43 protein-coding genes (2 of these 43 running past the window's edge) are annotated in these 57,671 nt (G+C 64.1%); 21 read left to right on the forward strand and 22 right to left on the reverse strand.

Annotation, left to right across the window (positions count from 1 at the left end; genetic code table 11):
- On the reverse strand, positions 1-722 hold the start of the coding sequence (gene pepN, locus NRS07_RS16400; RefSeq protein ID WP_259208830.1) for an aminopeptidase N. The gene continues 1,924 nt to the left of window position 1, outside the view; only the first 722 of its 2,646 coding nucleotides appear in the window; its start codon is at positions 720-722; its stop codon lies off the left edge, out of view.
- A 208-nt stretch (positions 723-930) separates the two neighbouring features.
- Here pepN and NRS07_RS16405 point away from each other — a divergent pair, with 208 nt between their 5' ends.
- Complete coding sequence (locus NRS07_RS16405) at positions 931-1,581, forward strand: DUF4136 domain-containing protein (protein WP_259208832.1); 651 nt, start codon at positions 931-933, stop codon at positions 1,579-1,581.
- A gap of 131 nt (positions 1,582-1,712) precedes the next feature.
- Here the strand turns inward: NRS07_RS16405 and NRS07_RS16410 are convergent, their stop codons facing one another.
- Positions 1,713-2,717 (reverse strand): quinone oxidoreductase, encoded by a 1,005-nt coding sequence (locus tag NRS07_RS16410; protein ID WP_259213308.1) that lies wholly within the window; start codon positions 2,715-2,717, stop codon positions 1,713-1,715.
- Positions 2,717-3,118, reverse strand: a complete 402-nt coding sequence (locus tag NRS07_RS16415; protein WP_259208834.1) for a methylglyoxal synthase — start codon at positions 3,116-3,118, stop codon at positions 2,717-2,719. Before NRS07_RS16415 ends, NRS07_RS16410 begins: the two co-directional genes overlap by 1 nt.
- Before the next feature lie 532 nt (positions 3,119-3,650).
- On the opposite strand from NRS07_RS16415, the gene NRS07_RS16420 reads away from it, so the two are divergent.
- From NRS07_RS16420 to rng, 9 genes are all read left to right on the forward strand, one after another.
- Positions 3,651-4,427 carry a DUF2182 domain-containing protein gene (locus NRS07_RS16420; RefSeq protein WP_259208836.1) on the forward strand — a complete coding sequence of 259 codons (777 nt, stop codon included), beginning with the start codon at positions 3,651-3,653 and terminating at the stop codon, positions 4,425-4,427.
- Positions 4,428-4,545: 118 nt separating this feature from the next.
- Positions 4,546-5,271: a YebC/PmpR family DNA-binding transcriptional regulator gene (locus NRS07_RS16425; protein WP_259213309.1), complete on the forward strand. Its 726-nt coding sequence runs from the start codon at positions 4,546-4,548 to the stop codon at positions 5,269-5,271.
- Between the two features lie 30 nt (positions 5,272-5,301).
- Entirely contained in the window at positions 5,302-6,567 is a 1,266-nt protein-coding gene (gene purD, locus NRS07_RS16430; RefSeq protein WP_259208838.1) for a phosphoribosylamine--glycine ligase, read from the forward strand.
- A 160-nt stretch (positions 6,568-6,727) separates the two neighbouring features.
- Positions 6,728-7,639, forward strand: a complete 912-nt coding sequence (gene hemF / locus NRS07_RS16435) for an oxygen-dependent coproporphyrinogen oxidase (RefSeq protein WP_259208839.1) — start codon at positions 6,728-6,730, stop codon at positions 7,637-7,639.
- On the forward strand, positions 7,636-8,310 hold the full coding sequence (locus NRS07_RS16440) for a nicotinate-nucleotide adenylyltransferase (RefSeq protein WP_259208841.1): 675 nt from the start codon (positions 7,636-7,638) through the stop codon (positions 8,308-8,310). The genes hemF and NRS07_RS16440 overlap by 4 nt, the downstream gene beginning before the upstream one ends.
- Positions 8,310-9,023, forward strand: coding sequence for a ribosome silencing factor (rsfS, locus tag NRS07_RS16445; RefSeq protein ID WP_259208843.1), 714 nt, complete (start codon positions 8,310-8,312; stop codon positions 9,021-9,023). Before NRS07_RS16440 ends, rsfS begins: the two co-directional genes overlap by 1 nt.
- A 17-nt stretch (positions 9,024-9,040) precedes the next feature.
- On the forward strand, positions 9,041-9,511 hold the full coding sequence (gene rlmH, locus NRS07_RS16450) for a 23S rRNA (pseudouridine(1915)-N(3))-methyltransferase RlmH (RefSeq protein WP_259208844.1): 471 nt from the start codon (positions 9,041-9,043) through the stop codon (positions 9,509-9,511).
- A 3-nt stretch (positions 9,512-9,514) separates the two neighbouring features.
- The gene (locus tag NRS07_RS16455) at positions 9,515-10,132 is read left to right on the forward strand and encodes a nucleoside triphosphate pyrophosphatase (RefSeq protein WP_259208846.1); all 618 of its coding nucleotides are present in this window, start codon (positions 9,515-9,517) and stop codon (positions 10,130-10,132) included.
- Positions 10,133-10,190: 58 nt separating this feature from the next.
- Positions 10,191-11,654: a ribonuclease G gene (gene rng / locus NRS07_RS16460; protein ID WP_259208849.1), complete on the forward strand. Its 1,464-nt coding sequence runs from the start codon at positions 10,191-10,193 to the stop codon at positions 11,652-11,654.
- Between the two features lie 14 nt (positions 11,655-11,668).
- Here the strand turns inward: rng and NRS07_RS16465 are convergent, their stop codons facing one another.
- The gene (locus tag NRS07_RS16465; RefSeq protein ID WP_259208851.1) at positions 11,669-14,098 is read right to left on the reverse strand and encodes an ATP-binding protein; all 2,430 of its coding nucleotides are present in this window, start codon (positions 14,096-14,098) and stop codon (positions 11,669-11,671) included.
- Positions 14,099-14,563: 465 nt separating this feature from the next.
- On the opposite strand from NRS07_RS16465, the gene NRS07_RS16470 reads away from it, so the two are divergent.
- The 3 genes from NRS07_RS16470 (at position 14,564) to NRS07_RS16480 (ending at position 17,462) form a co-directional block, all read left to right on the forward strand.
- Positions 14,564-15,499 (forward strand): sensor histidine kinase, encoded by a 936-nt coding sequence (locus NRS07_RS16470; protein WP_259208852.1) that lies wholly within the window; start codon positions 14,564-14,566, stop codon positions 15,497-15,499.
- A 114-nt stretch (positions 15,500-15,613) separates the two neighbouring features.
- Entirely contained in the window at positions 15,614-15,979 is a 366-nt protein-coding gene (locus tag NRS07_RS16475) for a hypothetical protein (RefSeq protein ID WP_259208858.1), read from the forward strand.
- A gap of 22 nt (positions 15,980-16,001) precedes the next feature.
- A complete protein-coding gene (locus NRS07_RS16480) occupies positions 16,002-17,462 on the forward strand; it encodes an ATPase domain-containing protein (protein ID WP_259208860.1) in 1,461 nt (486 codons plus the stop codon).
- Positions 17,463-17,469: 7 nt separating this feature from the next.
- Here NRS07_RS16480 and NRS07_RS16485 read toward each other — a convergent pair whose 3' ends face one another.
- The 7 genes from NRS07_RS16485 to NRS07_RS16515 form a co-directional block, all read right to left on the reverse strand.
- Positions 17,470-18,288, reverse strand: coding sequence for a substrate-binding domain-containing protein (locus tag NRS07_RS16485; protein ID WP_259208861.1), 819 nt, complete (start codon positions 18,286-18,288; stop codon positions 17,470-17,472).
- A 28-nt stretch (positions 18,289-18,316) separates the two neighbouring features.
- Entirely contained in the window at positions 18,317-18,973 is a 657-nt protein-coding gene (locus NRS07_RS16490; RefSeq protein ID WP_259208863.1) for an energy-coupling factor ABC transporter ATP-binding protein, read from the reverse strand.
- Entirely contained in the window at positions 18,970-19,677 is a 708-nt protein-coding gene (locus NRS07_RS16495; protein ID WP_259208866.1) for an ABC transporter permease, read from the reverse strand. The genes NRS07_RS16490 and NRS07_RS16495 overlap by 4 nt, the downstream gene beginning before the upstream one ends.
- Positions 19,674-20,567: a formate dehydrogenase accessory sulfurtransferase FdhD gene (locus tag NRS07_RS16500; protein ID WP_259208867.1), complete on the reverse strand. Its 894-nt coding sequence runs from the start codon at positions 20,565-20,567 to the stop codon at positions 19,674-19,676. The genes NRS07_RS16495 and NRS07_RS16500 overlap by 4 nt, the downstream gene beginning before the upstream one ends.
- Positions 20,564-23,365: a formate dehydrogenase subunit alpha gene (gene fdhF / locus NRS07_RS16505; protein ID WP_259208869.1), complete on the reverse strand. Its 2,802-nt coding sequence runs from the start codon at positions 23,363-23,365 to the stop codon at positions 20,564-20,566. Before fdhF ends, NRS07_RS16500 begins: the two co-directional genes overlap by 4 nt.
- A 5-nt stretch (positions 23,366-23,370) precedes the next feature.
- Positions 23,371-25,089 carry an NAD(P)H-dependent oxidoreductase subunit E gene (locus tag NRS07_RS16510; RefSeq protein WP_259208873.1) on the reverse strand — a complete coding sequence of 573 codons (1,719 nt, stop codon included), beginning with the start codon at positions 25,087-25,089 and terminating at the stop codon, positions 23,371-23,373.
- A 123-nt stretch (positions 25,090-25,212) separates the two neighbouring features.
- Entirely contained in the window at positions 25,213-26,853 is a 1,641-nt protein-coding gene (locus NRS07_RS16515; protein WP_259208874.1) for an OFA family MFS transporter, read from the reverse strand.
- Between the two features lie 123 nt (positions 26,854-26,976).
- Here NRS07_RS16515 and NRS07_RS16520 point away from each other — a divergent pair, with 123 nt between their 5' ends.
- The gene (locus NRS07_RS16520) at positions 26,977-28,077 is read left to right on the forward strand and encodes a helix-turn-helix transcriptional regulator (RefSeq protein WP_259208876.1); all 1,101 of its coding nucleotides are present in this window, start codon (positions 26,977-26,979) and stop codon (positions 28,075-28,077) included.
- On the opposite strand, the gene NRS07_RS16525 is transcribed toward NRS07_RS16520, so the two are convergent.
- A complete protein-coding gene (locus NRS07_RS16525) occupies positions 28,074-28,310 on the reverse strand; it encodes a hypothetical protein (RefSeq protein WP_259208878.1) in 237 nt (78 codons plus the stop codon). The two genes, NRS07_RS16520 and NRS07_RS16525, sit on opposite strands and share 4 nt — an antisense overlap.
- 179 nt (positions 28,311-28,489) lie before the next feature.
- Between NRS07_RS16525 and NRS07_RS16530 the strand changes: the two genes are divergently transcribed.
- A complete protein-coding gene (locus NRS07_RS16530) occupies positions 28,490-30,754 on the forward strand; it encodes a family 1 glycosylhydrolase (protein ID WP_259208880.1) in 2,265 nt (754 codons plus the stop codon).
- Between the two features lie 6 nt (positions 30,755-30,760).
- On the opposite strand, the gene msbA is transcribed toward NRS07_RS16530, so the two are convergent.
- Positions 30,761-32,482: a lipid A export permease/ATP-binding protein MsbA gene (gene msbA / locus NRS07_RS16535; protein ID WP_259208881.1), complete on the reverse strand. Its 1,722-nt coding sequence runs from the start codon at positions 32,480-32,482 to the stop codon at positions 30,761-30,763.
- A gap of 2 nt (positions 32,483-32,484) precedes the next feature.
- A complete protein-coding gene (locus NRS07_RS16540; protein ID WP_259208883.1) occupies positions 32,485-33,762 on the reverse strand; it encodes an O-antigen ligase in 1,278 nt (425 codons plus the stop codon).
- A 53-nt stretch (positions 33,763-33,815) separates the two neighbouring features.
- On the opposite strand from NRS07_RS16540, the gene NRS07_RS16545 reads away from it, so the two are divergent.
- On the forward strand, positions 33,816-34,670 hold the full coding sequence (locus NRS07_RS16545; RefSeq protein ID WP_259208884.1) for a glycosyltransferase family 2 protein: 855 nt from the start codon (positions 33,816-33,818) through the stop codon (positions 34,668-34,670).
- A 94-nt stretch (positions 34,671-34,764) separates the two neighbouring features.
- On the forward strand, positions 34,765-35,838 hold the full coding sequence (locus tag NRS07_RS16550; protein ID WP_259208886.1) for a DUF5694 domain-containing protein: 1,074 nt from the start codon (positions 34,765-34,767) through the stop codon (positions 35,836-35,838).
- Between the two features lie 16 nt (positions 35,839-35,854).
- Here NRS07_RS16550 and dnaE read toward each other — a convergent pair whose 3' ends face one another.
- Together dnaE and NRS07_RS16560 are read right to left on the reverse strand one after the other, a co-directional pair.
- Positions 35,855-39,352 carry a DNA polymerase III subunit alpha gene (gene dnaE / locus NRS07_RS16555; RefSeq protein WP_259208888.1) on the reverse strand — a complete coding sequence of 1,166 codons (3,498 nt, stop codon included), beginning with the start codon at positions 39,350-39,352 and terminating at the stop codon, positions 35,855-35,857.
- Between the two features lie 29 nt (positions 39,353-39,381).
- Positions 39,382-40,518 carry an acyltransferase gene (locus NRS07_RS16560; RefSeq protein WP_259208890.1) on the reverse strand — a complete coding sequence of 379 codons (1,137 nt, stop codon included), beginning with the start codon at positions 40,516-40,518 and terminating at the stop codon, positions 39,382-39,384.
- 140 nt (positions 40,519-40,658) lie between these two features.
- Here NRS07_RS16560 and NRS07_RS16565 point away from each other — a divergent pair, with 140 nt between their 5' ends.
- Positions 40,659-41,549 carry a sulfurtransferase gene (locus NRS07_RS16565; RefSeq protein ID WP_259208892.1) on the forward strand — a complete coding sequence of 297 codons (891 nt, stop codon included), beginning with the start codon at positions 40,659-40,661 and terminating at the stop codon, positions 41,547-41,549.
- Between the two features lie 149 nt (positions 41,550-41,698).
- A complete protein-coding gene (locus tag NRS07_RS16570; protein ID WP_259208893.1) occupies positions 41,699-45,190 on the forward strand; it encodes an Ig-like domain-containing protein in 3,492 nt (1,163 codons plus the stop codon).
- Positions 45,191-45,315: 125 nt separating this feature from the next.
- On the opposite strand, the gene NRS07_RS16575 is transcribed toward NRS07_RS16570, so the two are convergent.
- The 6 genes from NRS07_RS16575 to NRS07_RS16600 form a co-directional block, all read right to left on the reverse strand.
- On the reverse strand, positions 45,316-45,897 hold the full coding sequence (locus tag NRS07_RS16575; protein ID WP_259208894.1) for a DUF4214 domain-containing protein: 582 nt from the start codon (positions 45,895-45,897) through the stop codon (positions 45,316-45,318).
- 168 nt (positions 45,898-46,065) lie between these two features.
- Positions 46,066-47,409, reverse strand: a complete 1,344-nt coding sequence (locus NRS07_RS16580) for a TolC family outer membrane protein (protein ID WP_259208895.1) — start codon at positions 47,407-47,409, stop codon at positions 46,066-46,068.
- 13 nt (positions 47,410-47,422) lie between these two features.
- Complete coding sequence (locus NRS07_RS16585; protein WP_259208898.1) at positions 47,423-48,775, reverse strand: HlyD family type I secretion periplasmic adaptor subunit; 1,353 nt, start codon at positions 48,773-48,775, stop codon at positions 47,423-47,425.
- Positions 48,775-50,577, reverse strand: coding sequence for a type I secretion system permease/ATPase (locus tag NRS07_RS16590; protein WP_259208901.1), 1,803 nt, complete (start codon positions 50,575-50,577; stop codon positions 48,775-48,777). The genes NRS07_RS16585 and NRS07_RS16590 overlap by 1 nt, the downstream gene beginning before the upstream one ends.
- 238 nt (positions 50,578-50,815) lie before the next feature.
- Complete coding sequence (locus NRS07_RS16595; protein WP_259208903.1) at positions 50,816-52,750, reverse strand: DUF4214 domain-containing protein; 1,935 nt, start codon at positions 52,748-52,750, stop codon at positions 50,816-50,818.
- Positions 52,751-53,114: 364 nt separating this feature from the next.
- Entirely contained in the window at positions 53,115-54,500 is a 1,386-nt protein-coding gene (locus NRS07_RS16600) for a FecR family protein (protein ID WP_259208906.1), read from the reverse strand.
- Positions 54,501-54,804: 304 nt separating this feature from the next.
- Here NRS07_RS16600 and NRS07_RS16605 point away from each other — a divergent pair, with 304 nt between their 5' ends.
- Together NRS07_RS16605 and NRS07_RS16610 are read left to right on the forward strand one after the other, a co-directional pair.
- Positions 54,805-56,640, forward strand: coding sequence for a CHASE2 domain-containing protein (locus tag NRS07_RS16605; RefSeq protein WP_259208909.1), 1,836 nt, complete (start codon positions 54,805-54,807; stop codon positions 56,638-56,640).
- Positions 56,637-57,671, forward strand: the 5' portion of a protein-coding gene (locus NRS07_RS16610) for a M48 family metallopeptidase (protein ID WP_259208910.1). The gene runs 231 nt beyond the window's last position; the window shows 1,035 of its 1,266 coding nt (coding positions 1-1,035); it begins with the start codon at positions 56,637-56,639; its stop codon lies off the right edge, out of view. Before NRS07_RS16605 ends, NRS07_RS16610 begins: the two co-directional genes overlap by 4 nt.

Below are 57,671 nucleotides of genomic sequence, written 5' to 3' on the forward strand. Positions count from 1 at the left end.
TCCCAGCGGATGCTGTGCTTGAGCGACTGCATGGCGTAATCGGTCTTGTCGAGGTTGCCATCTTCGACCCAGACCTGCAGCAGAGCATCGCGGCCATCGGCGAGTCGGAAGGTTTCTTCTTGGCATACCAACTGGGCGGCGACCAGGGCGAACAGGTAGGACGGTTTCTTGAACGGGTCTTGCCATTTGGCGTAGTGGCGGCCGTCGCCAAGCTCGCCCTCTTCCAGCAAGTTGCCGTTGGACAGCAGCACTGGATAACGTTCTTTGTCTGCACGCAACATCACCGTGTACGTTGCCATCACGTCCGGGCGATCTGGAAAATACGTGATGCGGCGAAAGCCCTCGGCCTCGCACTGGGTAAAGAAATTTCCGTTCGACGTGTACAGGCCGCTCAAGGTGGTGTTTTGCTCGGGCACGCACACGGTTTCGACTTCCAGCGTCACCCGTTCCGGGGTGTTCGGAATGGTGAGCAAGGTGCCGTTGATGGCGTAGTCGCCCTCGCCTAGCAACCGGCCGTTCAGGCGCAGCGCCACCAGTTCGATGTCTTCGCCGTAGAGCTCGATCTCGCGCTGGGCGCTGTCGGGATTGCGCCGCAGGCTCATTCGATTGGCGACGATGGTGCGCGCGGGATCGAGGTCGAAGCCGAGTTCCACGGTGTCCACCAGGTAGCTTGGCGGCGTGTAGTCACTCCGGTAAATCGTCTGGGGCGTATCGGTGCGCATAGGGAGGGTCCGCTAAAAGGCAGGTTGAAATGCGTGGCTGAGGTGCTTATTTTACCAACAAGACTTTGCGGCGTTCGCACCGTTTTCCGGCCCGGGCCGCATGTATCGAAATGTACGCGGGGTAACGGCTGGTAAATTATTCTGCAAGAATATGGACGGCGTCCTAGGATAGACGCTCGCAAAAGTCCGTATTGACCAGGGAGACCCCATGAAACGCCTGATGAGCGCCGCCGTGGCGGCCAGCGCGCTGCTGCTGACCGGCTGCGCCACCACGATCCGTAGCGATGTCACCACGTTCCACCAGTGGCCGGCGCAGATCGACGACAAGAGTTATGTATTCGAAGCGCCGAGCATGCACGACGATACGCTCGAATGGCGTGCCTACCAGGATCTGGTACGCGGCCAGCTGGCACGCCTGGGTTTCCGCGACGCTGACCAGGGCCGGCCGGCGCTGACGGTGTCGATGCGGTTTTCCACGACCGAGGTCCCGGTGCGCGTGATCGAACCCCTGCTGTTGCCGCTGCATCAGCCCATGGTGCATCCGCTGCGCTATTCTTACCGCGGCCGCTACCGGGGCGTGCATCATCCCTACTGGGGCAGCTGGTACAGCCCCTTCAACGATCCGTTCTGGACTCCGGCCTATCAGGTCTCGATCGAGCACCAGTACCGCCGCGAGCTGCAGGTCGGGATCAAGTCCGCGCGCGACGGCAAGCGCCTGTTCGATGTCACCGTGCACAACATGAGCCGCCAGATGTCGACCCCGGCGCTGATGCCGGCGCTGGTGCAAAGCGCCTTTGCTGGCTTCCCGGGACCGTCGGGGGTGGCAAGGCGGGTGGAACTCACGCAGCAGGACGGTTGACCCGTAATGGGGCGGCAAGGCCCCTTTGCCTTGCGCGCGGCGCTGTACCCGTTAGCTATGGATGAGCATTGAACCGCTGAGCTGAACTGCTTAGCCGAACTGCTGAGCTGAACTGCTGAACTATTTCGCGGTCATGGCCGGGCGTTCGTGCCCGGCATCCCCCATGGCAGCAGCACCGACGAACCCGTAGTACGGCGCCCCTCCAGGGCGCGGTGCGCCTCGGCGGCATCGGACAGCGCAAAGCGCTGGTTGATCTCGATCTTGACCTTGCCGCTCTCGACCATCCCGAACAGGTCGGCCGCCATCGCTTCGAGCTCGGCGCGCCCGGACGCATAGGCAAACAGGGTCGGGCGCGTGATGTACAGCGAACCGCGCGTGGCCAGTTCGCTCAGCGCGAATGGCGGCACCGCGCCAGAAGCATTGCCAAAGCTGACCATCAGCCCGCGCGGCTGCAGGCAGTCGAGCGAACGGGTGAAGGTGTCGTTGCCCACCGAGTCGTACACCACCGGCAGCCTGGCGCCCTGGGTAATTTCCAGCACGCGCTGCACCACGTCTTGCGTGTTGTAGTTGATGACGTGGGCGGCGCCATGCGCCTTTGCCAGCGCCGCCTTGTCGTCCGAGCCGACGGTGCCGATCAGCTCGACGCCGAGCGCGCGCGCCCACTGGCAGGCAATCAGTCCGACGCCGCCGGCCGCTGCATGGAACAAGATGGTCTGGCCCGGCTGCACCTTGTACGTGCTGTTAAACAGATACTGGACCGTGAGCCCCTGCAGCATCATGGCGGCGCCCGACTCGAACGAGATCGTGTCGGGCAGGCGCACCAGCACCTGCGCCGGCATCACGCGCGCCTGGCTGTAGGCGCCGAGCGGGCCGCCCGCGTACACCACGCGGTCGCCCGGCGACACATGAAGCACGCCCTCGCCCACCGCCTCGACCACGCCCGCGGCCTCTTGGCCCAAGCCGTTGGGCAGGGCCAGCGGATACAGCCCACTGCGGTGATAGGTGTCGATGTAATTCAGGCCGATCGCATGATGGCGCACGCGTGCCTCGCCCGGACCCGGCTCGCCGGCCTCGACGTCGACATACTCCAGCACCTCGGGCCCGCCGGTGGCGGCGAAGCGGATCGCTTTGACCATCATGGCGTCCTGCCTTGGGTGCGCGCCGTGGCGGCCATCAGCTGCGACAGCACCAGGCGCGCGGTCGAGACGTTGGTCGCGCACGGAATATTGTGCACGTCGCAGGCGCGCACCAGCGCGTTGATGTCGGGCTCGTGCGGCTGCGGCGTCATGGGGTCGCGCAAAAAAATCACGCAGTCGATGTCGCCCTCGACCAGCATGGCGCCGATCTGCAGGTCGCCGCCGACCGGCCCCGAATGCTTGCGCTCGACCGCCAGTCCCAGTTCGTTGATCAGGCGCCCGCCGGTGGTGCCGGTGGCCGCCAGCGTGCAGTCCTTGAGAAAGTCAAGGTAGTCGGCAGCGAGCGTGATCATGTCGTCCTTCTTCTTGTCGTGCGCGATGAGCGCAAGGCGTGGCTTCACCAATGGTTTCTCCAGGAGTAGGTTGCAGAAGTTAATTATCGTCCGAACGGGCGCACGAACACGGCAAGTTCGCACAGAATACTCCATCGGCCGGCGACCACCAGCATCTTCGACAGCGCCACGGCGGCGCACGCTTCATTCGAGAACAGCACCCTGCATGCGATCAAAGTAACGGTATCGATGAGACAAGGCCAACGGGGTTCAGCGTCTCCTGCCTCTCCCACCGGCCTGGCCACTTGTGGTGCAGAAGCAGCAGCTTGGGCAGCGCAGCTTTGCCCGGCCCGACATTACACCCGCGATCTGCCTGCGTTGCTCGAAGCGGGCTGGTGTTGATGCGAGAACGGCCGCGGCGGCGTGCGGTCGAACACGACACGTCAACCACAACGGGGAGATATCGCATGACAACCTGGACCGCGCACCAACGAGCAATCCGGCCGCTTGCACCCACCAGGGCCCCGGACAACCAGGCACAGCGCACCAGCCGGGGCGCCACGCGGGCAGCGCGCCGCCCCAGGCCCGGTGGAGGGGCGCGATGAGCCTGTTCGTTGTCGACGCGCACCCTGGTGCGCGCACCGCGCTGATGCTTGCATGGCTGGCGCTGCTGGCCGGCGCCTGCTGGGCATGGTTCGCGTTCCAGGGCATGCATCCGCCCCTGGGCGGCGCCCTGCGCGATTTCGCCGGACCGGCACCGGCGCCGCTGCATGCCGGCCAGCTGGTGCTGGTCTTCGTCATCTGGACCGGCCTGAGCGTCGGGCTCATGTTGCCGGCCGCCGCCGGCGCCGTGTTCGTGTATGCCCGCATCGCCAGGGACTGCGAGGCAACCCGCTGGCCGCGCCTTGCCACTGCCCAGTATGTGCTCGGCTGCCTGCTGGCCTGGTGCGGCTACGCCGCCTTGGTCACGCTCATCCACTGGACCTTGCACGATGCCGGCATGCTCGACGCTACCCTGGGGCTGCGCCATCCGGCCTTGGCCGGGCTGGCCATGGTCGCCGCCGGTCTCTACCAGTGGACGCCGGCCAAGCACGACTGCCTGGAAGCCTGCCGCGCGCCGCCCCCGGATGTGGTCGCGCAACAGCGTACCGGCAGGCTGGGGCCGCTGTGGCAGGGCGCGGAGCACGGACGCATCTGCCTGGGCTGCTGCTGGCTGTTGCTGCTGCTGCCGCTCGCAGACGGTCCGGGCGACCCGGGCGTGGTCGCTGCGGTGGGCCTGCTGCTGCTGTTCGAGTTGCGCCTGCGCGCAGGCACGCTGGCCGGCTGGCTGGCCGGACTGGTGCTGGTGGCCTGGGGCACCTGGCGCATGTTCCCTTGATTAGCTCATGTTTCGCTGGTATTTCCCGGGTGTTGTAAGCCGTCCCACCGGCGGTTTTGCACGAGGCGCCATGCTAGAATGTCGGCCACTCTCGCACACCATCTGGGGAATTCTCGACATGGCTGGACACAGCAAATGGGCCAACATCAAGCACAAGAAGGCCGCCACCGACGCCAAGCGCGGCAAGATCTGGACGCGCCTGATCAAAGAGATCACCGTGGCCGCACGCATGGGCGGCAGCGATATCGCGGCCAATCCGCGCCTGCGCCTGGCGGTCGAGAAGGCCGCCGACGCGAACATGCCGAAAGATAACGTCAGCCGCGCGATCCAGCGCGGCTCGGGCGAACTCGACGGCGTGAACTACGAAGAAGTCCGCTACGAAGGCTATGGCATCGGCGGCGCGGCGATCATCGTCGACTGCATGACCGACAACCGCGTGCGCACCGTGGCCGAAGTCCGCCATGCCTTCAGCAAATTTGGCGGCAACATGGGCACCGAAGGCTCGGTGGCCTTCATGTTCCAGCACACCGGACAGTTCCTGTTCGCGCCGGGCGTGGACGAAGACAAACTGATGGAGTCCGCTCTCGAAGCCGGCGCCGACGACGTACTGCAAGACGACGAAGGCGGCTTCGAAGTGCTGTGCGATCCGTTCGCGTTCTCCGGCGTGAAGCAGGCGCTGGAAGCGGCCGGATTCAAGGCCGAAGTAGCGGAAGTCATCATGAAGCCGGCGACCGAGACCGTCTTTACCGGCGACGACGCCCTCAAGATGCAAAAACTCCTCGACGCGCTGGAGAACCTGGACGACGTCCAGGAAGTCTTCACCAATGCCGTCATTGAAGAATAAGCAGCACTCTACGTTAGAAGAATCGCTCGTATGAAAATCCTCGTAGTCGGCTCTGGCGGCCGTGAACATGCCCTGTCCTGGAAACTGGCCCAATCCGAACGCGTCCAGGCCGTCTTCATTGCGCCGGGCAACGGCGGCACCGCGCTCGACCCGCGCCTGGTGCATGTCGACATCGTCGAACCGGCGGCGCTGGCCGACTTCGTGGTGGCCGAAGGCATCGCCCTGACCCTGGTGGGTCCGGAAGCGCCGCTGGCGGCCGGTATCGTCAACCTGTTCCGCGCGCGCGGCCTGAAGATCTTCGGGCCGACGCGCGAAGCCGCGCAACTGGAAAGCTCGAAGGATTTCGCCAAGGCCTTCATGCAGCGCCACGGCATCCCGACCGCCCGGTACCAGAGCTTTTCAAGCGCCGCCGACGCGCATGCCTATATCGATGCCAACGGCGCCCCGATCGTGGTCAAGGCCGACGGCCTGGCCGCCGGCAAGGGCGTGGTGGTGGCAATGTCACTTGCTGAAGCCCATGGTGCGGTCGACCACATGCTGTCCGATAACGCCTTCGGCGACGCCGGCGCGCGCATCGTGATCGAGGAATTTTTAGCCGGTGAAGAAGCCAGCTTCATCGTCATGTGCGACGGCAAGAATGTGCTGGCGCTGGCCACCAGCCAGGACCACAAGCGCCTGCTCGACGGCGACGCCGGCCCCAACACCGGCGGCATGGGCGCCTATTCCCCGGCCCCGATCGTTACACCGTCGATGCACGCGCGCGTGATGCGCGAGATTATCAACCCGACCATCCAGGGCATGGCAAAGGACGGCATCGTCTTCACCGGCTTCCTGTACGCCGGCTTGATGATCGACGCCGAGGGCAACCCGCGCACGCTGGAATTCAACTGCCGCATGGGCGACCCGGAGACGCAGCCGATCATGGCGCGCCTCAAGAGCGACTTCCTGACGGTGCTCGACCATGCCTGCAACGGCACGCTCGATGCCGTCGAACTCGAATGGGACCGCCGTACCGCGGTCGGCGTCGTGATGGCCGCCGCCGGCTACCCGGACAATCCGCGCAAGGGCGACGTGATTGTCGGCATCCCGCCGGAGACACCAGAATGCGTGACCTTCCACGCCGGCACCTCGCTGGCTGGCGGCACGCTGCAAACCAGCGGCGGGCGCGTGCTGTGCGTCGTGGGCCTGGGCGACAGCGTCAAGATGGCGCAGAAGCAGGCCTACGAGACGGTGGAGAAGATCCATTTCAATGGCGCGCAGTACCGCCGCGACATCGGCTGGCGCGGAGTAAAGTAAGCGCGGCCGATGGCCGCGTGATGCGTCGACGGGGGCGCGCCAGCTGCAATCGCGCCCCGGGCGTGCCCGCTGCTACTGGCCCCCGACCCCACAATCATAGGGACATCCCGCGCAGGTGTACAATCTGCCCCTTCCCGTTCTTCGACACCACCCCGAACGCATGTCCACCCCCGATCCTATCGCCGTCAAGACCTGGCTGCTCGATCTCCAGTCGCGCATCGTGCAAGCCCTCGAACAGATCGATGGCAAGGCCTTCCTGCGCGACACCTGGGAGCGCCCGGAAGGCGGCGGGGGCATATCGCGCCTGGTCGAAGAAGGCAATGTGTTCGAGCGTGGCGGCGTGAATTTCTCGCACGTCACCGGCGCCAGCCTGCCGCCATCGGCGGCGGCGGCGCGCCCGGAACTGGCGGGACGCGCATGGGAAGCGATGGGCGTGTCGCTGGTGCTGCATCCGCGCAATCCCTATGCACCGACGGTGCACATGAACGTGCGCTTTTTCGAAGCGACCGCGCAAGGGCAAGAACCGGTCTGGTGGTTCGGCGGCGGCATGGACCTGACGCCGTATTATGGCAACGCGGACGACGCGCGCCACTTTCACCAGGTCTGCCACGATGCGGTGGCGCCGTATGGCGAAGGCCTGCACGCGCACTTCAAGACCTGGTGCGACCAGTACTTCTACCTGAAGCACCGCAAGGAGCCGCGCGGCGTGGGCGGCATCTTCTTCGACGACTTCAACGAGGCCGGTTTCGACGCCTCGTTCGCGCTGATGCAAAGCGTCGGCAACGGCTTTATGGACGCCTACCTGCCGATCCTGCAGGCCCGCAAGGCCACGCCATATGGCGAGCGCGAACGCGACTTCCAGGCCTATCGGCGCGGGCGCTATGTCGAGTTCAACCTGGTGTGGGACCGCGGCACCCTGTTTGGCCTGCAGTCGGGCGGGCGCACCGAAGCGATCCTGATGTCGATGCCGCCGATCGTGAAATGGCGCTACGACTGGCACCCGGAACCGGGCAGTGCCGAGGCTGCGCTGTACAGCGACTTTCTCGTGCACCGGGACTGGCTGGCGCCGTGACCGCATGCCTTGCCCTGCTGGGTGGCAGTTTCGATCCGGTACACCATGGCCATGTCGCCCTGGCGGCCCTGTTCGCCGAGCTGCTGCAGCCCGATGAACTGCGCATCTTGCCCGCCAGGCCGTGGCAGAAAACCGGCCTGCAGGCGAGCGACGCCCAGCGCATCGCCATGCTCGAACTGGCCTTTGGCGGCGCGCCATTGGCCGGCATGAAAAACCAGGTCACCGTCGATCTACGCGAGATCGAACGTGGCGGCGCAAGCTATACCGTCGACACCCTGCGCGAACTGCGCAAGGAAGTTGGCGACGCAGCCTCGATCGTGTTCCTGATGGGCGCCGACCAGCTGCAACAACTCGACACCTGGCGCGACTGGCATGAGTTGTTCGCGCTGTGCAACCTCGGCGTGGCGGCACGCCCGGGATATGAACTTGACCAGGACAAATTGCCGCCTGCAGTGGCACAAGAACTCTCGCAGCGACTGGCGACGCCCGCGCAAGTGCGCGCCGCCCGAAATGGCAAGGTATGCCTGGCCCGCTCCCTGGCGGTAGACATCTCCGCCACACAAGTGAGAAATGCCTTGCGTGCAAGCAGCGAGGCAGGCACCGATGCAAGCGCTTGCCTGATGCCGCAAGTGCTAGACTATATTCAACAACATAACTTATATAAAAGCTAATGGATATCAAGAAACTACAAACCCTCGTCGTCGACGCCCTTGAAGACGTCAAAGGACAGGACATCGTCGTGTTCGACACGATGCACCTCACCAGCCTGTTCGACCGCATTGCGGTCGTGTCGGGTACCTCGAACCGCCAGACCAAGGCGCTGGCCGCTTCGGTGCGCGACAAGGTCAAGGCCGGCGGCGGCGACGTCGTCGGCATGGAAGGTGAAGACACCGGCGAATGGGTGCTGGTCGACCTGGGCGACATGATCGTCCACATCATGCAACCGGCCATTCGCCAGTACTACCGCCTCGAAGAAATCTGGGGCGAGAAGCCGGTCAAGCTGGGCGCGGCCAAGCGCAAGTCGACCGCCGAAGCCGAAGCGGCCGAGCCGAAAGCCAAATCCAAGCACCTGGCCGCCACCCAGGAGCAGCCAGAAGTCAAGCCGATCCGCGAGCGCAAACCGGCCGCTGCCAAGCGTGCACCGGCCGCGACCAAGACGGGCGCCACGACCACCGCCGCGAAAAAGCCAGCCGCCAGAAAGCCAGCCGCCACGAAGGCCCCGGTCGGCAAGACCATCAAGGTCGCGCCAAGCAAGACCGAGATCGCCGCCGTCGAAGCGACCAAGGCCAAGCCACCGAAGCGCGTGACCAAGGCCGCCGCGGCACCGGCAGACGCCGCGCCAGAGAAAAAGGTGATCCGTCGCGTCAAGAAGGCTGAAGAGTAAGCCGCAATTCAGACCCCATGCAACTGATCATTGCTGCCGTCGGGCACAAGATGCCGGCCTGGATCGAATCCGGGTTCGGCGAGTACACCAAGCGCATGCCGCCAGAACTACGCATCGTGCTGAAAGAAATCAAGCCGGTCGAGCGCTCCGGCAGCAAGACTGCCGCCACCGCGATGGCGCTCGAGCGCGAGCGGATCGAGGCCGTGTTGCCCAAGAACGTGCGCATCATTGCACTCGATGAGCGCGGCAAGGACCTGACCAGCGTCGGCCTTTCGCGGATGCTGGAAAGTTGGCAGCAAGAAGGGCGCGATACGGCCTTCCTGATTGGCGGCGCCGACGGACTCGATCCAGAACTGAAAGCGCGCGCCGAAGGCCTGATTCGCATCTCGAGCATGACCCTGCCGCACGGAATCGTGCGGGTCATGCTGGCGGAACAGTTGTACCGTGCCTGGTCCATTACCCAGAACCATCCGTACCACCGCGTCTGACCGATGAAACTCACCGACAAGAAGATCTATCTCGCCTCCAAGAGCCCGCGCAGGCGCGAACTGCTGCGCCAGGTCGGCGTGGAATTCGAACTGCTGATGCTGCGCGCCGACCCGGCGCGCGGCGTCGACGTCAGCGAAGACGCCCTGCCGGCCGAAGACCCGTACGCCTACGTGGCGCGCGTCGCCAGGGAAAAAGGCGCGTTCGCATGGAATATGCTGCAGATGCGGCGCCAGCCGCTGCGCCCCGTCCTGACGGCCGACACCACCGTCACGCTCGACGGCGAGATCCTGGGCAAGCCGGCCGACAATGCCGAGGCAGTCGCCATGCTCGAACGGCTGTCCGGGCGGTCGCACGAGGTCATGACCTCGGTCGCCATCCACGCCGAGCGCGTGATCGACCAGATCACCCAGGTCTCGACGGTGCGCTTCGCGAAGCTCACCCCGGCCCAGATCAAGGCCTATTGCGCCACCACCGAACCCTATGACAAGGCCGGCGGCTACGGCATCCAGGGTCTGGCTGCGCTGTTCGTCGAGCATATCGAGGGCAGCCATTCCGGCATCATGGGGCTGCCCCTGTTCGAGACCGCGATCCTGCTGCGCAAGGCGGGCTATTCAGTGTAGGGGAGCGCCAGTCCACCGTGTATCATGGCACCCTGAACAATACGGCGTGACTGGTCCCATGAACGAAGACATCCTCATTAACATCACTCCGCAGGAGACGCGCGTCGCGTTGGTCCTGCAGGGCGCGGTGCAGGAACTGCACATCGAACGCACCCTGACGCGCGGGCTGGCGGGGAATGTCTACCTGGGCAAGGTCGTGCGCGTGCTGCCGGGCATGCAGTCGGCCTTCATCGACATCGGCCTGGAACGCGCGGCCTTTTTGCACGTGGCCGACATCTGGGAAGCGCGCAGCCACGACGGCGCCGCGACCACCCCGATACCGATTGAAAAAATGCTGTTCGACGGCCAGGTGCTGACCGTGCAGGTCATCAAGGACCCGATCGGCACCAAGGGCGCGCGCCTGTCGACCCAGATCTCGATTGCCGGCCGCATGCTGGTCTACCTGCCGCAAGACCAGCATATCGGCATCTCGCAAAAAATCGAGAAGGAAGCCGACCGCGACCAGCTGCGCACCCGCCTGCAGAACCTGCTGCCAAAAGAAGAAAAAGGCGGCTATATCGTGCGCACCCAGGCCGAGGACGCCTCGGACGTGGATATCGCGGCCGACGTCGACTACCTGCGCAAGACCTGGGGCTCGATCGTGCATGGCGCGCGTACCCGCCCGGCCACCTCCCTGCTCTACCAGGACCTGAACCTGGCGCAGCGCGTGCTGCGCGACTTCGTGCATGACGAAACCGCAGCCATCCAGATCGATTCGCGCGAGAACTTCAACATGCTGCACGAGTTCGCGCGAATCTACACGCCAAGCGTGCTGGCGCGCCTGACCCATTACACCGGCGAGCGTCCGCTGTTCGACCTGTACGGCGTCGAAGAAGAAATCCTGCGCGCGCTGGGTCGCCGCGTCGACCTGAAAAGCGGCGGCTACCTGATCGTCGACCAGACCGAAGCGATGACGACCATCGACGTCAACACCGGCGGCTTTGTCGGCGGGCGCAATTTCGCCGACACGATCTTCAAGACCAACCTGGAAGCGGCGCATGCGATCGCGCGCCAGCTGCGCCTGCGCAACCTGGGCGGCATCATCATTCTCGACTTCATCGACATGGACAACAACGAGCACCGCAACCAGGTGCTGGCCGAGTTGAAGAAGACCCTGGGACGCGACCGTACCAAGGTCTCGGTCAGCGGCTTCTCGGCGCTGGGACTGGTGGAGATGACGCGCAAGCGCACCCGCGAGTCGCTGGCCCATATCCTGTGCGAACCCTGCCCCGCCTGCAGCGGCAAGGGCCAGGTCAAGACGTCGCGCACCATCTGCTACGAGATCCTGCGCGAGCTGCTGCGCGAAGCCAAGCAGTTCAACCCGCGCGAATTCCGCATCGTCGCCTCGCAAGAGGTGATCGACCTGTTCCTGGAAGAAGAATCGCAGCACCTGGCGATGCTGGGCGACTTTATCGGCAAGCGCATTTCGCTACAGGTCGAAAAAGGCTACCACCAGGAGCAGTACGACGTGATTCTGATGTAAGACGCTGGCGGCGCCTACTGCAGCGAATCGAGAAACTGGTTCAGGCGCGTCGGAGCCACCGGCTTGGTGAAATGCTGGTCGAACCCGGCCTGGCGCGAACGCGCCAGGTCGTCTTCCGCGCCCCATCCCGACACGGCCACGATGGTGGCGCGGCCGGGATGATCCATTTTCCTGAGCCGATGGGCCACTTCGTAGCCCGACATTCCGGGCATGCCGATGTCGAGGAAGACCACGTCGGGATCGAAGTGCTCGGCCAGCTGCAAGGCTTGCTGCCCGTCGTAGGCAGTGCGAACCTGGTGGCCCTGCATCTCTAACAGCGCGGCCAGGGTGGTCGCGGCATCGACATTGTCGTCGGTGACCAGGATGCGCAAGGGCTTGGCTGCGCCGGCGCGAGTTGCAGGCAGCGCGCCGACCGGGCCGGCGCCCGCACCGGCCGCATCGAGCGGCAGCCTGACGCGGAAGGTGCTGCCCTTGCCGACGCCTTCGCTGCTGGCCGCGACCGTGCCATCGTGAAGGCCCACCAGCTGACGCACCAGCGCCAATCCGATACCGAGTCCCCCTTGCGCATGATGCATGTTGCGGCCGACCTGGCTGAACATCTCGAACACCGATTCGAGCGATTCGGCCGGAATGCCGATGCCGCTGTCGGTCACCGAAATGACCGCCTCGGCGCCCTGCGTTTCGACCGTCAAAGCAATCTTGCCGCCTGGCGGCGTGTACTTCGCGGCGTTGGTCAGCAGGTTGCCGATCACCTGGGCAATGCGGGTAGCGTCGGCGTGCACCGGCAGCGGCGCGTCGGGCAGCGTCATGCTGAACGTATGGCTGCCTTTCTCGATCAGGGGCAGGCTCGTCTCGACGGCATTGGAAACGATGGCCTTGAGGTCCACCGTTTCTTTCTTGATGTCGACTTTTCCATTGGTGACCCGGGCGATGTCGAGCAGGTCGTCGATCAGGTGCGACAACTGCTTGACCTGGCGCTCGATGATGCCGCGCACGTTCGTGAGCGTATCCGGGCTGTCCGAGCGCATGCGCATGATTTCCAGCCCGGTCAGGATCGGCGCCAGCGGATTGCGCAATTCGTGCGCCAGCACCGCCAGGAACTCGCTGAGGTTGCGGTGCGATCTGGCGACCTCGTCGAACAAGGCGCGCTGGTCGGCTTCGGCCAGGCGCAGCGCCGCTTCGGTACGCTTGAAGGCGTCGATATTGGTCACGATCGAGACCTGGCCCTTGGGCAGGTCGGTACCGTCCTTGAGCGGCACCGCGGCGATCTGGGTCCAGATCTGGCTGCCGTCTTGGGCTGAGTAGCGTGCTTCGATACCGGGCACCACCCGCTCGCCGCGCAGGGCGCGCGCGCCCGGAAAGTCCTGTGCCGAGTAAGGGCGGCCATCGTCATGGAAAGCGTGCCAGCGGCCAGGGCGCGTCTGGTCCAGGTCAGGCACCACGCCGCCGGGCAGATACTGGTGCATCGCGTGATTCGACAGCAGCAGCTTGCCTGCGTGGTCGACCACGGCGACGCCAACCGGCAGCGCCTCGAATACGGCAGAGAGCATTTCTCGCGTGTCGTGCAATGCCTGCTCGGTATGCTTGCGGTCGCTGATATCGAGGACATTGCCGACAAATCCAAGAAAATCGCCGCCGTCGGCAAAGCGCGGGCGCCCCATGTCGATGACCCAGCGGTAGCTGCCGTCCACATGCAAGATCCGGTGCTCGAGGCTGAATTCGGCCTTGCGCGCGTTCGCATCCTGGAAGGCCAGCGTCGCCGCGTTGCGGTCGTCCGGATGGATGGCCGCGGTCCAGCCGATGCCCAGGCCTTCTTGCTCGGTTTGTCCCGTGAATTCATACCATCCGCGCGACAGGAACGAGCAGGCGCCATCCGGCTCGGTCACCCACAGCATCGCCGGCGCGGCGTCGGCCAGGTCGAGAAAGAGCAATTCGCTGCGCTTGAGCGCGCGCTCGGCATGGTGGCGTTGCAAGACCACGGTTGCCTGGTTGGCGCCAACTTTCAGCAGCAGGCGGTCATTCTCCGACGGGAAACCAGGTCGCCGCGACGCGGCGACTATCGCGCCGATCTCGCCGGCAATTCCGAACCGGACAATGCTGGCACCAAAGGGCAATCCGCCGGCAGGATCGGCGATGCTGACTGGCGCATCCGGCCCTGCCGCTACGCTGGCAGAGAGCGCCCGCGCCGCGGCCAGCAACAGCGCCTCGGCGCCGGCCTGCTTGCTGCCGATGGCCTCGATCTCGCCGGGCTCGCCGCGGCCGAACAGACCGATATAGGCCAGGTCCAGGTCGAGGGTTTTCAGCAAGGCGGCGCACAAGCTCTCGATCATGCCGCCGGGAGCAAGATCGCCCCAGGTGGCCGGCAAGGTCGTCATGGCGACCAGGTCGCGCGCGGTTTGCCGTAGGCTGTCTGCTTCCGAGTCCTGCTTGCCTAGTGTCTCCATGCCGGTCGCGCGGGATCAAGCATTGCCAGCAGGCTGGCTGCCCTGCGTGGCCTTAGCGGTAAGTTGCGCCAGCATCGGTTGGGCGTGGGCGGCGGCCGGGGTGACTGGCTTGTGGGCAAATGACATGTCTATGAGCAGCGAATAAAAACCAGCAAAGTATGCCACGCCTACCTGATTTACTCACCAACAATCCACGCACGTGATTCTGATTCATGGTTCCGCGACGTTTAAAACTAATGGGCGACTTGGCATCGACGATGCGGATTTTTTTACGATTCCTGGATTCTAACCAGGGAGTGCACTGCAGCTCGGCCGGTTTCGACAGAAACAGCCTCATGCACACCGCATGAAGCACACTGCTGCCGTTGGCTATGCTTGACGTAACTTGCCAAACCATCTAGCTTGGGGCTGCGGTACACGATTATCCATGTTCTTGTTTTGCGGTTGATCAACCAGCTCATCGATATGCGCACACAACGTTCCGGCGACAGCAGCCAGGCGCAAGGCCAGCGCCACCCTGTCGGCCCAGGCGCCGACCAGGACCATCAAGGCCATCGTGGCGGCGTGGGCGACGACGACGACGACGGCAACCCCACCGCCGCGCTCGAGGCGGCCGTGCTGCAGCTCACCCAGGACCAGATGCTGATCAACCAGGCACTGGTAGAAAAAATCCTGTCATGCCAGCATATCGAGAGCGCCCTGCGCGAGTCCGAGCAGAAGCTGCACGACCTGCTGGCCCACCAGCGTGCCAACCGCGAAGCCGAGCGCAAGCGAATCGCCGGCGAGATCCACGATACCCTCGGCCAGAACCTGCTGGCGCTGCGGATCGACATCGTCATGCTCTACCAGCACACCGCCGCCCGGCAGGGGCGCTTGCACGACTGGGTGGGCGCGGCGCTCGACAATGTCGATACAACCTTGCGCACGGTTAAACAGCTGATGGGAGACCTGCGGCCCAGCGGCCTGGAGCTGGGGCTGCAGGCCACGCTCGACATGGAGGTGCGCAAGTTCATCCGCGCCAGCGGCATCGCCTGCCAGCTCGAAGCCGACGCCATTGCCAACCTGGCGCTGAACGAAGAAACCGTGCTCACCACCTGCCGGGTGCTGCAAGAATGCCTGAACAATGTATTTCGCCATTCCCTGGCCAGTCGCGTCAGCGTGGTGCTGGGCGTGGCCGACGGCGTGCTCGACATGGTGGTGTCCGACAATGGCATCGGCTTCGACCCGGCGGCGCCGCGCCGGTCCAGCAGCTACGGCCTGTTCGGGCTCGAAGAGCGTCTCGCCGCGCTGGGCGGGAGCTTGTCGGTCGCCAGCGACCGCACCCATGGCACGGCGGTGTCGATGCAGCTGCCATTCGTGACGTTACCTGCCGATGCCTCCGATGCTCCACCAATCGGCTAAAATCATGGTCTGAATACCATCCATATCAACTGACCAGACGCAGCGCCTCGGCGCCGTCGGGACCTAGCAGCTCTTGCCTGACCTATGCCGATACCGCCCGAGCTGCTAACTGCCATGACCGAGCGCCTGTCACCGAATGGCGGGCCGGCCACTGCAGACGCTGCCGTCAAGGTCTGGCACTGTGTTTTCTCCCGGTTCAATCCCCTGATTGGCCCGGTGAGCACGCAGGCGCTGTTCGCGCGTGCGCTCGCGCTGCACCAGCATGCCTTTCCCTGGCTGCCGCAGGCGCTGACGCCCGAACAGTCGCGGCAAGCGTTCGATATCTTTGCCGGCACCCTCGTTGGCCAGCCAGCCGATGCACTGCTGGCGGCCAACCGCGCGCTGCTGGAAACCTACTCCACCGAATTGGCCGACCTGATCGGCACACGGCTGGCAACCCAATTCCTGCGCTCGGCTTTTCCGCCCGACGACGCACCATGAGAATTATCTCGGAGAATGCGGCATGACCGACCAAATCGACCTGCAACCCCTGCCGACCGGCGTCCCCGGGCTCGACACGATCCTCGGCGGCGGCCTGCCCCAGCTGTCGTTCAACATCATCGGCGGCACGCCCGGCAGCGGCAAGACCACCTTCGCCCAGCAGATCATGTTCGGCCTGGCCGGCCCGGATCGCAAGGCGCTGTTCTTCACGGCGATGGGCGAACCGCCCGTCAAGATGCTGCGCTACCAGCAGCAATTCAGCTTCTTTGATTTCGACAAGGTCGGCGACTCGGTCAATTTCATCAGCCTGGCCCCCCAGGTCGAACAAGGCAACTACGATGCCGTGCTGGCCCAGATCCTGGAAGAAGTACGTACCCACCAGCCTGGCCTGGTCTTCATCGACTCGTTCCGCTCCTTTATCGAGGGCGCGCGCGACGGCGACCAGGACATGGCGGCGCTGCAGAAGTTCGTGCAGCACCTGGTGGCGCACATGACCACCTGGAAGGCCACCAGCTTCCTGATCGGCGAATACACCTCGAACGAGACGCACCAGAATCCGATCTTTACCGTGGCCGACGGCATCTTCTGGCTCAACCAGGTGGTGCAGCGCAATGCGATGGCGCGCAAGCTGCAGATCGTCAAGATCCGCGGACGCAAGCAGCGCCCGGGGCTGCATTCGTTCCGCATCGACCAGGGCGGCATCGAGATCTTCCCGCGCGTGCTGCCGGCGCCAGAGCCGATCGGCGCCGAGCCGCCGGTGCGCCTGCCGCCCGCGCGCCTGTCGAGCGGGGTGGCGGTACTCGACGAGATGCTCGGCGGCGGCATTCCGGCCGGCTACTCGACGCTGCTCGTCGGGCCGACCGGTTCTGGCAAGACCATGCTGGCAACCGAGTTTCTGGTTGCCGGCGCGGCCAATGGCGAAACCGGCGTAATGGCCCTGTTCGAGCGTAGCCCGAGCCAGATGATGAACCAGAAGCTCGACCAGCTGGTGCGCACCGGCAGCGTCGGGCTGCAGAGCGTTCGCGCGCTCGACCTGTCCACCGACGAGATGCTGCACGAACTGGTGACCCTGATCGACCGCATGGGCGCGACCCGGGTCGTGCTCGATTCGCTGTCAGGTTTCGAAATGGCGCTGGCGCCCGAAGACCGCGAAGACTTCCGCGATTCGCTCTACCGCATGACCACGGTGCTGGGCTCGAAAGGCGTGACCATCCTCATGACCAGCGAACTCGAAGACCATTACCAGGAGCTGCGCTTCAGCCCCTATGGCAGCGGGGTGCTGGTCGATGTCGTGATCATGCAGCGCTATATTGAATCGCAGTGCGAGATGCATACCCTGATTTCGGTGATCAAGGTGCGCGGCAGCAAGCACAGCCGGCAGATCCGCCGCTTCGAGATCACCGACGACGGTATCGTCATCGGCGAGGGAGCAGCGCCCTATGACGGCGTGCTGCTCGGGCACTCCAACCCAAGCCGGCCCTGAACGCGGCTTAGCGGGCAGCCGCCGGAAAGAACAGCTGCTCGCCTTGCGGCCTGAAGGCGGCAATGTGCGCCTGGCCCTCGCCCGAGGTGATCCATTCGATGAGCGCCCTGGCGCCGCGATAGTTCACGCCCTGGTGCCTGGCCGGATTGACGGCGATGATGCCATAGGGGTTGAACATGCGCTGGTCGCCTTCGACCAGCACGGCCAGGCCGGTCCGGGCGCGGTAGGCGCCGTAGGTGGCGCGGTCGGTGAGCGTATAGGCCCGCATTTCGGCGGCCATGTTGAGCACTTCGCCCATGCCCAGTCCGGCCGAGACATAGCTGGCGCCCGCCGGCTTGGCCGCGGCTCCCTGCCAATAGGCCTTTTCCATCACATCGGTGCCCGAATTGTCGCCACGCGAGATGAATCGCGCACCGCTGGCGGCAATCTTGCGAAACGCCGCGATGACGTCCTTGCCGCCCTTGATAGCGGCCGGATCGGTCGCCGGGCCCACCACGATGAAGTCGTTATACATCACGTCGCGTCGGTCCACGCCCCACCCTTCGCGCATGAACGCATCCTCGAGCTGGCGCGCATGCACCAGGGTGACGTCGACGTCGCCGTTGCGGGCCAGTTCGAGCGCCTTGCCGGTGCCCACCGAGATCACATGCACTTTCATGCCGGTCCTGGCCTCGAAGGCTGGCAGCAGCACCTTGAGCAGGCCGGAGTTCTCGGTGCTGGTGGTGGTCGAGAGCTTGATGATGTTCTGGGCCTGCGCCGCCGGTGCAGACAACAGCAAGCTCGACAGCAAGCTCGACAGCAAGATGGTAAACAGACGACGTTGCATGTGTTCTCCTGGGTGGATCGCCGATCGTTCAGCGCAGTTCAAGGCGGCCATCGCGCAGCTTCAGGCGCTCGATGCCGGGCAGACCGATCAGGTCGCGGTCGTGGCATGCCATCACCACGCTGCTACCTGCAGTCAAGAGGGTCGGGATCAGGGCCATCACCTGCTCGCGCGCCAGGCCGTCGAGGTTGGCGGTGGGCTCGTCCAGCAGCAGCAGGCGCGGGGCCAGCACGCGCGCCCGGGCCAATGCGACGCGCTGCTTTTCGCCGCCCGACAGGCGTGCCGGGTCGGTATCGCGCAGGTGGGCCACGCCGGCCCATTGCATCGCTTCTTCGACCGCGCTCGCCGCGCTGCGCCGGCTGTCGCCGCGCGCCAGCAAGCCATACGCGATGTTATGAAACACGCTGGTCGAAAACATGATCGGATGCTGGTGCACGAACACGATGGCGCGCCGCAGCGCTGCCGGATACGGGTGCAGCGGCAGGCGCTGGCCGTCGAAGTCGACCGTGCAGGCATCAACGCGTTCGAGGCCGGCGAGCATGCGCAGCAGGGTCGACTTGCCGGCGCCGTTCACGCCGGTGAGCACATAGGCGCTGGCCGCCTTGATGGCGAGCGTGTCGATCTCGAACAGGATGCGCTCGCCGTGGCGCTTGCGCAGCCCGTGCACGGTCAGCAGGGGCGCGCTCACATTCGCCCCCCGGCCGCATGGGCTTCGCCCTGCAGCAGCACCAGCGCGCCGTTCATGAGCAGCGCCAGCGCCACCAGCACGATGCCCAGCGCGATACCCTGCGCGAATTCGCCCTTGCTGGTCTCAAGCGCGATGGCGGTGGTGATGGTGCGGGTCTGGCCTTCGATATTGCCGCCTACCATCAGCGCGCAGCCGACTTCCGAGATCACCCGGCCAAAGCCGCTGATCACGGCGGCCATCACGCCGTAGCGCGCCTCGTGCAGCACGGTCATCATCACGCGCCAGCGCGAGGCGCCCAGCGCCACGGCGGTTTCGGCGTAGCGCGGATCGGCCGCCTGCACCGCCGCCAGCGTGAACGCCAGCAGCACTGGCAGGCCGATGATGACCTGGCCCAGGATCACGCCCTGCTGGGTAAACAGCCACTCCAGGCTCCCCATCGGCCCGCGCCGCGACAGCATCAGGTAGAGCAGCAGGCCGATCAGGACAGTCGGCAGCGATAGCGCCGCCTGCGCCAGCCACACGGCCAGGCGGCGCCCCGGAAACCGGTGCAGCGCGATCACGTAACCAAGAAAAATCGCCGGTGGCGCGGCCAGCAGCAAGCCAAGCACGCTGGTCTTGACCGAGACCCAGACGATATGCCACAGCGCCGCATCGCCGGAAAACAGCAGCGCGAACGCATGCGACGTAGCGTCCAGCACGATCAAGCCTGTCGTGGGGTATGGATCGGGGCGTTCAGGGGTTCGAGCAAGTCCGGCTCGAACACCAGCCGGTCGTGCCCGGCCAGCAGCAAGAAGTGCTTGCCGGAGCAGCGCGCCAGCAGCGACATGCCGACTTTTTCTGCCACCATGTGGCCCATCTGGGTAGTGCCGGAGCGCGACAGCAAGAAAGGAATGCCCATTTGCGCGCCCTTGATCACCATCTCGGAGGTAAGGCGGCCGGTGGTGTAGAACACCTTGTCGCCGCCGCTAAGGCCGTCTAGCCACATCAGGCCGGCGATGGCGTCGACCGCGTTGTGGCGGCCGACGTCTTCGACGAAATACAGCAGCTCGCCCAGGTCCGAGAACAGTGCGCAGCCATGCACCGAGCCGGCCTGCTTGTAGATCGACTGCTGGGTGCGGATAGCGTCGACGATGCGGTACACCACCGACTGCGCCAGGCGCGCGTCCATGGGCAGCATGATCTGGTCGACTTCGTCCATCAGTCCGCCGAACACCGAGCCCTGGCCGCAACCGGTGGTCACCACCTTCTTGGCGGTGCGCTCCTCGATGTCGAGGATGCCGTGGCGCGTCACGACCGCCACCGCATCGACTTCCCAGTCGACATGGATCGACACGATATCGTCGATCGAGCGCACCAGGCGCTGGTTGCGCAGGTAGCCGAGCGTCAGCGCTTCGGGTGCGCCGCCGAGCGTCATCAAGGTGACGATCTCGCGCTTGTCGACATACACCGTGAGCGGGCGTTCGGCCGGAATGGCGATGTGCGAAGCGCGGCCGCGCTCGTCCAGCGCGCTGACCTCGTGGGTGAGGCGCGCGCTGGAACTAGACAGTTCAGGCCGGTAGCGTGGCGAAGTCAGTGGCAAGTCGTTGTGGTTCATCTCGCCAATTGTGCCATGCCGGCCAGAATTTGGCCGCCACCATAGCTGCTTTGCGCGGCCACCTCCCCGCCCGGCGTAATTTTGATCGCGCAATATTTAAATTCCGGGATCTTGCCAAACGGATCGAGCGCCGCGTTGGTCAGGCGGTTGATGGCGGCCTCGTAGTAGCAGAACGGCACGAAGATCGCCCCCACCGGCGAACTGTCGTCGGCCCGTGCATACAGCACCACTTCGCCACGGCGCGATGCGATCGTGATCGGCTGGCCAGGCGTGATGCCCAGGCGCTCCATGTCGAGCGGATGCACCAGCGCCACCGGATCGGGCTCGATCGCGTCGAGCACCGTGGCCCGCCGCGTCATGCTGCCGGTATGCCAGTGTTCGAGCTGGCGGCCGGTAATGAGCACCATCGGATACTCGGCGTCAGGGCGCTCGTCGGCCGGGATGATATCGGCCGGCACGAAGCGCGCCCTGCCGCCCTCGCGCGGGAAGATTTCGGTGAACACCACCGGCTGGCCGAGGTCGCCCTCGTTCAGGCACGGATAGACCACCGCGCCGTCGCGCTCAAGGCGCTCCCAGGTGATGCCGCCGATGCTCGCCATGGTACGGCGCATTTCGTCGAACACTTCCGACACATGGCCATAGTTCCACGGCAGGCCGAGCTGGTTGGCCATCTGCTGGATGATCCACAGGTCCTGTTTGGCGTCGCCCGGCGGGTCGATCGCCTGGCGGCCCAATTGCACCAGGCGGTCGGTGTTGGTGAAGGTACCGGTCTTTTCCGGGAAGCTCGACGCCGGCAGGATCACGTCCGCCAGGTAGGCGGTCTCGGTCAGGAAGATGTCCTGCACCACCAGGTGCTCGAGCGCGGCCAGCGCGGCGCGCGCATGGTTCGCATCCGGGTCGGACATGGCCGGGTTCTCACCCATGATGTACATGCCCTTGATCTGGCCATGATCGATCGCATCCATGATCTCGACCACGGTCAGTCCCGGCTTCGGGTCGAGCGTGGCGCCCCAGGCAGCCTCGAAACGGGCGCGTGCCACCGGGTTGTCGACGCGCTGGTAGTCCGGCAGCATCATCGGGATCAGGCCGGCGTCGGAGGCGCCCTGCACGTTGTTCTGGCCGCGCAGCGGATGCAGGCCGGTGCCAGGACGGCCGATCTGGCCGGTCATCAGGGCCAGCGCAATCAGGCAGCGCGCATTGTCGGTGCCGTGCACGTGCTGCGACACGCCCATGCCCCACAGGATCATCGATCCTTTCGAGGTGGCGTACAGGCGCGCCACGTAGCGTATGGTCTCGGCATCGATGCCGCAGATCGGCGCCATCGCTTCCGGGCTGTACTCGGCCACGTTCTTTTCCAGGTCTTCGTAGCCGATGGTGCGGCTGGCGATGAAGCCGGCGTCGACCAGGCCTTCGGTGACGATCACGTGCATCATGGCGTTGAGCAGCGCGACGTCGGTATCGGCCTTGAACTGCAGGTAGCGGTGCGCATGGCGCGCCAGTTCGGAACGGCGCGGATCGAGCACGACCAGCTTGGCGCCGAGCTTGACCGCGTTCTTGATCCAGGTGGCGGCCACCGGATGGTTCACGGTCGGGTTGGCGCCGATGATGACGATCACCTCGGCGCGCGTCACGTCCATGACCGGGTTCGAGACCGCGCCCGAACCGATGCCTTCGAGCAGGGCCGACACCGACGAGGCGTGGCACAGGCGGGTGCAGTGGTCGACGTTATTGGTCTGGAATCCGGTGCGCACCAGCTTCTGGAACAGGTAGGCTTCTTCGTTGCTGCCCTTGGCCGAGCCGAAGCCGGCCAGCGCGTTGCCGCCATGGCTGTCGCGGATGCGCGCCAGCTTGCCGCCGGCGAGCGCAAGCGCTTCTTCCCAGCTCGCTTCGCGGAAGACCTCGAGCACCCGGTCCGGGTCCATGCTGAAGTCGCCGGTTTTCGGCATGCCTTCGCGCCGGATCAGCGGGCGGGTCAAGCGGTGCGGATGGTGCGCGTAGTCGAAGCCATAGCGGCCCTTGACGCACAGGCGGCTCTGGTTGGCCGGGCCGTCGCGGCCCTCGACGAACAGGATCTTGTTGTCCTTGACGTTATAGGTCAGCTGGCAGCCGACGCCGCAATACGGGCAGACCGATTCGACCTGCTTGTCGGGGATGTTCAGCGCCACTTCGCGCGCCGGCATCAGGGCGCCGGTCGGGCAGGCCTGCACGCATTCGCCGCAGGCCACGCAGGTCGAGGCGCCCAGCGGATCGTCCTGGTCGAACACGATCTTGGCGTTCTCGCCGCGGAAGGCCATGCCGATCACGTCATTGACCTGCTCGTCGCGGCAGGCGCGCACGCAGCGCGTGCACTGGATGCAGGCATCGAGGTTGACGGTGATGGCGGCGTGGGTGGCATCGATGCGCGGTTGCGCGCGGGTGCCGGCGAAGCGCGGCTTGCCCAGGCCGAGTTTCTCGGCCCAGATATCGACTTCGTTGCGGCGCGTGTATTCGGCTTCCGGCATGTCAGATTGCAGCAGTTCGAGCACCATTTTCTGGGCCGCGAGCGCGCGCGGGCTGTCGGTGCGCACCTTCATGCCAGCTGCCGGCGCACGGCAGCACGACGGCGCCAGCACGCGCTCGCCGTCGATCTCGACCATGCAAGAGCGGCAGTTGCCGACCGCTTCGTAGCCTTCTTTGTAGCAAAGACGCGGGATCTCGACGCCTTCGCGCGCGGCGACTTCGATCAGCGACTCGTATGGCAGGGCCGCCACCTGGCGGCCGTTAAGTTCGAATGTGACGGTAGGAGTATTCGCGTTCATGACGGTTACCTTTGCTCAGCCAGCTCGTGCGGGAAATATTTGATGACACAGTCGAACGGATTCGGCGCGGCCTGGCCCAGGCCGCAGATCGACGCGTCGCGCATGACCTGCGACAGCTCGCCCAGCAGCGCCACGTCCCAGACCGGCTTGCGGACGATATCGAGCGCCTTGGCGGTGCCGTTGCGGCAGGGCGTGCACTGTCCGCAAGACTCGTCCTTGAAGAAGGCCAGCGTGTTGCGCGCGGCGGCCGTTGCGCTGTCGTGGTCGGACAACACCACCACCGCGGCCGATCCGATGAAGCAGCCATAGGGCTGCAATGTGTCGAAGTCGAGCGGAATGTCGCCCATCGACGCCGGCAGGATGCCGCCCGAGGCGCCACCCGGCAGGTAGGCATAGAAGGCGTGGCCCTCTTGCATGCCGCCGCAGTACTCTTCGATCAGTTCCGTGATCGTGATGCCGGCCGGGGCCAGTTTCACGCCCGGATCGCGCACCCGTCCGGATACCGAGAACGAGCGCAGGCCACGTCGGCCATGGCGCCCGAACCCGGCGAACCAGTCGCCGCCGCGCTCCAGGATTTCGCGCACCCAGTGCAGCGTCTCGAAATTGTGCTCCAGCGTCGGACGGCCGAACAGGCCGACCTGCGCCACGTAGGGTGGGCGCAGGCGCGGAATGCCGCGCTTGCCTTCGATCGATTCGATCATGGCCGATTCTTCGCCGCAGATATAGGCGCCGGCGCCGCGCCGCAGGAAGATCGGCGGCATGCCCGCTACTGGCGGGTCGGCGCGCAGCTGCTCCAGCGCGGCTTCGAGCGTGGCGCGGCAGCCGTGGTATTCGTCGCGCAGGTAGATATAGATGGCCTCGATGCCGACCGCCCAGGCGGCGATCAGGGCGCCTTCCAGGAAGCGGTGCGGGTCGCGCTCGAGGTAGACGCGGTCCTTGAAGGTGCCCGGCTCGCCTTCGTCGATGTTGATCGCCATCAGGCGCGGGCCGGCCTCGGCGCGCACGATGCGCCACTTGCGCCCCAGCGGGAAACCGGCGCCGCCCAGGCCGCGCAGGCCGGATCCTTCCAGCGTGCCGATCACCTGCTCGACGTCGTGCTCGCCGGCGATACAGCCGCGCAGCAGCGCATAGCCGCCGCCCTCGCGGTAGGCGGCATAGTCGACATGCTCGCCAGCGCGCTCACGGGTTTCGCCGTTTGCGACCTTGGCCACCAGCGTTTCCACGGTTGCATGCGGCACCGCATGCTGCCCCACCACCGCCGCCGGCGCCTGTTCGCAGCGCCCGATGCAGGGCGCTTCCAGCACCCGCACCTCGCGGCCCAGCAGGGCCGGCAGCTTCTCGAGCAGTGCCGCGGCACCCGCCATCTCGCACGACAGACCAGCGCACACGCGCACGGTCAGCGCGGCTGGCGCCGCCTCGCCTTCTTTGACCACGTCGAAGTGGTGGTAGAAGGTGGCGACCTCGTAAACCTCGGTCTGCGCCAGGCGCATCTCTTGTGCCAGGGCGGCCAGGTGCTGGCTCGACAGGCAACCGAAACGGTCCTGGATCTTGTGCAGGTGCTCGATCAAGAGGTCGGCCTGGCGCGATTCGCTGCCGAGCAGTGCCTGGACTTCGCCCAGTGCCTGCGGATCGACGCGGCGGCCCTTTGGGGCTTCGCGTTTGCGCTGGCGGCTGGCGCCTGCAGGGTTATCGATGCGAGCGATCGGGATGATGGGGTGGTTCATGGTAGTCCCAGTATTCGATGTTGCGTTGATTCGATGATGGTCAGTCGCGGCGGTCCGGGAGATGGCCGAACGCGTGGGCCAGAAATCTGCCCACGCGTTCGGATCAAGCTAACAGGCCGTCGATCAGAACATGGCAGACGCCTTCTGCAGCGTCACCCAGATGCCGAACATCAGCGGAATGCCGACTGCCATCCAGGCGAACGCCGTCACTGCCGGGTTGCTGGTCGCGGCGACCGTGCCGCGGCCGGCGGCACGAACACCGCTGGAGGCGGTGACCTGCTTCTCGCGCGCCAGCTTCTTTTCGGCGGCCAGTTCGTCGTCGGTCATGAAGTGACGGTCGTCCAGCGGACGGATCATTGCGTTCAGTCCGATGCCCACCACGACCAGGCCGGTCAGCACATACATCGTCACGTCATAGGCTTGCGCCTTGGGCACCCCGTTGGCGATCTGGTACTCGCGGATGTAGTTGATCAGGAGCGGACCGACCACACCGGCCACCGCCCAGGCGGTCAGCAGGCGGCCGTGGATCGCGCCGACCATCTGGGTACCGAACAGGTCGGCCAGGTAGGCCGGTACCGTGGCGAAGCCGCCGCCGTACATCGACAGGATGATGCAGGTGCAGGCCACGAACAGCGCCAGCTGGCCAGCATGGCCCGCCGAGGGAATCGTCACGTACAGGATGGCGCCCAGGATCAGGAAGATGAAATAGGTTGCCTTGCGTCCGATGTAGTCGGAGCACGATGCCCAGCCGAAGCGGCCGACGATGTTAAACAGCGACAGCAGGCCGGTGAAGCCGGCGGCGATCGCCGCGATCTGGCTCTTCTGCCCCGCATCGAGGTCGTTGATGCCCAGGTCGACGCCGATCAGGCGCCCGCCGAACACTTCTTGCAGCAGCGGCGAAGCCATGCCCAGGATGCCGATGCCGGCCGAGACGTTCAGGAACAGCACGCCCCAGATCAGCCAGAACTGCGGAATGCCCCAGACGCGGCTGGCGTGCACGTGACGGGTGGTGATCATGGTGTTGGCGCTGGTGGCAGGCGGGGTCCAGCCTTCCGGCTTCCAGCCGGTGGCAGGAACACGGTAGGTCATCGCACCGGCGACCATGAAGACGAAATAGATTGCAGCCAGGGCCAGGAAGGTTTCCCAGACGCCGACCGAGTTGGCAGTGGCGAAATGCTTCATGAGCTTGTCGGCCAGCGGTGCGCCGATCACGGCGCCGCCGCCGAAGCCCATGATGGCCATGCCGGTTGCCATGCCGCGGCGGTCCGGGAACCATTTGATCAGGGTGGACACCGGCGAGATATAGCCGAGGCCCAGGCCAATGCCGCCGATGACGCCGGAACCGAGCCACATCAGCCAGATCTGGTGGGTGTAGACGCCGAGCGCCGAAATGACCAGGCCGCCGCACCAGCACAAGGCCGATACCAGTCCGGCCTTGCGCGGCCCGGCGTGCTCGAGCCAGCCGCCAAACAGCCATGCCGCCAGGCCGAGGAAGACGAAGAACAGCGTGTACATCCAGCCCAGCATGGAAATCTTCCAGTCGCAGGTGGTCGCGAATACTTGCGCCATGAAGCTCATGTCGGCCGGGCAGGCCAGCGACTCGGTGATGCCGAGCGCTTTCGACAGCGGCAGCCAGAACACAGAAAAACCGTAGGCCATGCCGATGCACAGGTGGATCGCCAACGCCGCGGGGGGAACCAGCCAGCGGTTGAAGCCCGGCCCCGCAATCGTGTGCTCCTTGTCAAGAAAACTTAGTCCAGCCATATCGTCTCCAGAATCTTATAGGTGTCGGAATATGCTTTTGATAGCATATTTAATCGTCAAATTTTGTTATTTGAGCGAGACTAACATGATGCTTTCTGGGTAGAAATAGGCTATTTTGAGCATATGCTAAACATCCACATTCGCCCGCATTGGGAAATCAGTATCAAGGGAGAAGCGCCGCTCGACACCGGCAACCTGCTGGGCCTGCTGCTAGCGATCCAGGACACCGGCTCGATCGCGCAGGCGGCCAAGTCGGTCAAGCTGTCCTATCGTTATGCATGGGGCTTGCTGCGCGCGGCCGAACAGCTGTTCGGCCAGCAGTTGCTGCAGACCGGACGGGGACGTGGCACCGTGCTCACGCCGCTGGCGCAAAAGCTGGTCTGGGCCGACCGCCGCATTGCCGCGCGCCTGTCGCCTACGCTGCAAAGCCTGGCCTCCGAACTGGAAACGGAACTGGTGCGCCTCACGGCCGGCCGACTGCGCGCGCTGCGGCTCGACGCCAGCCATGGCCTGGCGGTGGCAGCCCTGATGGCCCGCGTCGACCGCGATGCCCTGCCGATCGATTCGCGCTACCGAACCAGTACCGATGCGGTGGTGGCGCTGGCCCGGCGCGAGTGCGACCTGGCCGGCTTCCATGTCCCGATCGGCCGCTTCCAGGCACAGACCGCGGCCTGGTACCTGCGCTGGCTCGATCCGGGCCAGCATTGCCTGGTGCGGGTGGCGGGCCGCGAGCAAGGCCTGATCACGGCGCGCGGCAATCCGCTCGGCCTGCGCGGCCTGGCCGACCTGTCCAGTCCTGGCGTGCGCTTCGTGAACCGGCAGGCCGGCTCCGGCACCCGCATGCTGCTCGAGATGATGCTGGCCGACCAGGACTTGCCGGCCGAGGCGATCCAGGGCTTTCATAGCGCCGAGTTCACCCACTCGGCGGTGGCCGCCTATATCGCCAGCGGCATGGCCGACGCCGGGGTCGGCATGCGCGCGGCCAGTGCCCAGTTCAAGCTCGATTTCATCCCGCTGGTGAGCGAGACCTATTATTTCGCGGTGCGCCGCGACGCCCTCGACGAGCCGGCCATGGCCCAGCTGCTGGCCTTGATGCGCGAGCCGGCCTACCACGCGCAGGTGGCGGCGCTGCCCGGCTACAGTGCCACCGGTACCGGCGAAGTGGTATCGATCGAAGAAGCGTTTTCGCTGCCGCCGCGCGCCGCCATGCATCCTGCGCTTTAGCGGCGCCGCTTCTTCCAGTTGTAATCGGCGCCGGTGACATCCACGCCCGGATGGCCGACCAGGTCCGGATGCTCGGACGCCATCGTAATAAAGCGCAGGCCTTCGCCCTCGCGCTGGCGCCTGCGCAGCGTCTCCATGTGCTGCATCGCCTGCACCATGTCCGAGGTCTCGAACAGTTTCTGGTGCGGCGTGCAGCGCTCGTCTTCCACGACGGTCCAGTACACCATATACATTGCTTGCTCCCTGGTTTCGACTGCCTGACAGATTTTAGGGGCTGGATGAGCGCAAAAGCCAGACAATGCTTATAGAACGTAGGATCTATCCTAAATCCGGCTTATATGTGCGCCAATTCACACAACCCATCGCGCTCGCCAATTAGGCTGGTCCTGTCTTCTTTAACGCGGGCCAGAACATGAACATACAACTATCTTCCCAGCCAGCGGGCATGCCCGAGCTGGCGCTCTGGGGTGGCCTCGAATGCACGGTCAATCGCGTACGCGACAATTACTTCAGCCAGATGGATCGCAACGGCCACGCAGAACGCCTGCAAGACATCGAGCGTTTCGCCTCGCTCGGCATCAAGGCGATCCGCTACCCGGTGCTATGGGAGCGCACCGCGCCCGACGGCCCCGAGTCGGCCGACTGGTCCTGGCCCGACGAGCGCCTGCCGGCGCTGCAGCAACTGGGCGTCACGCCCATCGTCGGACTGATCCACCATGGCAGCGGCCCCCGCCATACCAGCCTGGTCGATCCAGCCTTTCCTGAAAAGCTCGCCGGGTACGCCGGCGCCGTCGCCGCGCGCTACCCCTGGGTCGAGTACTACACCCCGGTCAACGAACCCTTGACCACGGCGCGCTTTTCCGGGCTGGCTGGCGTCTGGTACCCGCATGGCGACGACGAGGCCACCTTCGTGCGCGCCCTGCTCAACCAGTGCCGCGCCACGGTGCTGTGCATGCGCGCGATCCGCGCCGTCAATCCGGCTGCCAAGCTGGTGCAGACCGACGACCTGTCCAAGACCTACGGCACCCCCGAGATGGAACAGATTACCACTTTCTTCAACGACCGCCGCTGGCTGGCCTGGGACCTGCTGTGCGGAATGGTCGACCAGCAGCACGCGCTCTGGAGCTACCTGCTGGCCTCGCAGGCGACGCCGGAAGAACTGCTCTGGTTCCGCGACAACCCCTGCGCGCCCGACATCATCGGCGTTAACTACTACGCGACCAGCGAGCGCTGGCTCGACCACCGGCCGGAGCGCTACCCGGAATCGCGCCGCCACGTCTATCGCGGCGTGCCGCATGCGGATATCGAAACCCCGCGTGCGCTGGCCACGCCCACGCCCGGCATCGGGCCGCTCCTGATGGAAACCTGGGAACGTTACCGGCTGCCGATCGCCATCACCGAGGCCCATATCGACGCCAACCGCGAAGACCAGCTGCGCTGGCTGGTGGAGATCTGGAACGCGGCGCGCAAGGCGCGCCAGCAAGGCGCCGACCTGCGCGCGGTGACGGTATGGGCGCTGCTCGGCTCCTACGACTGGAATTGCCTGGTGACCGAATGCCACGGCTACTACGAACCGGGGCCGTTCGACGTGCGCGGTGCGCAGCCGCGCCCGACCGCGCTGGCCACTTTAATGCGCGAACTGGCCACCAACCGGCCGCTGTCAAGCCCGGTGCTGCAGGGCGAAGGCTGGTGGCGCCGGCCCGGCCGCTTCTTGTGCAAACCGGTGGCCACCCGCACCGCGGTGGCCGACATTGCCATCCGCAGCCAGTTCAAGTCGAGCACCGTGCAGCCGATCCTGATTACCGGCGCGACCGGCACCCTCGGCTCGGCCTTCGCCCGCATCTGCGACAAGCGCAACCTGCTTTGTCACGTGCTCACGCGCCAGGAAATGGACATCAGCGACCCGCAGTCGGTGGAAGCGGCGATCAATCTCTACAAGCCGTGGGCGATCGTCAACGCCGGCGGCTATGTGCGCGTGGACGAAGCCGAGGCCGATGTAGAGCGCTGCATGCGCGAGAACGCGCTGGGGCCGGCCGTGCTGGCGCTGGCCTGCATCCGCCACCAGTTGCGCTTCATGACCTATTCCAGCGACCTGGTATTCGACGGCAGCAAGGGTTCGCCGTATGTCGAGTCGGATGCCCCCAATCCACTCGGGGTCTACGGCCGCAGCAAGATGGAGGCCGAGCAGCGCGTGCTCGATGCCGACCCGCAGGCGCTGGTGATCCGCACCAGCGCCTTCTTCGGACCCTGGGACCGCCACAACTTCGTCACCCAGGCGCTCGATTCGCTGCACGCCGGGGAGCCGTTCCAGGCGGCCGGCGACGTGCTGGTGGCGCCCACCTATGTGCCGGACCTGGTCAACGTCTCGCTCGACCTGCTGATCGACCGCGAGCGCGGCATCTGGCACCTGACCCACGCCGAAGCGGTGAGCTGGGCCGACCTGGCGCGGCGCGCCTGCGCTGCCGCCGGCGTCGATGGCACCGGGCTGGAGGTAGTAGCGTTTGCCGATTGCGGCTATGCCGCGCCCCGGCCAGGGCTGAGCGCGCTCTCGAGCGAGCGGGCGCAGATGCTGCCATCGCTGGACGACGCGCTGCGACGCTATGTAGAGGCGGTACGCGAGCAGGCCCATGGCCGCGATGCGCTGGCGCCGGGAGAGGCGACGCATTACGCGAGCTGAGATGGGCTATTCGGACGCCACGAACTGCAAGCGGTACAGATTGGCGTACATGCCGTTGGCCTCGAGCAGCTCGGCATGCGTGCCCTGCTCGGCGATGCGGCCGTGCTCGAGCACCACGATGCGGTCGGCCCGTTCGATGGTCGAGAGCCGGTGGGCGATCACGATGGTGCTGCGCCCGGCCATGAGCGAGTCCAGCGCGGCCTGCACCGCGCGCTCGGATTCGTTGTCGAGCGCCGAGGTGGCTTCGTCGAGGATCAGTATCGGCGCGTCTTTGTAGATGGCACGGGCGATCGCCACGCGCTGGCGCTGGCCGCCGGACAGGCGCATGCCGTTCTCGCCGATGCGCGTGTGTACGCCCTGCTCCAGCTTGGCGACCACGTCGAGCAGGTGCGCGGCCCGGATGGCGGCGTCGAGGCGCTCGTAGTCGATCGACTCGACACCGTAGGCGATATTCGCCGCCAGCGTGTCGTCGAACAGCACCACGTTCTGGCTGACCATGGCCAGCTGGCCGCGCAGGCTGGCCAGGCGGATGTCCGGATAGGGCACGCCGTCGAGCAGCAGGCGTCCCTGTTGCGGATCGTAGAAGCGGGTCACCAGGTTCACGAACGTCGACTTGCCGCCGCCGGAAATGCCCACCAGCGCCACCGTCTGCCCCGGCTGCACCTCGAGGGTGACGTCGTCCAGGGCCAGGTTCATTGCATTTGGATAGCGGAAGCTGACGTTTTCCAGGCGCAGGTGGCCCTGCGCGCGCGGCATATCGCGGGTGCCGGTATCGAGCTCGGCTGGCGAATCGACCAGGCCGAACACCGTTTCGGCCGCCGCGATCCCGCGCTGCATCGGGCCGTTGACTTCGGCCAGCGACTTGAGCGGCGTGAGCAGCATCAGCATCATGGTGACGAACTGGACAAACTGGCCCTGGGTCATATCGGCCTGGATCGCCAGCACGATCACCAGCGACAGCGCCATCGCGGTGGCAATCTGGGTAATCGGCGTGGTGGCCGCGAAGGCCACCGTCATGCGCTGCGAAAAACCGCGCAGGGCTTCGCTGCGCGCCTGGAAGCGGGCGCGCTCGTAGCGTTCGCCCGAAAACACGCGGATCACCTGGTGGCCGCGCGTGGCTTCTTCGACCACTTGCGTCATTTCGGCGGTGACGCGCTGGTTGTCGCGGTTCAGGCGGCGCAGGCGTCCGGTGGTGGTGCGTACGATCACGGCGGTTACCGGAATCACGACAATCGCCACCAGGGTCAGCTGCCAGTTCAGGTAGAGCAAGGTCGCGAGCAGGCCGATCACGACCAGGGTGTCGCGCACGCAGGCCACGAACACCGACTGCAGCATGTCCACCACCTGGCGCACGTCGCCCACCACGGTGTTGATGATCTTGCCGGTCGACTCTTCGTGGAAACGCGCCACCGGCAGGCGCAGCACGCGCTCGAACACCATCGCGCGCAGGTCGTTGAGCACGCGGCTGGTGACCCAGTTGTTGAGATAGGCGGTAGAAAAAGTGCCGATGCCGCGCAGGACAAAAATCGACACCAGCACGCCGGGAATCCACCACAGGCTGAACGGCACTTTATCCTTGAAGCCCAGGTCGATCAGCAGCTGCAGCGCCCAGCCCAGCAGCGGCTGGGTGGCGGCGGTGAGCGCCATCGACAGCAGGGCCAGCCACGAACGCGCCTGGTAGGGCTTGACGATCGCCAGCAGGCGTTTAACGATGACCTTGTTTTCCACGCTTATGTTCCAACCTTGTTAACGAACTTGTTGTCCATCTCGTCCCTCGCATTCAGGCAAAAGCCCATGAGCAGAAATACCATGAGCGCATAGAACATGCTGCCCTTGAGCGACCAGAAAATCACTTCGGTCAGGCCGAAGCTGAAGTAACTGAGCACCACCAGCATGCCGGCCAGGGCCGGCGCAAACTGTGGCATCCCCGCCTGGGCGCCGCGCCCGAGCATGCGGGCGAAAAAGGCGAAGGGCGCGGCCAGGATGCCGAGCCAGGCCAGCAGGCCGACGACGCCGCCCGTGGCCAGGGCCTGCAAGGCATCGTTGTGCAGATGTTCGGCCGGGGTGATCACGTCCTGGACCTTGCCCTCGGCGGCCAGCCGGCTCAGCTCGGTGCGCAGCGTGGTCGGATCGCGCCCGACCAGCGGGCGTTCCTGGATCAGGAAGCCGGCCGCCTTCCACAATTCCAGGCGCATGCCGACGTTCGAAAACGCACTGCCGCCGTCGAGCCAGGTGCGCACGTCGCTCACGCCCTGCCCGACCCGCTGCTGCAAGCCGGTGGCGGGAATGAAGAACGTGGAGGCGAACAGTGCGAAGCTGCCGACCAGGAGCAGGCGCAGGCGCCGGCTGCGCAGCAGGTGCGCATAGGTCAGGAACAGCAGCGCGGCCAGCGCCAGCGCGATCCAGCCGCCGCGGGTGCCGGTCATGACGCATCCGGCCAGCCCGGCCACCGCGCCGAGCGCCGGCGCGATGGCCTTGCGGGTGCTGTGGCGGTAATCGATCGCGGCCGCCAGCGCCACCAGGGCAAGGCACAGCGCGATGTCGCCAAAGGTGATCGCGTTGAGCCAGCCGCCGGGGCGCTCCATCGCCAGCACGATGCGCTGGTAGGCGATGAAGGGCAGCGCGCAGACGGCGCCCATGATCACGCCCCACCACAGCGTGGCGCGCGGCGGGCGCGCCAGCACCACCAGCGCCGCCGCGCTCAGGCCGAACAGCATGCGCGAAGGATTGTCGAGATAGTCGAGCCCGGTTTCCGGGCGCACCAGCACCCAGACCACGGCCAGCAGCAAATTGAAGGCGAAGGCGGCCACCACCCAGCGGATGTCGCGCCAGTGCGGCGCCAGCGCGCGCCACGCCTTGCGCGGCACGCACAGCGCGACCAGCAAGAAAACGAGGCTGCTAAAGCCGATGCCTGAAGGCGTAATGAGGCTAAAGAAAGGAAACAGGAACACCAGGACACCGATCCCGCGCTGCATCGGCATCCCGATGTTCGTCTGATTATTGTTCATTCATGTACTTGTGGGATATTCTTGCGGACCCTGAGCGCCCCATTGCCAAACCCATGCAGCAGACCACGCAGCAGACCGGAACCATCTCGGTCGTGATCACTACCTACAACCGTCCGGACGCCCTGCGCGCGGTGGTGGAAGCCTGTTTCTTGCAGGACGACAAGAATTTTGAAATCATTATCGCTGATGACGGCTCCACTGCCAACACACGGGAGATGCTCGATCGCCTGCGTCCGCGCGCGCCGGTGCCCTTGACCCACGTGTGGCAGCCCGATGCGGGATTTCGCGCCGCGATGGCGCGCAACCGCGGCACGCTGGCGGCAACCGGCGACTATATCATCTTCCTCGATGGCGATTGCATCCCGCAGCGCGACTTCGTCGCGCGCCATCGGCGGCTTGCGCGCCCCGGCTTTCTGGTGTCGGGCAGCCGCATTTTGCTCAGCCCCGCGCTAACGCACAAGGCGCTGCTCGAGCAGATCGACCTGCCGGCCATGGGCCTGCTCGACAAGCTGCGCTACCGGCTGCGCGGCGACATCAACAAGGTCTTGCAGCTGCTGTTTCGGCTACCCGACCTTGGGCGCGAGCGGCGCAGCTTCAGCTGGCGCCGCATCAAGAGCTGCAACCTGGCCGTGTGGCGCGCCGACCTCGAGAAGGTCAACGGCTTCGACGAGAGTTTCGTCGGCTGGGGCCATGAAGATTCCGACCTGGTGGTGCGCCTGTTTCATGCCGGCGTGCTGCGCAAGGACGGGGCCTTCGCGACCGAAGTGCTGCACCTGTGGCACCGCGAGGCCAAGCGCGACGAGGAGTCGAGCAACCGCAAGATAGTACTCGAGCGCGCGGCCAGCAAGACCACGCAGGCGGCGCGCGGACTGCGCGAGCATGCAGGCGAAGACTTCTCTCCACGCTGAGGCGCCATCCGTCCATGCGGGGCGCATTGACCTTGCGCCGCCGGTATGGAAGTATCCGGCTGGTCCCCCACCGATCATGGAAAGAGAGCTTCTTGTGCGCCAACTGTTCGTGATGCTCGCCGCCGTAGTGCTGTGCAGTGGCGCCGCGGCCCAGGCCTACCAGCCCGGCTTTGCTCCCGCTACGCTCAAGGGGCCGGCATCGGGCCCGGCCAACGAGGTGCTGGTACTGGGCTCGCGCCACTTGTCGAGCCTGCCGGCATCGTTCGACCCGGCCAGCCTGCGCCCGCTCGAAGACCGGCTGGCCGGCTGGAAGCCGCACGCGATCGCCATCGAAGCGCTGTCCGGGCCGCAATGCGAATTCCTGCGCCGCTATCCGGTGCGCTACCGCGACACCATTGGCACGTATTGCCCGGATACGGCGCCGGCGCAAGCGGCGACTGGGCTCGACGTCGCCACGGCGACCGCCCAATGGGAGGCGCTGCTCGCGGCCTGGCCGGCACACCCCACGGCCAGCCAGCGCCGCCGTCTTGCCACGCTGTTCATGGCCGGCGGCGAGCCGGCGTCCGCCGTGGTGCAATGGCTGAGATTGCCACAGGCCGAACGGCGCGCCGGCGACGGCCTCGACCCCGCCCTGGCTACCCAGCTCGACACCCTGTTAAACCAGCGCAATGAGCGCATCCTGATCGCGGCGCGCCTGGCCGCAAGGCTCGGTCACGAACAGGTGTATCCGATGGACGACCATACCGCCGACCGCGCGATCGGGGATCGGAAAGCCTGGGCCGACGCTGTCATGACGGCCTGGAACAACCCGGCGACGGACCAGCGCGCCAAGGCCGACGCCGCGCTGGACGCACGACTGGGCGCGCCCGACGGCGTGCTGGCGATGTACCGCGCCGACAATGCTCCTGGCCAGGCCGCGCTCATTTTCAGGAGCGACTTTGGCGCTGCGCTCGAAGAGCCTTCGGCCAAGCGCATCGGTCGCCAGTATGTCGGATACTGGGAAACGCGCAACCTGCGCATGGCGGCCAACATCCGTGACGTGCTGGCAGAGCGGCCCGGCATGCGCCTGCTGGTGATCGTCGGCGCCTCGCACAAGGCTTACCTCGAAGCTTACCTGCACCAGATGCACGATGTGCGCGTGATCGACGCCGCGCCGCTGCTGCGCTGACGAGCGAGGGCAAGCCCTAGTATTCCACCGCCACGTCTTTCGCCCCCACTACCAGCTCGAGCTGCTGCTTGAGGGTATCCGATGGCGCCACGCGCCATTCGTCACCCAGTTGCAAGACCGCCTCGACGCCCTGCGGCTTGATGCGCAGGCTGACTGGCATGCCGTCCTGCTGCCGGTGCGGCTGCAAGACCTCGGCCAGCTTGGTCAGGTTGAGATTGGTGTCAACGTCCATCTCGAGCTTGAAGCCGTACTGGATGCGGGCGGCGGCGATGTCGTAGGCTTTTTCGGCGGTGATGCGCAGGCCGCCATTGAAGCGGTCTTCGGACACTTTGCCCACCACCAGCAGGAATTCGTCTTCTTTGAAGATGTTCTTGTTCTGCTCCAGCAGCTCGCTGTACACGGTCACTTCGACCACGCCGGTCTTGTCGTCGAGCGACACGATTAAAAGCTTGCCGCGCTGGGTCATCTGGGTGCGTACGCCAGTGATCACGCCGCACAGCATGCGCGGATCGCGCGACGGCTCAAGATCCTTGAGCTTGGTCTTGGCGAAACGACGCACCTCGCCCGCGTAGGAATCGAACATGTGGCCCGACAGGTAGTAGCCAAGCGCGATCTTTTCTTCGGCCAGCTTCTGGCGGTCGGTCCAGGGCGTAGCCTTGACGTATTCGGGCGGGGCCACCAGGTCGGAATCACTGCCACCGAACAGGCTGACCTGGTTGGCAGCGGCGGCGGCCTGGCCGGCCGCTTCCATCGCGAAGCCCACCGACGCGAGCAAAATCGCGCGGTCGACGCCGAAGCAATCCATGCCGCCGGCGCGAATCAGCGATTCGATGGTGCGGCGGTTGATCTGCTTGCGGTCCACGCGCAGGCAAAAGTCGAACAGGTCCTTGAATTTTCCGCCTTCAAGGCGGGCCGCAATGATCGCTTCGATCGCGCCCTGCCCCGCGCCCTTCACGCCGCCCAGGCCATACCGGATATTGGTGACCTGCTTGCCGGTGACGGACTTTGGCTCGCCTTCGGGCGTGAAGCGGAACTGCGATTCGTTGACGTCCGGCGGCAGCAGCGTGAGCTTGCACACGTCCAGCGCGTCTTCGACCAGGATCTTGATCTTGTCGGTGTCTTCCATCGCCAGCGACATGTTGGCTGCCATGAACGCGGCGGTGTGGTGCACCTTCAGATACGCTGTGTGATAGGACAGCAGCGCGTAGGCGGCCGCGTGCGACTTGTTGAAGCCGTAGCCCGCGAACTTTTCCATCAGGTCGAAGATCTCGTCGGCCTTGGCGGTGGAAAGACCGTCTTTTGCCGCACCGGCGCGGAAGATCTCGCGGTGCTCGGCCATTTCTTCGGCCTTTTTCTTGCCCATCGCGCGGCGCAGCATGTCGGCGCCGCCCAGCGAATAGCCGCCGACGATCTGCGCCATCTGCATGACCTGCTCCTGGTAGACCATGATGCCGTAGGTCTCGGACAGGATGGACTCGGTGCGCGGATCGGGATAGTCGAACTTCTCGCCGTGCTTGCGCTTGCAGAAGTCGGGGATCAGGTCCATCGGGCCCGGACGGTACAGGGCGACCAGCGCGATGATGTCCTCGAAGCGGTCGGGCCGCGCGTCTTTCAGCATGCCCTGCATGCCGCGCGACTCGAGCTGGAAGATCGCGACGGTTTTCGCGTCCGACAGCAGCTTGTACGAGGGCCGGTCGTTGAGCGGCAGGGTTTCGAGATTGAAGCCGGCGTCGACTGGGTCGAGCGCGCGGATGTAGTTGACGGCGCGATCGAGAATGGTCAGGGTGGTCAGGCCCAAAAAGTCGAACTTAACCAGGCCCACCGCCTCGACGTCGTCCTTGTCGTACTGCGAGACCACGCCGGTGTCGCCGCTTTGCGAGTACAGCGGGCAGAAATCGGTGAGCTTACCCGGTGCAATGAGCACGCCGCCGGCGTGCATGCCGATATTGCGGGTGATGCCTTCGACCTGCTGCGCCAGCTCGAGCAGCTGCTTGACCTCTTCTTCGTTCTCGAGACGTTCTTTCAGCAGCGGTTCTTCTTCGATGGCCTCGGCGATCGAGACCTGCTTGCCCGGCTTGAACGGAATCAGCTTGGAGATGCCGTCGCAGAAGTTGTAGCCGAAATCGAGTACCCGGCCGACATCGCGGATGGCGCCTTTCGCGGCCATGGTGCCGAAGGTGGCGATCTGCGAGACCGCGTCGCGGCCGTACAGGTCTTTGACGTGCTGGATCACCAGCTCGCGTTTTTCCTGGCAGAAGTCGATGTCGAAGTCGGGCATCGAGACCCGCTCAGGGTTCAGGAAACGCTCGAACAGCAGGTTGTACTTGAGCGGATCGAGATCGGTGATCTTGAGCGCGTAAGCTACCAGCGAGCCTGCACCCGAACCACGGCCCGGGCCGATCGGCACGCCGTTATTCTTGCCCCACTGGATGAACTCGGCCACGATCAAGAAGTAACCCGGGAACTTCATGTTGATGATGGTGTTGTTCTCGAACTCGAGGCGCGCCTCGTAGCGCGGGCGCTCGGCCTCGCGCTTGACCGGATCGGGGAACAGCTGGACCAGGCGTTCTTCGAGGCCCTTTTTGGTTTCCGCGACCAAAAAGTCGCCAATGCTCATGCCGTCGGGTGTCGGGAAATCGGGCAGCTGCGGCTTGCCCAGCGTGAGCGTGACGTTGCAGCGCTTGGCGATTTCCACCGAATTGGCGAGCGCGCCGGGCAGGTCGGCGAACAGTGCGGCCATCTCTTCCTGCGACTTGAAGCACATCTCTTCGTTAAAGCGGCGCACCCGCTTGGCATTGGCCAGCATCTCGCCTTCGGCGATACAGGTGCGCGCCTCGTGGGCGATGAATTCGTGTTTGCTGATGAACTGCACCGGGTGGGTCGCCACCACCGGCAGGCCCAGGCGCGACGCCAGCGCCACCGAATGGCGCACCTGCTGTTCCTGGTTGGGCTGGCCAGCGCGCTGGATCTCGATATAGAAGTGGCCCGGGAACATGGCGGCCCAGCGCGCGGCATTGCGCTCGGCGCGCACAATGTCGCCCTGGTCGATCGCATGGCCAATGTCGCCGAAGCCCGCGCCCGACAGCACGATCAAGGCATTGCTTTGTGGCGCGTCCGGCTCGAGAACCGAGGTGCTGGTGGCCAGGGCTTCGAGCCATTCGGCGCGGATCTCGGCGCGGCCCTTCCACTGGTTGGTGAGCCAGGCTTTCGAGAGCAGGTCGCACAGCTGCAGGTAGCCGGTGTGGTTCTTGGCCAATATGAGCAGGCGCGAAGGCTTGTCGCGGTTGTCGTCGTTGGTGATCCAGGCGTCGACGCCGACGATCGGCTTGATCCCCTTGCCGCGCGCCGCCTTGTAGAAACGCACCAGGCAAAACATGTTGGCCAGGTCGGTCACGGCCAGCGCCGGCTGCTGGTCCTTCGCGGCCGCTCCGACCAGGTCGTCAATACGGACCAGGCCGTCGACGATCGAGTATTCGGAGTGGATGCGCAGGTGGGTGAAAGTCGGGGAAGTCATGCCGGCATTTTACCCCGGCCGGGCAGTGGCTAGAAGTTGCGTTTGTGCACCGACACGCGGGATTTTTCGGGTGCGGAGACTTCTTGCGCCGCGCCATAGCTGCGCCGCATGCGCAGGAATGGCTCTTCGACAATGTGATAGCACAAGGTCGACAATGCCCAGGTCGCGCCATAGGTTGCCGCCAGCATGATGCCGGCATCGAGCCAGGGCGTTCCGGTGGGGCTGACCAGGCCGATGCGGGTGGCGACGACATGCAACAAGGCCATGTGCAGCAGGTAGAACGAGAAGCTGATCTTGCCACCCTGGCTGAGCGCGCGCTCGATCATGCCGGGCAGGCGCGGCTGGAACGAGATCCAGGCCAGGATCAGCGCGGCCCAGCCGGCGCTTTCGAGCATCGACCAGAAAATCCAGAAGCTGGACTTGGGGCTGGCGCCGAATGGGGCGACGCGCTGCATCCACGCCGTATCCCACATCACCAGCGCTACCGAAGCGAGCAGCAGCAGCGGCGCGTAACGCGCCAGCGGTGCACGCCAGCGCGCGTACAGCATGGCGGCCAGCATGCCGATCAGGAACTGGTCGAAGCGCCCGACCCAGGTGCTGAAATACATCAGCGTGCTGTTGGGGTTGACCGTGTACGCGGCCAGCTTGAAGAAGGCCATCAGCACCAGCCAGCCGCCCAGGTAGAGCATGCCGCGCTCCATGGTGAAACGCGCCAGGAAAGGGAACACCAGGTAGAACATGAATTCCAGCGAAATAGTCCAGGCCGCGCCGGTAATGACGGTGCCCGAGGTCGGCGCCAGGCCCAGGTTCGAGGCGAACAGGTAGAGCAGGTCCTGGGGCGCGAACTTGTCGCGGCCGATCGAGGTCGCCAGCAGGAAGATCACCAGGTAGAGCGGCAAGATGCGCAACAGGCGGTTGCGCAGGAAATCGCGGTAGACGATCTGTCCCTGGTGCAGCGCGATCTGCATGAACAGGAAGCCCGAGAGCGTAAAGAACAGGCCGACGCCGGTATGCCCTTCGGTGACCAGGGCCCACCATGGATTGCTCAGACCAGCCGCACCCAGGCCGCGGTATTCGAGATGGAAATGGAACAGGAAAACCAGGGTCGCGGCAAGCCAGCGCAGCTGGTCGATGCGCGGGTTGTATTGGATGTTCAGTGAATGCATGGTGCCCCTGGCCGGGCGCGACGCCCTGTTGTGCAAACTGCGTATTGTAAAGCCAATTTCGCACAATTCCCCATCGGCAAGCAGCGCGCCAGCCCGCGGCTGGCTTATAATATCGGCCTGTTCCGTCCAGCCCGTCCGCCATGTCCTCCGCAGCCCATTTCGTTAATATCGCCGCCTACAAGTTCGTCACCCTCGACAAGCTGGAAGACCTGCGCCCGCAGTACCAGGCCCTGTGCAACGAGCTCGGACTGAAGGGCACTGTCCTGCTGACACCGGAAGGCATCAATATGTTCGTCTCGGGCACGCGCGCGCATATCGACGACTACCTGGCCTGGGTGCGCAGCGACGCCCGCCTGCATGATCTCGAGTGGAAAGAAAGTTTTTCTGCCGAGCAGTCGCACAAGCGCATGCTGGTGAAGATCAAGCAAGAGATCATCACCATGCGCATGCCGCTGATCAAGCCGGAACTCGGCCGCGCGCCCTCGGTCGACCCGAAGACGCTCAAGCGCTGGCTCGATGCGGGCCATGACGACGAAGGCGTGCCAGTCGTGATGATGGAAACCCGCAACGCGTTCGAGGTGGACGTTGGCACCTTTACCAATACGCTCGACTACCGCATCGACAAGTTCACCGAATTTCCCGAAGTGGCGGCCGCGCACAAGGACGAGCTGGCCGGCAAGACGGTCGTGACCTTCTGCACCGGCGGTATCCGCTGCGAGAAGGCCGCGATCCACATGAAGGAAATCGGCTACGAGCGCGTATACCAGTTAGATGGCGGCATCTTGAAATATTTCGAGGAAGTCGGCGGCGACCATTACACCGGCGACTGCTTCGTGTTCGACTACCGCACCGCACTCAACCCGAAACTGGAACCGACTGAAACCGTGCAGTGCTTTGCCTGCCGGGCCGTCGTCACGCCACGCCAGCAATTGTCGCCAGCATATGTGTACGAAGTTTCGTGTCCGCATTGTGTGGGTGCGGATAGCCATGCCGGTGCCGCTGGCGTTGCCCGGGACAGTGCAGCAGGCTAGTCGGCCTCAGAAAATTATTATATGAATGTAATTTCCGTCGGGAAATTACAACGCTTGTCGGTTATTTCCCCGTATAGCAACGATTGGCGTTTTCTTATTGGTTCGCATCACGAATACTTCTCCTTTTTCACAGTTTTTCAGGAGTAGGCGTGACCTCACCGATTTTGACAAGCTTCACTGCGTATGCTGGCGATAATTTTGTCGTTCTGACTTTTAACGCGCCGCTTGATGCCGCCCACCCTCCCGGGCCGCAGGATTTTTTTCTCGCCACGAATCTGGGCGAATTGCCAATCACGGCAATCAGCATCGATGCAATGGCTGGGACCGTCAAGCTGTCTTTCGCTGGCAACCTGCCATCGGGTGAGTTTATCGAAGTTGTTTACCAGGACCCCACCGGCGGCGACGACATCAATGCCCTCCAGGGTGCGGACGGCGCGGACGTTGCGACCCTGTCTGAGGACACGCTCATCACCACACGCCCTGCCCCAACTACCCTCGACACCCCAACGCTGGCTCCTGCCAGCGACAGCGGCGCCGCTGGCGACGGCATCACCAATGTGACTACGCCGGTCGTGACCGGCACGGCTGCCGCGAATGCCACGATCAAGCTCTACGACACCGATGGCACTACCCTGCTGGGAACGACCACCGCCGACGGCGCAGGTAGCTGGAGCATTACCAGCAGCGTGCTCGGCGCTGGCAGCCATAGCCTGCGCGTGACGCAAACTGACGCCGGCAACCAGACTTCGGCGCTCAGCACCGGCCTGGCGCTGACCATCGACACTTCGGTGGCGGCCCCCGGCGCGCCGGCCCTGGCCCTGGCCAGCGACAGCGGCACGCCCGGCGACGGCATCACCAATGTGGCGACGCCGACCTTTACCGGCCTGGCCGAAGCCAACGCCAGCGTGATGCTTTACGCCAACAGCAACACCCTGCTCGGCAGCACCACCGCCGACGGCAGCGGCAACTGGAGCGTCACTTCCAGCGCCTTGAGTGACGGCCAGTACAGTGTCACGGCGATCCAGACCGATGTTGCAGGCAATGTATCGTCGGCATCGACAGCCTTTGCCTATCGCCTTGATACCAACGCGCCCGTCAGCACCGCACTGGACCGCAGCAGTGTGCCTGCCTCTAGTGCCACCAGCGGCGCCTTCGTCGCTTCGCTGCTGGCGAGCGACGCCAACAATGTCACTTTTGCTTTCGCCGGCGGCAATGGCAGCAACGATGCCGACAATGCGAAGTTCACGATCGACGGCGACACGCTGATGGCTGCGCAAGACCTCGCTAGCGGCACTTACCGCTTTTACGTCACGGCCACCGATAGCGCCGGCAATGCCGCGTTCCAGGAACTGTCCCTGAACGTGGTCTCGGCGCCGACCGTCATCTCGATCGATCTCATCGACGCGGCCACTGCCCCGACCAACGCGACCAGCGTCTCGTACATCGTCACGTTCGACCAGGAAGTTAGCGGCGTCAATGTCGGCGACTTTTCCTTGACCACGACCGGCACCGCGTCCGGCACGGTGGGCTCAATGTTTGGCAGCGGCAACAGTTACACCGTCACGGTCAATGGCCTCGCCGGCGACGGCACCGTGCGCCTGGATCTGAACGCCAACGGCACCGGCATCCAGAATGCGAGCGGCATTGCCCTCGCCGGCGGCTTCACGGCAGGCGACAGCGTCAACCTCGACCATACCGCCCCAACCGCACCCGCTTCATTCACACTGGTGAACAGCGACGACAGCGGCATCTCCAACAGCGATGCCATTACCAGCATGACCACGCCGCGCCTGAGCGGCACCGGTGAAGCCAACGTCACCGTCAATCTGTACGATACCGACGGCACGACCCTGCTCGGCACCACGCTGGCCGACGCCGAGGGCCACTGGACCATCTCCAGCAGCATGCTAGAGGAAGGTACCCACACGCTGACGGTGCGCCAGGTCGATGCTGCCGGCAATGTCTCGGCCCCCAGCCCTGGCTTGAGCGTGACGATCGATACGATCGCGCCCGAAGCGGGCGCCGCGCCACTGCTGGCTGCCGAGAGCGATAGCGGCGCGCCTGGCGACGGCATCACCACGGTGTCGCGTCCCGTGCTGACCGGTACTGCCGAAGAGGGTGCACTGGTAACTTTGTACGACAGCAATGGCATCACCGTGCTCGGCACTGCCACCGCTAGCGAAACTGGCGATTGGAGCATCACCGCCAGCACGCTGGCCGTTGGCGCCCATGCGCTGAGCTACAAGAGTACTGACCTTGCAGGCAACGTCTCGGCCGCCAGCGCAGCGCTGAACCTGACGATCGAGGTGCCGCCGGCGGCACCACCGCCGCCGGCACCACCGGCCCCGCCCCCACCGGCACCGCCGGCACCGCCAAGCACCCCGACCCAGCCAGCGCCGCCTCCCCTGGTCGACGGCGTTGCAGTCGAGAGCCGCCCAACCATCCTGGCCGATGGCAGCTTCGGCACCAAGGTTACGGTGCCAGTGATCACCCTCGGACGGAACGATAGCAGCGGCAGACCAGACGCCGCCGACATCGTGCTGGCTCGCTCCGGCGCCACCGACACGCTGCGGGTGGAAGTTGGCAACGGCATCGGCCTGACCGCGGTCGGCGGCCCCAGCAATCGTGTCAGCACGTATTCGGATGACACGATCGGGAAGATCCTGACGCTAACGAAAATGCCACTACCCGATCAGAGTTACCTCTGGGAGAGCGGAAGCGACTTCATCAAATCGCTGCCAGGCGAAACCACGCTGGTGGTACAGCAGATTACGCCGGAATCGTCGCCAACGACTGTTTCGAACTTGACCATCACTGGCACCAGTAGCACCACCGAGCGCACCGCCCTGGTCATCGATGCACAAAACCTGGGCGCAGGTAACACGATCGAGTTGAAGAGCGTCGATTACTCCACCATCATCGGCAATGCCAACATCGTCGCCTCGACGGCCGGGCAAATGCTCGTGGGCGACTCTGCGGCACAACAGTTTACGATCTCCGGCGGCCAGAGTTCGGTATATTCCGGCGGTGGCAACGACGCGATCCAGATGCTGTCTTCGTCTGTACCGAGTATCATCCCGAGCAACGACATCGTCCATGGCGGCCAGGGCTCCGATGTGGTGGGCTTCAGCGGCGTGCGCACGGACTACCGGATCGAGAAATTCAATGCCCATACGGTAGTCACTGAACTCAACGGCAACAAGAATAGCGTCAAACTGATCAACGTCGAAACGATCAAGTTTGCCGATACCGAACTGGCTGTCAGCACCGGTGTCACAGTGTCGACCGTCGCCGCCCTTTATGGCAACATCCTGGGCCGTCAGGCAGATCTGGCAGGAATCGAATTCTGGTCGACTGCAGCGCAGCGCGGTCTCACACTTGGCACGATCGCTGTCGAGATGATCAAGAGTGGCGAAGCCTCCGGCAAGCTGGCGGTGTTCAATGGCAGTGCTGCGCATGACATCAACTTGCTCTACCAAACCCTGTTCAACCGTAATGCCGACGACGCCGGGCTGGCGTATTGGGTAGGCTCGATGCAGGCTGGCATGAGCCTGGAACAAGTCGCCGATCAGTTCATTACCATCTCGACTGAATTTGTCGGGCAAAAAGTCACTGACGCGCAGATGAACTTCTTCTTCTAACGCATCAGCAATCCGGGCATCCGGGCGGTGCCAGGAGTGGAAACAACAATGAAATATTATTTCAATTGATTGAAAATTTTGAAATAATATTTCATCAAACGCGGACGCAACGTCCGCGTTTTTTTTCAATTGAATATTCCGGTCGTATCCAGCCCGGTGGTGCCAGCGCCGACTATCTGCGCGATCACGCCGTCGACCACGCCAACGTCCTGGGCCATGGCACCGGTCTGCAGGTCTTTAATGGTGGCGATCCAGTCGCTGGCAATCTTGTTGGCCGCTACCCCGCTATAAGCCGACTTTTCCTCGGGCAGATCGAGTCGCTCGGTAAACACCGCTGCGGCTTCCCAGCGTGCCCGGAAGGCGATCTTGTCGTTACCCTGGGCGCCGTCGGCGATCCGGGTGACCATGTTGTCGATCGAGACCTGGCTGGTCTCGAGCAGGCCAGCCCAGTAATCGACACCTGCCATTTCCGCTGCTCGTCCGAACAGCTTGTCGTAGGTGGCGGTCACCATGGCTCGGGCATCGAGGCCGGTGTACATGTCGCGGTATTCTTGCGAAAGCGAAAATTGGCGCGCCATGTCATGACCGGCGTCGGGATTGGCGGCAAGGGCGCCCTTCCAGTAGTCTAGCCCCGCGGCATCGGCCGGGCGGCTGAAATAGGAGATGTACAGTTTCTGTACTGCAGCGGTTTGCAAATCGGTTGCCATGTCGCGCTCCGTCAGGTTGGGAGCGTCGATCGTAGCGCAAGCCGAAAAAAAGCGGCGCAGAACACCACTTAGAGCGAAGTTAATACGCTTTAAGTGGATTTACTAACATATAGAGATTTTTAAAGTTTAAGAAAGAACAAACACCGGCGGTGCGGTGTTTGTCAGACCTCAACGAAAATACGCTGCGATTTCGCGTACAGAATCCGAGGTCAAGGTGCCTGCTGCTGCGCGCAGGCGCAGCAATCCTACCAAATAGACATAACGAGCCTGGGCCAGGTCACGCTGGCTGGTGAACAGCTGTTGTTGCGCATTGAGCAAATCGAGGTTGATGCGTACGCCCCCCTTGATCGATTTCTCGGTGGCCGTCATTAACAGCTTGCCCGACTCGACCGCCTTGCTCAAGGCGTCGATCTTGCGCGCGCTGCTCGTTACCAGGCTATGGGCCTGGCGCAGCTCAAGCAGGACGTCGTTGGTGCGCACGTCCAGCTCTGCCTGCGCGCGTCCATAGCTCGCGGCAGCCTGACGGGTTGTGGCATTGATCGCTCCGCCTTGATAGATCGGGATGTTTACCTGCAGGCCGAGCTGGCGGTTGGTATTTTCCTGGTTCAGATTGGTGAGCGATTCGCTGTCGTTCTTGCTATAGACCCCGACGAAGTCCACCCGCGGGTAGTGTCCCGCGCGGTTACGGCTAATGTCCAGGCGGGCATTCTCGACCGCCAGCCGGGATGCGGCCAGCAGGTTGTTACGTTCCAGAGCCAGCTTGCGCCAGTCCTCGAACGACGCAGGGGTCAGCTCGGCCGGCCGAAAATCATTTCCCAATCGGTCCAGCTCGCCTGGATCCATGCCGATTACCCCTTCCAGCGTATTGCGGGCGGCAGTCAAGTTGTCCTGGGATTCGATGAGCTGCGCTTCGGCCAGTTCAAGCCGGGCCTGGGTTTCAAGCATGTCGGTCTTGGTCCCCTCGCCTTTTTCGAACAGGCGCTGGTTGACCTTCTGGCTTTCCAGGAAAGCATCGCGCTGGACCCGGGCCAGCGCCAGCTGGTCCTGAGCAAACAGCACGTCGAGGTAAGTGCTGACCACCCGCACCGACACCTCGTCGATACCTGCCTCATAAGCTTGTTCAGCCTGCTCGGTCTGCACCTTGCCCTGGCGATAGCGCGCAATGGCTTCCATGTTGAACAAAGGCTGACGCAACTGCACCACGGCGGAGCGGCTGGTATAGCGTGGATGGCTGATCCGGGGTCTGCCGAACTGGTCCACGGATTCCTGGTCGGCCACGTTCTTGCCATACGAGAAGCTGCCTCCTACTTGCGGAAGCAGCTGGGCACGACCGAGGATGCGGTTTTCCTTGCCCGCCTCGTGCTCGTAGAAGCGCATCCGGAAAGAAGGATCGTGCCTGATCGCCGCGTCATAGGCCTGCTGCAGCGTCACCGCCCCGGCGCTACCGGCGGCCGCGAGCAAGACGGCCAACGCCGCGGCACGCAGCGACGTACCGCCTGCACGGGTTTTCATGGTTGCGCGCATATCAATCCTCGCTCATCGACGACTGGGCACGGTCCACCAGCGGCTTGAGCAGGTAATTCATCATCGTGCGCTCGCCGGTCTTGACGAACAGCTCCACCGGCATGCCGGGACGGATGTCCATCTTGTTCTCGGCAATCTTCTTGGCGCCCGCCTGCGTTACTTTCACATGCACCACGTAATACGGCATCCCGGTGCGCTCTTCGACATTGCGGTCGGCCGCGACGCTGACGACTTCACCTTCGATATGCGGTGTACGATTGGTATTGAACGCCGAGAACATCAGCTCGACTTTCAATCCTGCGTGTACCTTGTCCACCAGATTGGTTGGCAGCTGGCCTTCGACCACCAGCGCGTCGTTGGTCGGCACGATGTCCATCATCTTGAAGCCGGGGGCGACCACGCCGCCATTGGTGAACACTGCCAGGTTCACAACAGTCCCGTCGACCGGCGACTTGACTTCAACGTTGGAAAGCTCGAAGTTCTGCGCCTGCAGGCGCGCACCCTGCCCCTGGGTCTCGCGCTGGACGTCGGACAACTGGGAGCGCACTTCTTTCTGGTAATCCTGGATACGCTGCGACTTACGCAATACCAACTCCGTCACCTGGCGCTGGGAACGGCCGATGTTGCCGATGTCTTCAGAGATTTCGCCGCCCAATTGCGCGTAGGTGCGCTCCAGGTCGAGCAAGCGGTTGCGTGCAACATAACCTTCCTTGGCCAGGTCGCGCATGCCGCCCAGCTGCTCTTTCAAAAAGCTCACCTGTTCCTTCTTGCTGTTGCGCGACTCTTCCAGGCCGCGAATCTGCAGCTTCAGGCCGGCAACGCTTTCGTCAAGGGCACCCAATTCGCTTTGCAACGACAGCTGGCGCGACGACAGCAAGGCATTCTGCAGGCTGATCAGGTCCGCCACCTGCGGCTCGCCACGGCGCTTCTCGAGCTCGGCGGGGAAAGTGATCTGCTTGCGGCCGTCGCGTTCGGCCATCAGGCGGGCTTCGGCAGCCAGCGCTGACAGGTACTGGCTCTCGGTTGCCTGGACGCCAGACTGCGCCATTACCGAATTCATGCGCACCAGCACCTGGCCAGCCTTGACCACGTCGCCATTGCGTACCAGCAGCTCCTGCACCGTACCGCCCGATTGGTGCTGGACCGCCTGGCGGTTCGATTCCTTGGCCACGGTGCCACTGAGCGGCACGCCTTTATCCAGCGGCGCCAGCAGCGCCCACAGCAAAAAGCCGCCGACGCCGAACAGTACGATGATCCAGCCGAACCGGCTGTATGCGCTGGAATCGGTATTGACTTCGAGCGGTGTGGCGTCATGGGCGATGACGTCAGTCGCTTCACTTTTCAACAGCTTCATTATTTGGTTTCTCCGCTAGTCACCGGCGCCTCTTTGGCCTGCTCTTGCTGGGCCTGGCCCGCCGCTGCCGCCTGGGCGGCCTGGGCCGCGTGGACCTGGGCTGCCTGAAGTGCCTTGGCATTGGCTTCCTGTAGCGCCGCCAGCACCTTGTCGGTCGGGCCGAACATGTGGACGGCGCCCTCGCGCATCAAGAGCAGCTTGGTGGTGATACCAATCGCACTCGGACGATGGGTAATCAGGATGATGGTCTTGCCGCGCTGGCGCAGGTCGTTGACTGCCGCGGTAAGCGCGGCTTCGCCGGCATCATCGAGGTTGGAATTGGGCTCGTCGAGCACGATCAGGGATGGGTCACCGTACATTGCGCGTGCCAGGCCAAGGCGCTGCTTCTGGCCGCCGGACAGGCCGGCGCCGCCGTCGCCCAGGCGAGTGTCGTAGCCTTCCGGCAAATGCAGGATCATGTCGTGCACGCCGGCGCGCTTGGCCGCCTGCACCACCTTGTCCGCATCGACCTCGCCGAAACGGGCAATGTTCTCGCTCACGGTGCCACTGAACAGTTCGATATCCTGCGGCAGGTAACCCATGTAAGGGCCGAGCTCGGCCTTGTTCCAGCTGTAGATGTCGGCGCCATCCAGGCGAACCTTGCCCATCATGGCAGGCCAGACACCGACCAGCAGGCGCGCCAGCGTCGACTTGCCGGAGCCGCTAGGGCCAATTACGCCCAGCACGTCGCCCGGATTGACGCCGAACGAGACATTACGAACCACGGGGTTGCGCATGCCGGGTGGCGAGGCGGTCACCCCTTCCAGTACCAGATGACCTTGCGGGGCCGGCAAGGCCATGCCGGCCGGGCGCGCGGGATTAGTTTCCAGAAGCTTGGTCAGGCGATCGAATGCGCTGCGGGTGCTGGACCAGCTCTTCCAGACGCCGATGACCTGCTGCACCGGCGCCAGGGTACGTCCAACCAGGATCGATGCAGCAATCATCATGCCGGGCGTAATCCTGTTTTCCAGCACCAGCAAGGCGCCAAAGCCGAGCACCAGGGACTGCAGCGCAGTCTGGACGAACTTGGTGGCCGCGCCAATGGTGCCCGCCTTCTGGCTGGCATCGGCTTGCAAGTTCAGGAACTTGCCGTGCAGCTTGAACCAGCGACCCATGAGGTTGGGCAACATGCCCATCGACTCGATCACCTCCGCATTGCGCAGGTTGTTGGTGGCCAGGGAGCTTGCCGATACCGCCATGGTGTTGGCTTCGGACAGCGGATGCTTGGTCACGCGCTCGTTCACATAGGCAAGGATCACCAGCACGATGGTGCCGCACAAGGCGAACAAGCCCAACGATGGCTCAAACATGAAGATGACGAACAGGTAGATCGGAAACCAGGGTGCATCAAAGAAGGCGAACAGGGCATTCCCGGTCAGGAACTGGCGCAGGTTGGTGAGGTCGCTCAGGGTCTGGCCGGCATTACCGCCAGCCTGCTTCAGGTTCTGCTCGAACGATGCGGTGTAGACGCGCTTGTTGAGCATCATGTCGAAACGCGCCCCCACCCGCACCAGGATAAACGAGCGAATCACTTCCAGGCCGCCCATGAACAGATAGGCCCCCAGCATCAGCAAGGTCAGCATCAGCAGCGTGATCTCGTTGCGGCTGGCCAGCACCCGGTCGTAGACCTGCAGCATATAGAGCGAAGGCACCAGCATCATCAGGTTGATGATGGCGCTGAACACGCCAATGGTCCAGAAGGTGCGCTTGAACGCCAGCAACGCGCGTCCGATTTCGGTTTTTGGATCTAAGAATTTGGTCATGGATGGGGTAGGTGGCGCTCACGCGCGCGGTAATGACTTCTCAGGGCACTTCTTACAGGAAATAGTATCGTCGCATATTATGACCGAAAAATGCATAAATTTTGTGATGCACGTCACATTTAATTGCTACAAGAGTAACTTCACTGTGGCTTGGACGCACCAAAACAAACAACCCCGCCTTCTCGCAAAGGCGGGGTTGCTTACTTCAGTAATGAGCCTGGTTGCCCAGGCAGCTTACTTAGACGGTCGGAGCGACCGAAGTGATGATGCCGTTGTTCAGCTGGATGGTGGTTGCATCGATACCGACCAGGGTGATGACGACGACTTCAGCGGTTGCTGCGCTCGAACCGAACTTCGAGGTTTCCAGCGAGATCACGGTGTCCGAACCCACCTGGCGCACGAAGGCTTCCAGGACAGCGTCGTCGCCGGTGCTCAGGGCGCCACGGTTGAGCGTGAAGTCCGAACCGATGAACACCGAGTCCGAACCCTGCAGGTTGAACAGCTCAATGCTCGAGTCGGTCTCGCCAGCGATGAAGATGTCCGACTTCGACGAACCGAATTCGGTCGCGTCATTCAGGTTGTTGATGGTGAAGTTGTTATCAGCAAACACCTTGGTTGCTGCGGCAACGGTTGCATCCAGAGCCTTGGCCTGGGTGACCAGGTCCTGGGCTTTCACCAGTGCAGCTTGCGCCTTGGTGAAGTTCTCGATGTTGGTTGCAGCAGTCTTGGCAGCAGCTTCAGCGTTCGACAACGCCAGGCTCAGCGGGTTTTCTTCTGCAGTCTGAGCGTAGAACGCATCGACCAGACCTTTGAGCTCGTCGAATTTAGCCATATCCGTAGATTTGTAGATCGCCAGTTGCTCGGCAATCTGGGCTTCCGACGGGATACCACCTGCAGCGACGGAAGTAATCTTGGAACCAATGACTTCCAGTTCTGCCTTTTCAGCAGCGCTGGTGTCGAGGTAGTCGACGGTGTTCTGGGTAGCGACAGCAGCAGTTTGTGCCTTGATGACCGCAGCATCAGCAGCTTCCAGGGCGATCGACGAGTTCAGCAACGCGGTAACGCCAGGGTTCTTGGCTTCGGTCACTCCGCTTACCAAGGTGAGCTTACCATCGACCAGTTGGATCAGACCGGTAACAGTGCCATCAGGAGCAGGGGTCAGTGCAGTGCCGTTGGTGCTGTTGTAGACAGCCATTTTGCCAGCGAGATCAGCTACAGCAAGCTTCTGGTTTGCAAGGGCAGTAGTTTCTGCGGTCTTGGCAGCTGCAGCAGTGCTCACGGCGCTTTGCAGGCCAGCAACTTTAGCGACTTCAGCAGAAGCCTCGGTCACAGCAGCTTGTGCGTCGGTCAGTGCCTTGGCATTGGCAGTAATCTGGTCAGCGATCAGAGCTGCTTTCACCGCTGGCGAACCGTCGGTGTAGGTGGTTTCCACAGCGTCGCCAGCTGCTGGGGTGCCCAGCAGTTTCACCAGCTCGGCTTCCTTGGTGACGACGGCTGCATTGAGCAAGGCGTCGGTGGTGCTGGTGCTTGCCTTGCCATCGCCGTCAGCGGTGACCAGGAATGCAGCCTTGGCATCGGTAGCGACTTCCAGGGCTTGCAGGGCGCCGACGACGGTGAACGGGGTGCCGGCAGCGACAACCTTGCTGACGGTGTTAGCCAGAGCGATAGGAGCGACAGCGACGGTCAGCGATGCATCGGTGGTGATGCTGGTGATGAATGCCTTGGCAGCGGTGTTCGCAGCAGCGCCGCGATAGCCGTCTTGCTCAGCCTTGGTGTCGAGTTGTGCGGTGAAGGCGGTTGCGCCCGAAACCTTGTTCTCGTAGGCTTCAGCGTCGGTGGTCAGTGCGCCTTTAGCGATCTCGGCGACGACTTTGTCGATGGTGATCGAGCCCGATGCCATCAGGTCAGCCCAGTAGGCTTGGCCAGCGGCTTCAGCAGCACGACCGAACAGGTTCAGGTACACCTGGTTCACGACTTGCGCATTGGTCATGCCAGCGAAGGCGGTCTTGTATTCTGCTTCGGCAGCGAAAGCGGCCGACACGGCCGTGGTCGAACCGTTTTGGGCTGCGACGACATTGGTCCAGTAATCCAGGCCAGCGTGGTCAGCTGGACGGTTGAAGTAAGCGACGTACAGTTTCTGAACTGCTTCGACGTGGGTATTGACGATTGCCATGTAATGCTCCAAAAGAAAGATCGATCGATCGAATGTTGAATCAGTTATTGCAAGAGTGCAGATGCACACCTGTAAGCCCAACGAGCCGAATCATGCCAGACAGCCCGCCCCTTGAGATGTGATGACCATCACAAATTTAAGAAAGTTTTAGCGAATTTGAAAAAAAATAGCCGAATACGCTGCAAATTACCTGCCATGAATAAATTTGTTAAAACCAAGGCAAGTATTAAGCCGTATATAAAAGACAATCACCTTACATTTAGTAACATTCTTGATAATAAAAACCAAATGAATCAATAGAGAACGTCTTATGAAAAAAAACCCGGCATCACCGGGTTTTTTTAATGGAGACGATTTAAAAACGTCAACGCCAGGTTGCAGCACCATTGACGGTTCGCTTATCGTCCAGGCGTCCATCGAAAATATAGGCGGCAGAGCCGCCACGCTCGTTTGTCAGGATGCCTTGCACGTTGAGCACCCCATGGCGCCCCTCCGATGCATTGCCATACATGCGGCCATCCCCTTTTACGATACCGTCGGCGCCTACACGCACGACATCGCTTGCGGTGGTCACATCCATCCGCGTCGTGAAGCTGCGCTCGCCAAAATCAACCGTCAGGATGCCGTTGGACAAAGTAGCAGGCGCGGCCACTACATTACCAAAGCCGTATTCCGTGGTCACGATCGCTTCACTGCCGCGCAAGGAAAAACCAACCGACCCATTATTTGGCGCCACATAATCTTTTCCGGGCGAGCGAAATAGCGCGAAGTATCCAGACAGCGCTAATAGTTCATTCCTCTTGCGCTCTTCTGACAGGTCAATGCTGGCATACCGGTTCATCGCAGGCTGCCAGCGCCCCCAAATCGCAGTCCGCTCCGGCAAGACAGGCGCCACGTCAATCACAGGTGGAACTTCGACTACCGGTGGCGTAAGCACAGGCGGACTGATTACCGGCGATTCAACTCCAGGCATGGGTGCCGGGATCGGCACGGGATTGGCCGTGGCCAGTTTTTCAATAGCTGAGTTCAAACCCGAATTCTTCATAGCCTCGACACCAACGCTCGCTTGCGCCGACACCGCGCCGATACCGTTCTTGACCAGCGGCTCGTCGCCGCGCGGCGGCGAGACCTGATCTGGCGACAAGGGGCTGCTCTCCATGAGCTGCGGCGCTGCCTGGCCGCGCCGCACCTGCACCAGGCGGCCGCGCTGAGCTGCGCTGAGCTCGCGGCTAGCCGCGCCCTCGCAGGGCCCGCCGCCCTCCGGACGGCAGGCGCCCGTAAAGCCGCTGACCACCACGCCGCCGGAAATCACGGCCACGCGCGAGGTATCGTCATCGGTGAATACAGTAAAGTCGGTGCCGCGCACGCCGATTGCCGCCACCGGGGTATTGAAACGGAAATTCTGGCGCGCCAGCTTCACCGCCTCGCCCGACTTGCTGCGCGCAACGCCGCTGAGCAGTTCGAGCTTGATGCGGGTATTGGCCGGGTTCTTCTGGTCGATGCGGTAGGTGACAATCCGCGCCCTGGTATTCGGACGCAGAATGAACAGGCCGCTATCGATCGTCTTTACATAGATGAATCCATCGCCGCCGGTACTGAGCATCTGGCCCTCTTGCACCGAAGCGCCTTCGCGCGCGGTAACCTCGCCCGCCCTGGCAGTGCCGGCGACGAAGATAATCTTGCCAGCATCGGCCGCATGGGCCGCATGCGCCGCGCAGACTAGCAGTGCAGTCAGTAGTAATTTTTGCAAGATGCCTCCCCTTTTCCTTCCAATGTACCGCGCTGGCGAACTGCGGATCTGTGACGTCTGTCACATTTTATCGGAAAGGCTCGGCTCGTCTTGAACTATTACATTTCGTCGTAATTCAATCAAGCCAATGCGCAGCAGCAACTATGCACGCTATACTCACTGATCTTTTAACCGGAAGTACGCCTGTACACTGCTGCGCGTGGCTGAACCAAGATCACAAGCCCGACTCCGCGGACGCTGGGTCATTGCTACGCTGGCATTCCTGCTGACCCTGTGGTCACAATATGGAACCCTGGCGCAACTGTTGTTTAAAAGCAACGAATCCCATGCGGTTGCGCGCGCAGTCGCAACGACCCATTCCGATCTGTTGTTCCTGGCCAACGAACGCATGCGCGATATGTTCCTGCGCATGCAAGCTAGTAGCGCGCCAGAACCGCGCATTCTGGTGGTGGACATCGACGAAGCCTCGCTGAGCGAACTGGGTCCATGGCCCTGGCCGCGCGAGCGCCTCGCCCACCTGGTGGAAATCTTGCTAACCACTTATGGCGCACGCGGCGTCGCGCTCGATATCGTGCTGCCGTCCGCCAGCGACTTGCCGGGAGACCTGCGCCTGGCGCTGCTGGCCCGGCACGGCCCGGTGGTGCCGGCCCAGGCGTTCGACTTCGACGTTGCGGGCACCCGGCCGCAGCAACTGCGCGACGGGCGCCTCGGCGGCGCCACCCCTGCCTACCGGGGCGGCATCCCTGCCAGCGGCTATGTCGGCAACTACCCGGCGCTGGCCGAAGCGACCCACATCGGTGCCATCGGCTTCATCCCCGATCCCGATGGCGCACTGCGCCGGGTGCCGCTGGTCACCGCATTCGAGGGCCGTCATTATCCAGCGTTGGCGCTGGCACTGGTCAACTGCTGCGCAGGCAAGGGGCCGCTGGCGCTCGAAGACACCGGCTTGATGCGGGTGCCGTACCGGCGCGACTGGTCAGCCTATACCGTGGTGAGCGCTGCCGACATCCTGGCCCAACGCATCGCACCGAGCAGCGCCAGTGGACGCCTGGTAATGGTGGGCTCATCCTCGCTGGGCATGGCCGACCGCGTGGCCACGCCGCTGGCGGCGAGTCGTCCCGGCTTGGGCGTGCAGGCAACCATCCTGTCGGCCCTGCTCGACCGCCAGGCAGGCAGCACCCCCGCGCCTTGGCCGGCACGCGCCCTGGCGTCACTCTTTGCGCTGGTATCGGTAGCCGGCTGCATGCTGCTGTTTCCACGCCTGTCGGCCGCCGCCAGCGTCGGCCTGCTCGCTGCCAGCTCGGCTCTGTGGCTGGGGCTGGCCTATGTAGCGAGCAGTCACGACCCGGACTTCGCGCCGGTCGGACCGCTGGCGACCAATTTATTCTTGCTGGCTGTGGCCGTGCCCTATCAGTGGCAGATGGCACAGGGCCGTTCGCGCCACCTGCTGCAGACCTTGCGCCAGTACGTAGCACCGGCCGTGGTCGAGGAACTGCTGCGCAGCCAAGAGGAAGACCCGCTACGCCCGCGCCAGCGCGACGTCACCACGCTGGTGGCCGACATGGAAGGCTATACCGGCCAGGTCGAGACGCTGCCGGTGGCCGAGGCGGCGCAGCTCACGCGCGACTTCCTTGATTGCCTGACTGGACCGGTGATCGACCACCAGGGAACGCTCGACAAGTACACCGGCGACGGCATGATGGCCTTCTGGGGCGCGCCCCTACCGCTGGATGAGCACGCCGACCTGGCGCTCGACGCCGCGCGCGCCATCACGCGCCGCGTGGCAAACCTCAGCCGCCAGCGCGAACGCGCCGGCTACCAGCCGCTGCGGGTACGGATCGGCATCGAAAGCGGCATCGCGATGGCCGGAGATTTTGGCACTTCCTTCCGCAGCATTTATACTGCGGTGGGCGACAGCGTCAACACCGCGGCCCGGCTCGAACAGGTCGCCCGCGATTTTCCCCACAACGTCATTATCGGCCCCGGCGCCGTCGAACGAGCGCGCCGGCACCGCTTCCTCGCCCTGGGCGAGCAACTGCTGCGCGGTAAAGAAAAACCAACGCCTTTGTATACTCTCGACACCAACACGAACCCACCAGCCACGCCAGCGGCGGCGGCCGACACGGGACCGCTCGCATGAAGCCTCGCGTTTGCATCCATCTTCTCGCCAGCATGCTGGCCTGGGCGCCGGCGCTGGCGCCGGCCCAGGACATCGGCGTCGATACCCCACCACCTGCCGGCGCGGGCGCACGCCAGCAGGTGCTCTACCAGGAAGCCTTGCAGTCGCTGGCCGAAGGCCGCAAGACCGACGCATCGAGCGCGCTGTCGCGCCTCATCGTGCAGGAACCCGAGCACGCCGGCGCCTGGCTCGACCTGGCGCTGATCCAGTGCGGCCTGGGCAACGCCGAGGAAGCCGAGCGCCTGTTCGCCAATGTCGAGACGCGTTTCTCGCCTACGCGCGAGATCCTCGAACTGATCGGTGAAGCACGCGACTCCGGCTGCAGGCCGGCGGCCCCGGCCAGTTCGGCCAGCGTGAATGTGGGCCGCGGCTTGGACGACAACGTCAACCAGGGCGCCAGCAACTCGACCTTCATCGTCACCGGCTCGGACGGCGACATCGCATTGCCGCTGCTGGAAGACTTTTTGCCCAAGCGCGACGGCTATACGAGTGTCGGCGCCGACTATGTGCGCGCGGCCGGGGCCAATGGCAGCCTCGGATTCCTGCAGCTACAGCAGCGCCGCTACGACAGCATGCGCACGTATGACACCGGCGCGCTGTATGGTGGCATCGAATCGCCCTGGCGCTTCGGCGCCTGGACCCTGCGCACCACCGGCTCGCTGGGCTTGACGACGATGGGCGGGCAGCTCTACCAGAAGCAGGCCCAGGCCCAGGTTCGGGTGGCCCCGCCGCTGCCGCTGCCGGCGCGTACCCAGTTCTACCTGACAGCCAGCGCCACCCACACCAGGTACCTGACCCTGCGTTCTTTCGATTCCGACCTGTTCGAAGCGCGCGCGCTGCTGGCCCACCAGGCGGGAACGCTGGCTGCCAGCGCCACCGTGGGCCTGCTCGACGACCGCGCCCGCGGCGCTCGCCCAGGCGGCAATCGCCATGGCAACTACCTGACCGTGTCGCTGCGCCGACCACTCGCCCAGGACGTCCGCGGCGAACTG

The sequence above is a fragment of the Massilia sp. H6 genome (genome assembly GCF_024802625.1).
In the GTDB taxonomy this organism is placed as follows: Bacteria; Pseudomonadota; Gammaproteobacteria; order Burkholderiales; family Burkholderiaceae_D; genus Telluria.

Excerpts from the sequence above, each read along its gene's own strand:
- NRS07_RS16470 (WP_259208852.1), top strand. The coding sequence starts at position 14,564 with ATGCGCACACAACGTTCCGGCGACAGCAGCCAGGCGCAAGGCCAGCGC.
- NRS07_RS16565 (WP_259208892.1), top strand. The coding sequence starts at position 40,659 with ATGTCCTCCGCAGCCCATTTCGTTAATATCGCCGCCTACAAGTTCGTC.
- NRS07_RS16425 (WP_259213309.1), top strand. The coding sequence starts at position 4,546 with ATGGCTGGACACAGCAAATGGGCCAACATCAAGCACAAGAAGGCCGCC.
- NRS07_RS16580 (WP_259208895.1), bottom strand. The coding sequence starts at position 47,409 with ATGAAAACCCGTGCAGGCGGTACGTCGCTGCGTGCCGCGGCGTTGGCC.
- NRS07_RS16500 (WP_259208867.1), bottom strand. The coding sequence starts at position 20,567 with ATGAACCACAACGACTTGCCACTGACTTCGCCACGCTACCGGCCTGAA.
- rsfS (WP_259208843.1), top strand. The coding sequence starts at position 8,310 with ATGGATATCAAGAAACTACAAACCCTCGTCGTCGACGCCCTTGAAGAC.
- NRS07_RS16530 (WP_259208880.1), top strand. The coding sequence starts at position 28,490 with ATGAACATACAACTATCTTCCCAGCCAGCGGGCATGCCCGAGCTGGCG.
- NRS07_RS16545 (WP_259208884.1), top strand. The coding sequence starts at position 33,816 with ATGCAGCAGACCACGCAGCAGACCGGAACCATCTCGGTCGTGATCACT.
- NRS07_RS16590 (WP_259208901.1), bottom strand. The coding sequence starts at position 50,577 with ATGACCAAATTCTTAGATCCAAAAACCGAAATCGGACGCGCGTTGCTG.
- NRS07_RS16520 (WP_259208876.1), top strand. The coding sequence starts at position 26,977 with ATGCTAAACATCCACATTCGCCCGCATTGGGAAATCAGTATCAAGGGA.
- NRS07_RS16410 (WP_259213308.1), bottom strand. The coding sequence starts at position 2,717 with ATGGTCAAAGCGATCCGCTTCGCCGCCACCGGCGGGCCCGAGGTGCTG.
- NRS07_RS16420 (WP_259208836.1), top strand. The coding sequence starts at position 3,651 with ATGAGCCTGTTCGTTGTCGACGCGCACCCTGGTGCGCGCACCGCGCTG.
- fdhF (WP_259208869.1), bottom strand. The coding sequence starts at position 23,365 with ATGAACGCGAATACTCCTACCGTCACATTCGAACTTAACGGCCGCCAG.
- NRS07_RS16465 (WP_259208851.1), bottom strand. The coding sequence starts at position 14,098 with ATGGAGACACTAGGCAAGCAGGACTCGGAAGCAGACAGCCTACGGCAA.
- NRS07_RS16595 (WP_259208903.1), bottom strand. The coding sequence starts at position 52,750 with ATGGCAATCGTCAATACCCACGTCGAAGCAGTTCAGAAACTGTACGTC.
- NRS07_RS16475 (WP_259208858.1), top strand. The coding sequence starts at position 15,614 with ATGACCGAGCGCCTGTCACCGAATGGCGGGCCGGCCACTGCAGACGCT.
- NRS07_RS16515 (WP_259208874.1), bottom strand. The coding sequence starts at position 26,853 with ATGGCTGGACTAAGTTTTCTTGACAAGGAGCACACGATTGCGGGGCCG.
- NRS07_RS16405 (WP_259208832.1), top strand. The coding sequence starts at position 931 with ATGAAACGCCTGATGAGCGCCGCCGTGGCGGCCAGCGCGCTGCTGCTG.
- NRS07_RS16540 (WP_259208883.1), bottom strand. The coding sequence starts at position 33,762 with ATGAACAATAATCAGACGAACATCGGGATGCCGATGCAGCGCGGGATC.
- rng (WP_259208849.1), top strand. The coding sequence starts at position 10,191 with ATGAACGAAGACATCCTCATTAACATCACTCCGCAGGAGACGCGCGTC.
- hemF (WP_259208839.1), top strand. The coding sequence starts at position 6,728 with ATGTCCACCCCCGATCCTATCGCCGTCAAGACCTGGCTGCTCGATCTC.
- NRS07_RS16455 (WP_259208846.1), top strand. The coding sequence starts at position 9,515 with ATGAAACTCACCGACAAGAAGATCTATCTCGCCTCCAAGAGCCCGCGC.
- purD (WP_259208838.1), top strand. The coding sequence starts at position 5,302 with ATGAAAATCCTCGTAGTCGGCTCTGGCGGCCGTGAACATGCCCTGTCC.
- NRS07_RS16485 (WP_259208861.1), bottom strand. The coding sequence starts at position 18,288 with ATGCAACGTCGTCTGTTTACCATCTTGCTGTCGAGCTTGCTGTCGAGC.
- NRS07_RS16510 (WP_259208873.1), bottom strand. The coding sequence starts at position 25,089 with ATGAACCACCCCATCATCCCGATCGCTCGCATCGATAACCCTGCAGGC.
- dnaE (WP_259208888.1), bottom strand. The coding sequence starts at position 39,352 with ATGACTTCCCCGACTTTCACCCACCTGCGCATCCACTCCGAATACTCG.
- NRS07_RS16560 (WP_259208890.1), bottom strand. The coding sequence starts at position 40,518 with ATGCATTCACTGAACATCCAATACAACCCGCGCATCGACCAGCTGCGC.
- rlmH (WP_259208844.1), top strand. The coding sequence starts at position 9,041 with ATGCAACTGATCATTGCTGCCGTCGGGCACAAGATGCCGGCCTGGATC.
- NRS07_RS16575 (WP_259208894.1), bottom strand. The coding sequence starts at position 45,897 with ATGGCAACCGATTTGCAAACCGCTGCAGTACAGAAACTGTACATCTCC.
- NRS07_RS16585 (WP_259208898.1), bottom strand. The coding sequence starts at position 48,775 with ATGAAGCTGTTGAAAAGTGAAGCGACTGACGTCATCGCCCATGACGCC.
- NRS07_RS16525 (WP_259208878.1), bottom strand. The coding sequence starts at position 28,310 with ATGTATATGGTGTACTGGACCGTCGTGGAAGACGAGCGCTGCACGCCG.
- NRS07_RS16480 (WP_259208860.1), top strand. The coding sequence starts at position 16,002 with ATGACCGACCAAATCGACCTGCAACCCCTGCCGACCGGCGTCCCCGGG.